The organism is Flavobacterium sp., assembly GCF_027483985.1.
Lineage (GTDB): Bacteria > Bacteroidota > Bacteroidia > Flavobacteriales > Flavobacteriaceae > Flavobacterium.
Genome location: NZ_JAIXTJ010000048.1, coordinates 1 through 55153, shown reverse-complemented (window position 1 = coordinate 55153; position 55153 = coordinate 1). Strand labels below are relative to the sequence as shown.

Below are 55153 nucleotides of genomic sequence, written 5' to 3'. Positions count from 1 at the left end.
TCCGAAGTTTGTATTCAAGTTCTGATCCTAAGTTTGTTTTAAAATTTAGCTTCAAAGTTTTACTTCCAAGTTCTGATTCCAAGTTCTGATTCTAAGTTACGTTTCAAAGTTCTGATTCCAAGTTTTACTTCCAAGTTTTACTTCCAAGTTCTGCTTCCAGGTTCGGATTCCAAGTTTTGTTTCAATTTCTTAGTAACAATTACGAATTTTTTTAAATCGAAGAGCTTTAACCAATAATAATATCAAACGTCTTGCGGAAGATAAATGTGAAGAGATGATATGACCTGCGTAATTTCCGCTGCTGACCACTAACGTTTCGCGGCTTCAAGAAGTGGCGATGAACCAAGACCAAGCCTTCACAAATATAAACAAAACTTTTAATTAAAAACCTTTCCAATTTCTGATAAATCCCAAGCCTCGCCATTTCTTGAAACCGCTGTTGGCAGTAGTATTTTTAATCATTTTTATATTTTATTCCATAAAGTCCATTTTTGAATTTTATATGTATAGTATCACTTTTGATAATACTTTTTAGTTTTTTCTTTATCCTTAAATTTTCCAATCTATTGAGGAATTCTTCTTCCAAAACATTATTAATCGTATCGCTTTTCTTTTCGTTGATAATTTTTAAATAGTTATTTGCTTTATAATATTCAACTTTGTAGATCATTTGAGTTTGGCTTCTATCTATAAATCTGTTCGTAAATAAAACAATAGAAATAATAATATTTTGAAGTATAAACGCAATGAATAATGAATAAAATGTTACGTTCAGTAAAGGAAATAATAGAGATTTAATTTTATTTTCTTTGACTTTTAAAATACGCCAAGATAAGAAAAGCAAAATTAGAATTATAATTACAAAAATCATTTTCCAATAATAATCACTTTCAAAATTATCAATATCATTTTTTAAATAAAATTTTTTTTGGGATGGCTCGAAGTAAAATAATAAAAAAGTCATTACAATAATATAAATTATATTGTCTTTATATTTCATAAAAAGTCTTTTCATCTTTAGTATCAACTTGTTTTTTTTTTTTGGATAATATTACTGCCAACGTTTCGCGGCTTCATGAAGTGGCGATAAACCAAGACCAAGCCTTCACAAATATAGAAAAAACTTTTAATTAAAAACCTTTCCAATTTCTGATAAATCCCGAACCTCGCCATTTCTTGAAACCGCTGTTAGAAGTAGTTTTTTATATTTCGATTTAATAATTTCCCAATATATTCAAAATCATAATTTTTTAGTTTGAAAGATGCGTATTCCTTTTCAATTTCAGTATTCGAAATATCTTTTTTTATGATATTTCCATTATAATCTAAATAGTACCAAATATCGTTCTTCTTTACAGCAAATTTATCAATATGATTTTCATTTTCCCAACCATAAAAATCAAAATCTACTATAAGTGCATCATAATCAAATGGAATGACTATTGAGTTTTTTGAATTTAGAACTCCATATTTATTATTTATTTTTCCTTTTATTATCTTGTCATTATAAAAGTGTAACGAATCATAAGAAACTGGAATCATAATTTTACCATTATGTTTTATTAATCCAATTTTATTTTCTTTAGTAACATAATGTGCTTTTGGTCCATATTCAACCCAACTTGTTATTTTGTCGTAAATTATAGGAATTAGAACATTGTTATTATATTTTAAAACTCCAACTTTATTATCTTTTCTAACTATAAAATTATCTTTTCCATTTAATTTTTCATAGCAACAAGCAGTATTAATATTTTGATAAAAATTCGGAATAATTATTTTGCCATCTTGATTTATTACGCCCCATAAATTATTTTCTTTTGTAAATAAATAATCTCCTCTTTTCGATTTACAAATTGTATCAAATTTGAAATCTCCATTAATAGTATCTTTTGAGATTGCAAATTTTTTATTGTTTTCGATTATAAATTTACCATTATCAAGCTCATCAATAACTTTGGTTTGACTAACTGCATTTAAGCAAAAAAAGAATAAAATTATTACATATTTTTTTTTCATTATATATTCTTTTTCGTCATTTTTTGGCAAAATTACTTCTAACGTCCCGCGGCTTGGCGGCAGTTGGGGATTTGGTTAGCCAATTGTATCGAATAAAAAACCAACTTCCAAACACAAAACCAACTTTAAAGTTAGCCTAAAACCCCAATTGCGCCAAACCGCTGTTAGGCGATGTTATTGATAATATTCAATTTTTCTTTCCCACACAAAATCAATTTCTCCATTCAAACTTCTTTTTTTCGTTATCCAATTATCGTAATTATCATATACATATTCAAAAGAAGTTTCGTGGTTTTGCTTTCCATTTTTATCAAACCATTTCTGAGAAATTAAATTATTTAATGAATCATATTCAGATTTGAACTTTGTAAATCTGCCATCTGTGCAATTCATATATTCTTCAATTTGATTTCCTTTTTTATCATAAGTAAAAGTTCTAGTAGTTTTTTCCTTTCTAGCTTCGTTATCGAATATTTCTTCTAATAATTGATTGTTTGAGTTGAACTTAGAATTAGTTATGGTTTTGTATTTATATTTAAAATTGTTATAAATGTATTCCGTGCAATTTCCATTCGCATCATATGAATATGATTGGGTTTCTATTAGGAAATCATTTAGATCATAAGCTTTAACATTAATTATTTTACCATTTTTGTCAATTTCGTTTAATAAATACCTTTTTATCTTTCCATTATTGTCTTTTATAATTGATTTTAATACTTTGCCATTTTCATTTAAAACTGTAGTTGTTTTTTCATATAAACTTCCATCCATTTCAAATTGTGTGCTACTTAATAATTCTCCTACATTGTTATACTCGCTAATTTTGTTTTTGTTTTTTTCTAATGCGATTGTTCGTTCAATTAATCCAGTTCTCTTTGCATAGTATGAAGCTTCAGTAATGGATTTGAATTTAGGAATTTCTTTATTATTAATGTTTTCATCATTATTAATTAAGAAAGAAAAGAAAGTAATTAAAAAGAATATTGTTCTCATTTTTTTTGTGTTAATATCGCCTAACGTGTCGCGGCTTCGAGAAGTGGCGATGAACCAAGACCAAGCCTTCACAAATATAACCAAAATTTTTAATTAAATACCTTTCCGATTTCAAATAAATCCCGTGCCTCGCCATTTCTTGAAACCGCTGTTGGTGGCAGTTTTTTTTATTCTGTTGGCGTATTCTTGTAATTATTTCTTTTTTTCTTACTGTTTTTTAAGTCTTTTATCGGGTTTTGGCTTTCAATATTTACGTTAGAAAATGCAGATGCAACATTTCTATTCCAATGGTCAAATGAATTCATTATTTGGTCTAAATTGACTTCTTTAAGAAGTTGGTCTTTATGTTGTTTGTATAAAAAATGTAAAAAATATGTAGCCATTTTTCTTTTGGTAAACCTCATAGCTTGGTCAAAACTTGAAATTGTTATCTTTGATCCTAATATTAATATGGTTGTTGCAATAGCCCCCAATGCTGTACTTCTGAAAATTAAATATGTTACAGTTTGTGTTGGGTTTGAAGATGCTTTTATCTCTAAAAGTTGTGATTTTAGAGATAAAACAATGTGAATATATATTCCCAATGCGATTAAAATTGTTACTATAAGTATAATTATTCCATTCCGTTTTAGTTCACTAATATTATCATCTATATAAATTTTAAGTTCTTCAATAATACAATTAGTCTCTTCGTTGTCAGTAATATGATGTTGTTCTTTAATTGCTCTTGTCTTTTTTGGCTTATCATCTTCGCCACCAATAATTGATTCTATTTTGCTCATTTTTTGTTTTGATTTAAAATTGCTTTAGATTCTTGAGTCTGTGCCAAAATTGCCACCAACGTTTCGCAGCTACAAGAAGTTGCGGACTTCATTCACTGACAATTACAAATATAGGCAAAACTTTGATTCAACAATTACCATTTCTGATAAATCCCAAGCTTAGCAATTTATTGTAACTGCTGTTATAAGCCGTTTTAATTTGTTGAATCCTCTATCAACTTTTTAAATTCTCTATCAATTTCGAAATATTTGTTTCCTTTTTTTAATTTGAACATTACTCCTTGATTAAGAAAAAGAATAAAATCTGTTCGAGATTTTGCAAAGTAAACTCTTAACGCATAAAATTTATTTTCAATCATAACATCATTTTTGAACATTTTTAACTCCTTGAGATATTGGATTATCTTTTTAGTATCACATTTTACAAGGCTTTTTTCGTTTAAATCTTTTGAAGTATATTCCTCAATTTTTTTACTTTTTTCAAACGCGTATAATTCAACTTTTTGAATATTATTCCAATCATAGTTTTCTTGGGAAAAACAATGGGATAAAACAACTAAAAAAATGAATATGCTTAATTTATATTTCATATTTTATTTTTAACGAGGTTTCCAAAAATGGCTTATAACGTTCCGGCGCTTTGCGCAGTTGCGAACTTCGGAACTAATTATTTTCTGTTAAAGATAAAATTTCTTGCGAAATGTAAACGTGAATTTACCACAAAACTCGCAATTGCGCGAAACGCCTGTTACAAGCAGGTTTTATTTGTAAATCATTTTTCGGATTAAGCTATCTTCGTTTTTTAAATATTCAAAACTATATTCCATTTCGGCTGTCTGATATTCTTCGCTTGTTGTTCTTGTTTGCCATTGTAATCTTCCTTCTGGAAAGTGAAATTGTCTTTTGTATGGAGTTTTATTTTTCATTTTTCGAGAAGTTAGTGTTACTGTCAAATCTGCAAAAACTAACTTTTCATTTTTGTAATATAAATTCAGATTTATGTTTCTGTCAAATTCTGTTTTTCCATAACGAATTCTCAACGGTAAACCTTTTGAATCATTTATGAAGTATGCTTCCCAGCCTCCATTTTTTCTTTTCGGTTTAGTATATTCAATTGGACCTTCTGCAATTCCTTCTTTTGAGTTTTCGTAAATACTGTCAATCTGCTTTACATATTTATTAACTTCATCATAAGCTTTCTTCGATTCACCATTATCCTGTCCAAACAATATTATTGGAAAGAGCAGAAGAAGTATTGTTTTACGTATTTTTCTCATAAACTTGCTTGTAACTAGTATATAGTCGCTACGTTATAACGCCTATGCAGCCAAATTGGGTAGGATAGGCGCTACTGATTAGCGTTTTTTTATCAAATATATAAAAAAAATTATAAGTCATCAAACGGACTCTTAATTTGTTGAATGTTTTTGGTGCTGACGTGGGTGTAAATCTCTGTGGTCTTGCTGCTACTGTGTCCCAATAGTTCCTGAATATAGCGCAAGTCGGTACCACTTTCTAATAAATGAGTGGCAAAACTGTGACGTAACCAATGCAATGTGGCTGGTTTTGTAATCTTGGCTTTTTGCAACGACTGTTTCATTACTTGCTGCAAACTTCGGGCATCATAGGGCATTCCAATAGTCTTGCCCTCAAACAAATATTTGGTTGGTTTATAAACCATATAATAAGCCCGAAGCATCTCCAAAATCTTCATACTTAAAGGCGCAATTCGATCTTTTTTTCCTTTAGAGTTTTTTAATAATACGATGTTACGCTTTGAATCAATATGCTTCGGCTCTAATGCTAATAACTCGCCACAACGCAAACCACAACTGTAAATCAAACTCAACATCATTTTGTGTTTTAGGTTGGTTTGTGCTTCTAAAATGGCTTTAACTTCTTGCTTACTTAATACATTAGGTAGTAACTTGGCACGTTTAGGTCGATGAATTTTTTCAAAATCAATTTTGGTGTCTTTTATGGTCTTAAAATATAATTTAACAGCATTAATAATCTGATTTTGATACGATTCAGACAATTTGTTTTTTATAATATATTCATTATGATATAAAATAATATCTTCGTTTGTCAAACAATTAATGGATTTGTCACTGAAAAATAAAAGAAAAGATTTTAAAGCATCAGAATAGGTAGCTAATGTCTTTTCGCTGTAGCGTTTGGCTCGCAACCATTGTTTAAATTTGGTAAGGGCTTCAATAGTTTCTTCGTTCGGAAGTTTGATTTCTGCAACTACAATCTTAAACTTTTCACGATAATATTCGGTATCAGGAAGATGCCATACTCTCAAAGTGTTACTCCATCGAGCACCATTCAATCGTTTTATGCGAGCAATTAAATCATCGTTTTTTTCAAAATAAACCGCAATGCGCGATTCTTTATTGTGGCTTATCAAGCGGGCTTCCCAATGCATGGCGTATATAAAATTTTTGACGTAAGTAATAGATAGGCAAATATATAGAGAATATTTTTAACCTGCAAAACTATCTGATAAAAGAAATATCGCTATACATTTTTTAGTGGAAGTATATTTATCGTTAAGTAGCTGTGCTGAACATTTAAATAGCGATACAAACGAACAGAAATCTCAACGATAAAAAAGTTGCTCTAACATAAAAAATACTTCCTACGTAATTTTCACACCATCCTAAAAAGACAAACTATAAAATTCCTAGTTCGTTCATACAAGTTTTCATTGCTTTATAAGTGCGCTCGATATCATTATCTAACCCAATAGAGAAGCGAATTAATCCATCGGTTAAGCCCATTTCTTTTTGTTCCTCCAACGGAATTTCTGATGATGTTGATGTGCCAGGCGCGCTGAATAATGTTTTGTAGAATCCTAAACTTACTGCCAAATAACCCAAGTTGCGTTCTTGCATTAATTCCATTAATTCGTTGGCTTTGTCTAAACTTCCGACATCGATAGTCATCATTCCGCCAAAACCATATTCTGGATTGATCATTGCAGCATAAATTTCGTGACTCGGATGACTTTTTAAACCTGGATAAACCGTTTTGATTCCGTCATTTTCAAACTTTTCGGCTAAATACTGTGCGTTATAACTGTGTTGTTTCATTCTAATGTGAAGTGTGCGCAAATTTTTCATCACACTAGCACTTCTAAGGCTATCCATTGTTGGTCCGAGTAACATACTTGCGCCTGAATTGACATCTTTCAAACTATTAATGAAAGCCCTTGAAGCACAAGTAACGCCTCCAACCGTGTCACTACTACCGTTAATGTATTTGGTTAAACTGTGAATCACAATATCGGCACCTAATTTAATTGGTGCCACACTAAGTGGAGAAAACGTATTATCTACAACTAAAGTCAAATTATACTTTTTTGCAATTTTAGCTAGCGAAGCAATATCGGCTACTTCTAATAACGGATTGCTTACGGTTTCGCAATACAATACTTTGGTGTTTGATGTAATAGCGGCTTCTACAACATCCAATTTGGTGATGTCTACAAAGGAAGTTTTGATTCCGAATTTAGGAGTAAAGTTTTTCAGAAAGGCATACGTGCCACCATAAATGGTTCGACTAGAAACAATGTGATCTCCAGCACTGCATAATTGCAAAAGCGTTGGAGTAATCGCACCCATTCCTGAAGCAGAAACATTAGCAGCTTCAGTACCTTCCATTGCAGCCAAAGCTTGATCTAAATATAAATTACTTGGAGACGAATGTCTTGAATATAAATAACAACCTTCGGCATTTCCTTCAAAAGTATCAAACATTGTTTTAGCGGAAAGAAATGTATATGTAGAACTATCAGAAATGGAAGGGTTTACACCACCAAATTCTCCAAAATATTGTAAGTCTTGTATTTTGTCAGCAGGATTAAAGTCGTTCATAGGGTTGATTTTTAGTTTATGGTTTGTTGTTTATGGTTTGTTGTTTATTGTTTATGGTTTGTTGTTTATGGTTTGTTGTTTATGGTTTGTTGTTTATGGTTTGTTGTTTATGGTTTGTTGTTAATGGTTTGTTGTTTATGGTTTATGGTTTGTTGTTTATGGTTTGTTGTTACTAGTTTAAGGTTTATTATTTATTGTTTATGGTTTGTTGTTAAGTATTACTTTGTTTTTTACTTTTCACTTTATACTCTTTTGAAATGGTAATTAGTTTAGCATAATTATTACGTATTGACTTATCAAAATTGCTATTTATTAGATAATTAATCAATATATACTTAATAAATTAGATTTTTAATCTAAAATTTTATTAATTACTAGTAAAAAGTTCTATATTTGAAACTAAAACAACCCAACAATAGATTTTTATTCACAAAACATAACCTACAACCTAAAACCTACAACCTAAAACCAAAAACCTAAAACCAAAAATCTAAAACCTAAAACCTAAAACCTACAACCTACAACCTACAACCTAAAAACTACAACCTAAACTATGGATGCAACCGACAAAAAGCTACTACAACTTTTGCAAAACGATACTAAAAAAACCACCAAAGAACTTTCTTTGAAATTGAACTTATCGGTCACCGCTGTATATGAACGCATCAAAAAATTAGAGCGCGATGGTATTATTGATAAATATGTAGCCTTACTCGATAGGAATAAAATCAATAAAGGTTTTGTGGTTTTTTGTCATTTAAAATTGTTGCAACACACCAAAGAATTCATCAATCAATTTGAAAAAGAAGTAGTACAATTAAACGAAGTTTTAGAATGTTTTCACGTTAGTGGTGATTATGATTACATTTTAAAAATATGTGTGAAAGATATGGAAGAATACCGCGAGTTTATGGTAACAAAACTTACAACACTGCAGCATATTGGCAGTACACACAGTACCTTTATGATTGGTGAAGTAAAAAATACAACAGTTTTTAATGTATAACAAATAGCAAAAGTTTTCAGTAATTATTTCTGTTTTGCGCTTACAATAAAGAAGTTTATGAACTTGCAATCAAATTTGTACAAATCATCATATTGTCTGAAATTAATCAATTTAAAATGGATTTTACACAACCAGAAAAGCTAAGCATAAAAAGTTGATTTTTGATATTGAATCTTGATAATGATTTTTGATATAGAATTTTGATATTGAATTTTGATATTGAATTTTGATATTGAATTTTGATATTGAATTTTGATATTGAATTTTGATATTGAATTTTGATATTGAATTTTGATAATGATTTTTGATATTGATTTTGCAATTTAATTTGTAAATTTGTGCAACTTTTATATTAAACACACAAAAACATACAATATGAGTTCATTTGACGTAGTCATTATAGGTTCAGGTCCAGGCGGATATGTTTCGGCAATTCGTTGTGCGCAATTAGGTTTCAAAACTGCTATCGTAGAAAAATATAGCACTTTAGGAGGAACGTGTCTAAACGTAGGTTGTATTCCATCAAAAGCACTTTTAGCATCATCACATCATTATGAAGAATTACAACATTTTGCCGATCACGGTATTGAAGTTTCGGGCGAGGTGAAAGTAAATCTTGAAAAAATGATTGCGCGTAAACAAGCGGTTGTTGACCAAACCTCAGGTGGCGTTAAGTTTTTAATGGACAAAAATAAAATTACCGTTTTAGAAGGTTTAGGTTCGTTTGAAGATGCAACACACGTTAAAGTAACCAAAGCTGATGGTTCATCAGAAGTGGTTGAAGCTAAAAATATAATCATTGCAACAGGTTCAAAACCATCGTCTTTACCTTTTATAAAATTAGATAAAGAACGCATTATTACATCAACAGAAGCCTTAAAATTACCAGAAGTTCCTAAACATTTAGTAATCATTGGTGGTGGTGTTATCGGAATTGAATTAGGACAAGTTTACTTAAGACTTGGCGCAGAAGTATCGGTAGTAGAATTTATGGACAGAATCATTCCAGGAATGGATGCTGCTTTGTCTAAAGAATTGACCAAAGTGTTGAAAAAACAAGGAATGAAATTTTACACTTCTCACAAAGTACAATCTGTAGAACGCAATGGTGCAGCTGTAACGGTAAAAGCTGAAAATACTAAAGGTGAAATCATAACTCTTGAAGGTGATTACTCTTTGGTTTCAGTAGGTCGTCGTCCTTATACCGATGGATTAAATGCCGAAAAAGCCGGAGTGAAACTTACCGATAGAGGACAAGTGGAAGTGAACGATCATTTACAAACAAATGTTTCGAATATTTATGCTATTGGTGATGTAGTTCGTGGCGCAATGTTAGCTCATAAAGCCGAAGAAGAAGGAGTTATGGTAGCTGAAATTTTAGCAGGACAAAAACCTCATATTGATTATAATTTAATTCCAGGTGTGGTGTATACTTGGCCAGAAGTCGCTGCTGTAGGAAAAACCGAAGAGCAATTAAAAGCTGATGGAGTTGCCTATAAAGCCGGAAGTTTTCCGTTCAAAGCTTTGGGTAGAGCAAGAGCTGGTGGCGATACCGATGGTTTTGTAAAAATCTTAGCCGATGCTAAAACCGACGAAGTTTTAGGCGTGCACATGATTGGTGCAAGATGTGCTGATTTAATAGCAGAAGCTGTAACCGCAATGGAATTTAGAGCTTCAGCTGAGGATATTTCTAGAATGTCACACGCGCATCCAACGTTTGCAGAAGCCATAAAAGAAGCGGCATTGGCTGCAACTGATAATAGAGCTTTACACGTATAACTAACTTACAATAAAGTTAGTATCCATAAAAATTTAAAAAATAAATTAGTCCAATAAATTTCGTAATTTATTGGACTAATTTATTTTTAATTCCAATGAAATAAAGGCTGTGCGATGCTAGTGAAAATATTGTTTTGAGAATCGTAAGTCAAAGAAATTTTTTATGCTACTTTATTTATGAATCAAATATTGACGTTGCAAAAGACTTTTTCTACACTAATCCAAATGAGTATACCATTGTTGGAGAAACTCAAAGTGCTGATATCGATGTAAGCCTCAATAAAGGTCAAAACGATTTGTGGCTTGTTAATTTGAAATAGACTAGGAGCGTTTTTCTTTTTATTGTAGTAAAAACATTACAATACTTTATTAACAATTATTAGATTACTTTTTAGTATTCCATTCTTTTTCAAAATGCTCAATATATTTGATGTATTGCGAATCGGGTGATGCATTTTCCTTGATGATGGCTTTCCATTCTTCAAATTTGTCTTTACTTTTTTGAATGTAATAATAATTGATCATATTGATGGCCATTTCGTTTTTTAACTCTTTGTCAGTAGCTATAGTTACGCCTCTTTTATAAATAGCTTCTGCCTCAACTAGCTTGTGTAGATTTAAGTAAGCATAACCAAATTCTTTATACAATAAAGCATTTTTAGGATCAAAGGTTGTAGCAGCATTTAGTATTTCAATAGCTTTTTCATATTGACCTAAGGCATTGTAAGCATAACCTAATTCATATTCTAATCCTTTGTGATGTGGTGTTTTTTTGTAGGCTTTTAACAAAAATTCAAGTGCTTTTTTGTTACCTCCAACTTTGTTGAGTTGTTGCCCAATTTTAGTTAATGATTCGGCATCATCGATAGGTTTTTTGTAGTTTTTTAACCATAGCGGCACACCTGGAACACCTAGTTCTTTTAATTGAACTGCAGTCAATACGGCAACATTACTTGTAGTATTACTTAATCGTTTACTTATAGTATTAAAGGGTACTTTCACACTACTAACCAACTTGCCTAACTCATCGATGTGAAAGGTGCCTTCTTGGTTGAAGGTAAAGCCAGCTTGCATATCTAAATATAGAAATCCATAGACATAACTGGTGTCGGCTTGGCTTTTAGGAAAAACAACCCATTTATAAATGGCATCATAGTAAATGGTTTCAAACTTAAACGTAGTAGTTTTTGGTACAATAGTTTGCGCGCTACTATTAGATAAAATGTTAAATGTTATAAAAAGTAAAACTAGTTTTTTCATTAAGGCAATTAATTTTATCAAAAATACATAAAAAAAGCAGTTCGTAAATTGCTTTGCTCCATCTTTATTTTTAAAAATTATTATTCAAAAGGATGGTAAAAATTCAAAATACTACCTACTTTAAGCAAATAACAGTTACTTAGTTAGCAAGTTTTTCTTTCAAATTTGATTCATTTGATAAAGAATAAAAAAGGAAAGTTTATAGTATTTTCAGAAATTATTTTATCGTAATTTTGAAAAAAAATAAATTCCCATTGAGAACTATTGTTGCAAAAACTATTGAAAATCCTGTTGAATTAAAACAAAAGCTGTTGCTTTGGAGCCAACAATTTAGAGAAGTAGTTTTTTTAGATTCTAATGATTATCAACAGCGGTATTCTAGTTATGATTGCGTTGTTGCCGTTGATGCGCTAACTTCTATAAAAACCGATGTCAAAAATGCTTTTGAAGATTTGCATCAGTATCAAAGTCAAGCCAACGATTGGTTGTTTGGTTATTTGTCTTACGATTTGAAAAATGATTGCGAAGAGTTGCGTTCCAATAATTATGATGGTTTGGAGTTTCCCGATTTGTTTTTCTTTCAACCTAAAAAGCTCTTTTTATTGAAAGATAATCAATTAGAAATCCACTATTTATTGATGTGTGATGATGAAATTGAATCCGATTTGGAGGAAATTAATTCCAGTTATAGCACAGATTTTACAACAACGGTTCAAGAATTTGAGATCAAACAACGTATTTCGAAAGCAGACTACCTTTCTAAAGTTGGTAAAATGTTAGAGCACATCCAACGTGGTGATATTTATGAAGCCAATTTTTGTATGGAATTTTATGCTGAGGATGCACGGCTAAATCCATTAAAACTTTATACCGATTTGAATGCTATCTCGGAGCCACCTTTTGCAGTTTATTTTAAAAATAATACAAATTATCTGGTTTGTGCTTCACCAGAACGTTATTTGAAAAAAGAAGGCACTAAAGTACTTTCCCAACCCATAAAAGGAACCGCAAGACGAAGTTCTGACTTAGAACTCGATGAGCAACTCAAAGTAACGTTATCTCAAAACGAAAAAGAACGCTCTGAAAACATTATGATTGTTGATTTGGTTCGCAATGATTTATCACGAACAGCGACCAAAGGATCGGTTCAAGTAGATGAATTGTGCGGCGTTTATACTTTTAAACAAGTGCACCAAATGATATCTACCATAGTTTCAGAGGTTGAAAATACTACATCACCAATTGCTATTATCCAAACAACTTTTCCGATGGGCAGTATGACTGGCGCGCCAAAAATTGCGGCAATGACCATCATTGAAGCTTTAGAGGAAACCAAACGTGGCTTGTATAGTGGTGCTGTTGGTTATTTCAAACCCAATGGCGATTTTGATTTTAACGTAGTAATTCGAAGTATTTTGTATAATTCTAAAACAAATTATGTTTCGTTTTCTGTAGGAAGCGCGATTACCTCCAAAGCGGTTCCTGAAAATGAGTATGAAGAATGTTTGTTAAAAGCTAATGCAATGTTAGTTACTTTACAAAATAATTAATTTTTTATCGTTAACTTAGCCCAATATTAATATCGAAAATTTATATTATGAGATCATTTAAAAACATAGTAGCCGTTGCAATATTCCTTTTTTCTACCCAGTTTTTTGCACAAACATCACCTTCATACTATGCCGTTCTGGTAAAAGCAAAATGGTGTTCGACTTGTATAAAAAATGAAGATCGAGTAGTAAGTGAAGTGCTTTCTAGATTAGATAAAAATGTCTTTTCGGTGATAACAAATGATTTAACCAATAAGCAAACCAAAGCGGCATCGGCTGAAATTCTCAGAGCCAATAATTTAGATTACGTAAATCTAAGGTCAACCGGTATTTTGTTTTTAGTGGATGCTAGAACAAAAAAAATAGTGGAATCGGTAGTGATTTCAAAAACTTCAGAAGACATAGCCAAAACTATTGAACGCGTCGCAACACAATAAATTCGAAATAAAAGTTTGATGCTTCTCGTCAAACTTTTATTATTACTACTTTAGCGTTTTATTCAAAAAAATGCTCGACTTATTTCAAAACCATTTACAAGACGAACTTCCTTTTCTAAAAGAAAAGCGTTTGTTAGTAGCCGTTAGTGGCGGAATTGACAGTATGGTTTTGTTGCATTTATTATATCAATTAAAGTATTCCATTGAAGTTGCCCATTGTAATTTTCAACTTCGTGGCGCAGAGAGCGATGGTGATGAAGCTTTTGTTCGTAAAGTATGCAGTGAGTTAAAAGTGCCATTTCATTTGCAACAATTTGATACCAAAAAAATAGCCGAATCAAGCAAACAATCCATTCAATTGACGGCTAGAAAATTACGATACGATTGGTTTTATGAAGTGCTAGAAAAAGAACAATGCGATTATATTCTGACTGCACATCATTTAGACGACAGTCTAGAAACCTTTTTTATCAACCTTAGTCGTGGAACAGGATTAGAAGGCTTAACCGGAATTCCGATGCAAAATGACAAGATTATTCGACCCTTATTAGGTTTTGCTCGAAATGCGCTAATGGATTATGCAGAAAAGAATGCCATTCAATGGAGAGAAGATTCTAGCAATGCGTCTGATAAATATTTGCGCAATAAACTTCGTCACGATGTTATTCCGATATTAAAAGAACTGAATCCGAATTTTTTAGAGTCTTTTTTAAAAACCCAAAATTATCTAAAAGAAGCACAATCTATCGTTACTGATGGAAAAAATTTGGTTTATAAAGAGGTTGTTAGCGAACAAACTGATGGTTCGTTGTCGATTGATTGTAAACTATTGATCAAGCATTCTAATTATGCTGCTTATTTGTATCAATGGCTTAAAGAATATGGTTTTACTGCCTGGAATGACATTGCAGATTTAGTGTACGCTCAATCCGGAAAACAAGTGTTTAGTGCGACGCATATTCTGTTAAAAGATAGAGATCGTTTGATTTTATCATCAATTAAAGAAAGCTTGCACAAAGAAGTTTTTGCAATAGAAAAAAATAGTTCCCAAGTTAATATTCCCTTAAAATTTGAGTTTTGTAACCTAAGTGACATTTCTGATTCAGATTCTAATAGTATCTTTGTCGATGAAGATTTGTTACAATTTCCGTTACAATTGAGAAAATGGGAGGAAGGCGATGTTTTTCATCCGTTGGGAATGCAAGGAACGAAGAAGGTCAGCAAATATTTTAAAGACGAAAAGCTCTCTTTAATTGATAAATCAAATAAGTGGCTTTTGTGTTCTGATAATCAAATTATTTGGATTGTTGGAATGCGTCAAGACAATAGATTTAAAGTAACTACTAACACTACTAGAATAGTAAAAATAACGGTTCAATAATGAAGAAATTCTTTTATACATTGCTAGCATTTTTGGTTTTAACCCAAGTAAATGCACAAGTTAAAAATCCGGTAAAATTTTCGACCAAAACCGAGAAAGTTTCGGATAATGAATTCAATTTAATTGTGACAGGAGTCATTGAAGAAGGATGGCACGTGTATTCGCAATTCACGCCAAACGATGGTCCGCTACCCATTGTTTTGAATTTTAAAGATCAAAAAGGAAATTATGAATTGGTAGGAAAGGCAAAAGAAAGTCCTTATAAAAAAGCTTTTAATGAAGTTTTTGAAGTAGATGAGTACTATTTTGAAAACAAATTAACGGTTACCCAAAAAGTAAAAGTTACCAATCCGAAAGTTAAAAAGATTAAATTAAACTTTGATTATCAAGTTTGTAAAGAAGCTTGTATAAATGATTCAAAAGATTTTACTTTTGAAATTCCTGAAATCAAAATTCCAGAAACTAGTACAGAAACTGTTGTAATCCAAGACTCAACTAAGGTTGACAGCACTCAAATCGCAGCACCTACTGAAACACCGAAAGCCGCGCAAGCAACAACAGAGGCCGCACCGCAAGATAAAAAAGAAGATAAAAGTTTATGGACGATTTTCTTGTTGTCCTTTTTAGGAGGATTTGCTGCCTTATTGATGCCTTGTATCTTTCCTATGATTCCGATGACGGTAAGTTTTTTTACTAAGCAAAGTAAATCTAAAGCCGAAGGAATAAGAAATGCAGTTATCTACGGAATTTCAATTATTGCTATTTATGTGTTATTAGGTTCGATTATCACCACAATCTTTGGTGCAGAAGCTTTGAATGAATTATCTACTAGTGTGTGGTTTAATTTGATTTTCTTTGCCATGCTAGTGTTTTTTGCCTTGTCTTTCTTAGGTGCATTCGAAATTATGTTACCAAGTTCGTGGGCGACAAAATTAGATTCTCAAGCCGACAAAGGCGGTGTTATCGGAATTATTTTTATGGCCTTAGCCTTAGCTGTAGTTTCTTTTTCTTGCACAGGACCAATTGTTGGAACCTTATTAGTAGAATCAGCTTCAAAAGGCGGAATTGCGCCAGTTGTCGGAATGTTTGGTTTTTCGCTTGCCATTGCATTGCCTTTTATGTTGTTCGCAATGTTTCCGGGTTGGTTAAATTCTTTGCCTAAATCTGGTGGCTGGTTGAATACCGTTAAAGTTTCACTTGGATTTTTAGAATTGGCTTTTGCGTTTAAATTTTTATCAAATGCTGATTTAGTATTGCAAAAACATTTGTTAGAACGTGAATTATTTATAGCTATTTGGATTGCAATTTTTGGAGCTTGGGCATTATATTTATTCGGAAGATATATGTTGCCGCACGATTATGAAAAAGCTGATAAAATTGGAGTAGGAAGGTTAGTGATGGCAATTTTAGTGACCAGTTTTACTTTTTATATGATACCAGGATTATGGGGTGCGCCTTTGAAAATTTTAAGTGGTTTAACACCGCCAAGCACTTACTCTGAGAGTCCAAGTGGATTTGGAAATACTGTTGCGAGCGCAGAAGCTTTGCCCGAACACGCTCATTCTGGTCCAAACGGCATAATTGCTTTTGACGACTACAAATATGGTTTGGAGTATGCCAAGAAAGTTAATAAACCTGTTTTATTAGATTTTACAGGCGATGCTTGTGCGAATTGCAGAAAAATGGAAGACAACGTATGGTCTAAACCTGAGGTTTTATCAATATTAAAAAATGATGTGGTTTTAATTTCACTTTATTGTGATAGAAAGATAGAACTTCCAAAGGCAGAACAATATGTATCAAAAACCACAGGAAAAGAAGTGGTAACCATTGGTAATAAATGGACGGATTTTCAAATAACTAGATATAAAAGTAATTCACAGCCTTTGTACATTATTTTAGATACAGATGGTAAGGATTTGAACAAACCTATTGCTTTTACCTTTGATGCTAATGATTATAAAAAGTGGCTAGAAGACGGAATATCCAAATTTAAAAAGTAAAAAAAAAATCCCATCAAACGATGGGATTTTTTTAATCAGTAGTTTCAAGTGTAAATATTTCTTCTACAGGTTTATCAAAATAACGTGCTAGTTTTAAAGCCAAAACTGTTGAAGGTACATATTTTCCTTTTTCCATTGCGTTAATCGTTTGACGACTTACCTCAATTTGCTTAGCTAAATCTTCTTGCGAAATATTCTTAATAGCTCGCAGCACTTTTAAATTATTCGTCATTTGCTGCAGCTTTATTTAATTGATATAGCTTAAAATGAAATCTTATAATAAAGAATAGTAGCAAAGTAAACATATTATAAAACAATACATTCAAATAGGGCATTCCAAAAATAAAAACCGTGAAAAATAAGATCAATCCATAATTTAAATAGGTTGCCCAAACCAGACTTTCATATCTTATTTTAGCAATGTACTCATCCTCGTTTTTCAATTTTGAAAACCCAATAAACAACCCACCAACAATCATCGCAATAGTTAGGAGTTCATCTGTTATGCTATTTTCTATTAGACTAAAGAAACCAGATTTTTGACCAATTGTTTCCTGATAAATGGCAAATGTTGTAACGTTTAAATACGAATCTGCATCGCCGTTAATAATCGAAAATACCACCGTTAGAATTAGGGCAGGAATAAACAACAACCATCCAATTTTTTTAAAGGAATTGGGTAATAAAAAATGTGTTTTCATACTTTTTGATTTAAAGTTGAAACAAATGTAAAGTATATTTTACATTTAGACAAATTTATTTTACAAAAAGTATGAAATATTTTACTTTTTAATTTTGATTGTATTTCGCTTTATAGATTTTATTAAGGTTACTTTGATGATTTTCTAAATCAATTAATCTTCCTTGGATGAATGTTTCTTTAATTTTATTGGTGCGCATATCTAAAGCATCACCTTGTGAGATGAATAAAGTAGCATCCTTTCCTTCTTCTAGTGTACCACAGAAAGTATCAATTCCTAGTATTTTAGCCGTATTCGAAGTAATTAGTTGTAATGCAATTTCTTTATCAAGTCCGTAGGCAGCACAAGTTCCAGCTAAGAATGGTAGGTTTCTTATATTCATACGTTCCATTTCACCACTATTTTCTAAACCCACTAGAATTCCTTTATCGGTTAGGATTTTAGCCATTTTGAACGGTAAATCATAGTCTTGATCATCATTCAACGGCATATCGTGCACACGTCGTAACAAAACTGGAATGGCATTTTTTTGTAAAAGAGACGCAACTTTATAAGCTTCAAATCCACCAACGATTACGATTTTTGCGATGCCGTTTTCCTTGAATACAGTAATGGCATCAATAATTTGTTTTTCATTATTAGCGTGCACATAAAGTGTTTGTTGGCCTTCAAGCAATCCTTTCATAGCTTCAAGCACTAGATTTCGTTCTTTTGGAGTAGTGCTGTTATACGATTTCGCTGCGTTGATAAAAGAGGTTATTTCTTCAATTTGTTTTACATAGTCTTTATTTACCTCAATTACTCCATTTTCAGCGCCACGTCCGGTTCTAAATGTATTTGGAAAATTCAAATGAATACCATCATTTTCTTTTATAACTGCATCTTTCCAAGTCCAAGCATCTAATTGAACAATAGATGAAGTTCCAGAAATTCTGCCGCCACGTGGAGTAATTTGTGCTGTTAGAATACCATTACTCACTACGGTTTCTGTAACTCTAGATTCCGAATTATAAGCCATCAAACTTTTCACATTCGGATTAAAATTTCCAATTTCATCTTCATCATCTGAAGCTTTTACAGCATCAATTTCAACCAAACCTAGTGTAGAATTAGGAGCAATAAATCCAGGATAAATGTGTTTTCCAGAAGCATCAATTTTTAGGTCATACGCGCTCATATCTATTCGGACCAATGTAGCATCGGCAACCAATTGTATTTTACCATCTTTAAAGCCGATTACGCTATTTTCAATAATTTTTCCGTTGCCTAAATGTGCCGTTCCGTTCATAATTAAAACGGATTTGGATTGTTTACCGGCTGCTTTTTTTTGTGCAAATGCGTTTGTTGTTAAACTTAAAACTAGCGCAATTATATATAAATTTTTCATTTTAGTTTTCTTCTAAAGTGTCACAGTGATATTCTTTCTTTTCTTTCTTTTTTGGTTCTTGAGTAATCATTCCCTTGTTTTTTTCTTCAAGTAATTGATTAATCAATTCGTTCTTCTCTTTCGAAACAGCGCTTCGTAGTAATGCATCTTTTTCGATATCAAAATAAACCACACCTTCAATAATTGTCTTTTCTGCTTTTGCATAAATTGATAAAGGATTAGCATTCCAAACCACCAAATCAGCATCTTTTCCTACTTTAATACTTCCAACTTTATCATCAATGTGAAGTAGTTTTGCAGGATTTAGTGTGACAAATTTCCAAGCTTCTTCTTCGGGAACATTCCCATATTTCACAGCTTTGGCTGCTTCTTGATTTAGCCTTCTTGACATCTCAGCATCATCTGAATTGTATGCTACTAAAACGCCAGCCTTGTGCATAATTGGTCCGTTATAAGGTATTGCATCGTTTACTTCAAACTTATAAGCCCACCAATCAGAGAAGGTTGACGCACCAACACCGTGTTCTTTCATTTTATCAGCAACTTTATAACCTTCTAAAATGTGAGTGAACGTATTCATTTTGAAATTGTATTTTTCAGCCACATTCATCATCATTAATATTTCAGATTGAACATAGGAATGACAAGTGATAAAACGTTCTTTATTAATGATTTCTGCTAAGGTTTGAAGTTCTAAATCTTTGCGTGGCGCTTTGGCATTTCTAGGGTTGGCTGTATATTTTTTCCAGGCATCGTCGTATTCTTTGGCGCGTTGAAAATAATCTGTAAAGACTTGTTCAACACCCATTCTAGTTTGCGGATAACGTGTTGCATTTTCGTTAGACCAATTAGATTGTTTTACGTTTTCGCCTAAAGCAAATTTGATAAACTTAGGTTGATTTTTGTATAACATTTCTTCTGGTGCGGAACCCCATTTCCATTTGACAATTGCTGATCTTCCACCAATTGGATTGGCCGAGCCGTGAAGCAATTGTGATGTTGTAACACCTCCAGCGATTTCTCTATAAATATTTACATCTTCCGAATTTACAACATCTTCAATTGTTACTTCAGCAGTTGAATTGTGTCCTGATTCATTCACACCTCTTGAAATGGCAATGTGAGAATGTTCGTCAATGATTCCTGCCGTAAGGTGTTTTCCTTTTGCATCAATAACTGTAGCGCTTGCATCAGACAAATTTTTTCCGATAGAAACAATCTTTCCGTTTTTAACTAAGACATCGGTTTCATTTAAAATACCCTCTTTTTCATTGGTCCAAACGGTCGCATTTTTAAATAAAAGGTTTTGTGATGTTAATTTTTGATTGTTACCAAAAGGAAGGTTAGGGTAGGTGACTGGCTGAATTTTAAATTGTTTTTCAGCTTCTTTTGGTTCCACTTTATTTACAAATGGAGCTGTTTTAACGGCATTCCATTCAACTTCAGAACCATCAAACAATACAGCTTTACCCGAAAGTTTTGAATTATTTTCTGCATATCCGGTAAGGCGATTAATTGAAGGGTTTAAAGTATCTTTAGATTTTAAGATCAGTGTAATCCAATTGTTAGTGTATGTAAACTTAGAACTTACTTTTTTATCGTCAGTGGTTTTGATATCTACTTTTGGGCTTGCCACTTTGCCTTCGATTTTCATTTTGTAATTTTCGTTGGCAATTGTCAAATCATAATCGCCGCGAATATCTTTGATGTTGGCATCATTAACAACATACTTTGCTCCTTGTACCCAATTTTCATAAAGGATGGTTTCTTCTTCAAAGACTTCACCCGAAGTAATGATAAAATTGGCATAGCTTCCTACATTCAAACTACCAATTTCATTGCTTTTACCTAGTAAAGCCGCTGGAATGGTAGTTAATGACTCTAATGCTTTGGTTTTATTAAAACCTAATTTGATGGCTCTTAAAAGATTGGTTTTAAAATCTTCAATTTTCTTTAATTTATCGGTTGTTAAAGCAAAAGTTATTCCGTTATCAGCTAAAACTTTAAGATTGGTTGGTGCTTGATTCCAGTAACGTAAATCATAAAGTTCCATTTGATTGGCTTGGTACGTATTAGATACATCATAAGCTTCTGGAAAATTTATTGGAATGATAAATTTGGCATTAGTTTTTTTGATTTCGTCGATGCGTTCAAATTCGTTTCCAAAACCTTTTAAGATGTAATTGATATTAAATTCAGCTCCAATTTTGGCAGCGCGTAAACTGTTTAATTTATCATCAGCGGCAAAAATTTGTACGAGCTTTTCATTTTTTGCTAAAGCTTCTAATGACAAATCAATAGTTTCTGAATTTCCTTTTTTGTACCAATCTAAATCATAATACATTTGACGTAACAACGCCATCATTCCCATTAACGAATTAGGATAAGCTTGTGCCGAACCCGAACTTCTTGTAAATCCAAAATGATTTGAAATGGTATTACTGATAATTTTAGCAGTATTTGGAGTGTTGTTAAGCGCTACTAAACTTCCTGTTCCACGAGCAATACCATCTTGATTGTGTGTTCCAAGAACGCCAAATCCAGATTTTAAAAATTCTTCGGCTTTCTTTTCATCATATTTAAATAATTCGTAGGCATTGATTTCTGGTCGAATGTGTTCGTTCCAATAATAACCTTTTCGTTTAGAATCATAAAGTTGACCACCTTCAAAACTACTAATTGCTTTTGGTTTTTCTACACCAAAGTTGGTGTACATATCAATAAACGAAGGATAGATGGATTTACCATCAAGGTTTATTGTCAAACAATTTTTAGGAATTGAAACGGAGTTTCCAACAGCAACAATTTTTCGATCTAAAATAAGGAGTGTTCCTTTTTCAATCACTTGGGTAGGTGTAATGTAAATTTTGGCATTGGTAAAAGCAGTATAGTTCGTGCTTTTGTTTTTTACATTTTCATTGATAGGAAAATAATCTTGTGCTGAGATTGTGGTAGTTATAAAACTAACTAAGAATAGAAATAGTATTTTCTTCATATTTGGTAAAGTATATTTGATAAAAGTAAAAAAACGTTTTAGTAATAAAAAACTTTTTTACGAAGTTTTTAAAGATTTAACAATAAGTATGATTGTTGGCTTTATGTTAAATTCTATTTATAATATACTCTAGAATGAAGTTTGGATTTGTCTACATTACATAGTTTTTGGAAAGATTTTTAGTGTTCCAAATAAAAAAACCATCATCTAAATTAATAGATGATGGTTTTTACTAGTAGTAAATACTATTTATTTTTTCAATAGAATTTTAAATTCTGTACCTATTTTTAATTCTGATACGACTTCAATTTTACCGCGCATTCTGTTGACTATTTTTTTTACGGTAGACAAACCTAGTCCTGTGCCATAATTTCCATAGCGATCTTTTACGTTCAAATTTTTAAATGATTCGTACATGTTATTGAAATTTTCAGGATTGATTCCGATGCCATTGTCAGATACCTTTATGATATAATGGTCTTGATCGGTACTAAAATCAATTTTTACAATGATATCCTCTTTATCGTTGTATTTTATTCCATTAGACACCAAGTTGATTAGTAGTTGCATCAATGCATATTTGCTAATCTTAATACTTTTAAACTCACTTGAAAAGTAAATGGCAACTTTTGGATCAACAGAAAGCATTGTTTTTAGTTCTTCTATCAATTCATAGATTACGATTTCTTCTTTTGATGAAAAATCTAAAGCGTCTATTTTATAAAAGTCAAGTATTCCATCAATATAAACTTTCAGTTGCAAAGAACATTCTTCAATTAGATTTAAATAGTCGATATCTTTATCTTTAAAAGCAATTTCTGAATTTTCTTTCATTAACCCGATTAATGAAATAATATTATTTAAAGGCGATTTTATATCGTGTGAAACAACACTAGCAAAATTTTCTAGCTCCGAGTATTTAAAAAATAAATGTTCATTATTGTCGGATAATGATTTGAATTTTTTTCGTAATTCAAATAATTTTGTAGTTTGTTCTGCTAAAATTTCTAATGACTTAATTTGTTTGTCCGATAGTGTTTTGTTAACATAATCAATCACACAAAGTGTACCTAGAATTGCACCTGATTCTTTATCTTTTAGCGGAACACCTGCATAGAAACCTTCCTCTTTTAATCCGTTTAACAATCCAACTTTTCTAAAATCTTCATTTTCCATTAACTTTTCTATAATGGTAGTTTCAGAAGATTTACCTATCGCTACTGAGCAAAAGGAAGATTCTCTCGAACTTTCGTTACTTTTTAGACCAATTTTAGATTTAAACCACTGACGGTAATTATCAACTATTGTAATTGTTGAAATTGGAGTATCACATAAGGTGGATGCTAAGAAAGTGATGTTATCAAATTCTTCCTCAGGATCGGTATCAAGAATATTGTATTGATTAAGAATTTCAATTCTTTTAGATTCATCAAGCATTGTAGTTTTTGTTTTAGAGTTGTTCGCTCATATACGAAAATACTTCATTTTTAGTTTTTATTTGAAAAAAAATCTCACATTTTATATTTTTTTTTATATTTGCATCAGTATAAGCCATTTAATAAAATTATAAGCCATGTTAGTAAAAGTCTTCGGGAGCGCCGTTTTTGGCGTTCAAGCTACAACAATAACTGTTGAAGTAAATATTGATAAAGGAGTTGGATATCATTTAGTCGGTTTGCCCGACAATGCCATTAAAGAAAGCAGTTATAGAATTGCTGCTGCACTCAAAAACAACGGTTATCAATTACCAGTAAAAAAAATCACTATTAATTTAGCGCCAGCCGATTTACGTAAGGAAGGTTCTGCTTATGATTTGACATTAGCGGTTGGAATTCTTGTAGCTTCTGGTCAGATAAAAGCTGATGATGTAGATAAATATGTCATTATGGGCGAATTGTCGCTCGATGGAGGTTTGCAGCCAATAAAAGGTGCATTATCTATTGCAATTCAAGCGCGAGAAGAAGGATTTAAAGGTTTTTTCCTCCCAAAACAAAATGCTAAAGAGGCGGCTGTAGTCGATGGATTAGATGTTTACGGAATAGAAAATGTAACAGAAATCATTAATTTTTTTGAAGGGAAAGGCACTTTAGAACCAACAATAATCAATACTAGAGAAGAATTTTATAAAGAATTGGATTTCCCCGAATTTGATTTTTCAGATGTAAAAGGACAAGAATCTATAAAACGCTGTATGGAAATTGCTGCAGCTGGAGGTCATAATATCATTTTAATTGGTCCACCAGGTTCAGGAAAAACAATGCTTGCCAAAAGATTACCAAGTATTTTACCACCAATGACTTTGAAAGAAGCTTTGGAAACAACCAAAATACATTCAGTTGCTGGAAAAATTAAAGATGCCGGTTTAATGAGTCAACGACCTTTTCGAGCGCCGCATCATACTGCTAGTTCAGTCTCTTTAGTTGGAGGCGGAAGTTATCCACAACCTGGTGAAATATCATTATCTCACAATGGTGTTTTGTTTTTGGATGAATTACCAGAGTTTAAAAGAGAAGTTTTAGAAGTAATGCGTCAACCGCTTGAAGATAGAGAAGTAACTATTTCTAGAGCAAAATTTACCATTACTTATCCTTCATCTTTTATGTTGGTGGCAAGTATGAATCCGAGTCCGAGTGGCTATTTTAATGATCCTGATTCACCTCAAACGTCTTCACCACACGAAATGCAACGCTATATGAGTAAAATCTCTGGACCACTTTTGGATAGAATTGATATTCATATAGAAGTAACGCCGGTGCCTTTTGATAAATTGACAGAAACCCGCAAAGCAGAAAGTAGTATTGAGATAAGAAAAAGAGTTACTGCTGCAAGAGAACTTCAAAGCAAACGATTTGAGGCATTTGATACTATTCATTATAATGCACAAATGAATTCAAAGCAAATTAGAGAATACTGTGCTTTAGATGAAGCGTCTTTGCAACTACTTAAAACGGCAATGGAGCGATTAAATCTTTCAGCAAGAGCCTTCGATAGAATCTTAAAAGTTGCCCGAACGATAGCCGATTTAGAACAATCAGAAAGTGTGGTTTCCAACCATATTGCAGAAGCTATTCAGTACAGAAGTTTGGATAGAGATGGTTGGTTGGGATGATTTTGAAAAAATCATCCTGAATTCCCTTTAGCTTCAGCTAGAAAATTAACATTTCAGTCTGTTTCAACACTAGAGTTTTATAATCAAATAAAAGAATTAATTAACCTATGATATAAAGAAAAAAAAATCATAAAAATAATATGTTAAGGTTCTAAATGACACATTTAATTGAATGCAACTGCATTAAAACCTCAACATATTTAAAATAATTTATACTTTATTATCAATGTTATTAGCTGAGTCGTTTATGCCATCAAGGAAATCAACGCAATCAACTAATTTATCTTTTACCTTATCAACTTTATTCACAACATTATCTATGCCTTCATCAATGTTTAGTAATTTATTGAACGAATCTTTTAATGTATCATCAATACTTATTAGTTTTTTATTTATTGAATTTAATAAACTAATCATTTTCTCAGCTTGATCTTCATTCATTGGATTTTATTTTTATAGTTAATTTTTTTTTGTAAGATTTTTTTAATAATAGCAATAAAAGATATTCAATCATCAAAATTAGAAATACTTTAATATCAATCTAAATGCTTGATATTTATTATGGTTATTTTTAAAAATAAATTTAATTATTATTTAAAATCATTCTAAATTATGTTTATTGTATATTATTACAACAAATAATTTTATTTTTGATAAAATATTTAAAAATAAAAAATGCTTTATACCGATTTATAAAGCATTTAGGATAAGTATCAATCAGCAATATTAAAGTATTCTGACAAACAAATTAATTAAGTTTATGTTTTTACTTAATTCTTACAAGAAGTTTATAACATCCTTGTGATTTGCAATGTCTTTTGCCCCTTATTGTAATACATTTTCTGTAAATGTATTCAAATCCGTCAGGTGCTTCATTGTGAATCATAATTTATTATTTTTAAGTTTAATAACAGTATTGTAACCTTTGCCGAGCTTACAATATTCAAAAAGTCAATGACCAAACAACATTCAATATCTAATCGGAGATACTGATAACAATCACCAAAATGAATCAACTAGCGTTGGTTCATTTTTTTATTTTACAAAGATTGTTAAATATAACTAAAAATGAAAGTCAAACTTATTCACAATCGGCGTTAGTTTTTAACAATCAGTAAGAAATTTAACACACATTTTTTTTGCTAAAATCCCTTTAAAATCAATACTTTGTATTTTTTAGATGTTTTTTTATTCACAATAAAAAGATCTAGAAAACCTCTATTTTATTAGATAATTTGACAAAATAATAAATCCATTTTACGAAACTTTTTCGTTGTGATTTTGAATTGTTTCGTTGTATAAAAAAACTATCCAAAACGCACCTAAAAAATGAATTTATTAATTCACCCATTTATCTCAATTCATTGCATTACAAAGGTAAAGAAACAATTACTTCACATACAAGTACAATTATACTTGAATTTGAAAAATAATTATTGTAAACAAAAAATCTAATTTCGATTAAAAGCAAAAATAATCGACAAATCAATAAATATTTGCATCATTTGGAAATGTACCACAACTACAAATGAAATCAAAGAAATTTAATAATGGTGTTTTAATTTAATACAAAGATAATTTTAAGGTTTCAATTATCGAAATTGATTAATTAATAGTTAATTATAGAAGTGTAACTATTGAGTATAGTTGTTTCCAACCATATTGCAGAAGCTATTCAGTACAGAAGTTTGGATAGAGATGGTTGGTTGGGATGATTTTTCGTTGTCTGTTGTCTGTTATCGGTTGTCGGTTGTCAGTTGTCGGTTGTCAGCTTTCAGTTAATAGGTGTTGGGTTTTTGATAGTGCGCTTTTTTTAATTAATAAATTTATAGTATCTCGCACCAAGTAGCAAAGGGTTTTCTTTTTCTATATAATCTAAAACATATTCGTTAGTAGGTTTTAAAACTGCTTCTTTGCGTTCTTTTTTGTGAAGTGCTATATACGTTCCGAAGTCGATTTCAGTGGAATTGTCTAAAGTTTCGAATAAGTTAGTTTTTTCGATAACCGATTTCCAAGCTTCTTGCACTTCGGCTTCAAATACTTTAGATTTAGAGCCACTTCCGTAGGCAATGAAACCAAATTTTTTGTTTGAAAGATTGGTGTTTTCTTGCAAATGGTAGCAAAGCGTAGATAGCATTCCTAAGAAAATAGAGCCAGTGTACATATTTCCAACTTGTCCTGATGCAATTTCTGAAGGGAAAATACTTTGGTTTACAAAATTTAGATAGTCTTCAGATTTTGCAATGGATTTAATATCATCGGTCAACTGATTTTCTTGCGCAAATATTTCAACAAATGTTCTTCTGGCTTGGAAGCAATAGGGTAAATGCATCAAAACATTCTCCCAATTTTGGTAAAGTTTCCCATTTTGATTGGAGACTTCTTTGTAATGATTATAGGCTTCAACTGTTCTATTTATGTAGCATTGGTTAGAATATTGTCCGTCGAAAACTGGTTGTTCTTTATAAAATGCGATTTCGTTCTCTAAAATACCAAACCATTCAGGGTTTTCGGTAGTGCTTAGAATTTCGTTTTTGGAGATATAACGTCTTGGTTTAAAGAAGTCAAAAACACCTTGAGCGGAAACACCAACTTCATTTGAAAAGGCTAAAACTCGTGGGTTTGCGGTGATAAGCATTGCAATGGCTCCAGCACCTTGAGTGTATTCACCAGTTGAATTTAAATCATATTTTGCATTGTCAGTTGCAACAACAATAGCTTTTTTGGTTGGATTTAATCTTATAAAATCGAGCGTAGTTTGTAAGGCATCAACAGCACCAATGCATGCAAAAGTCATATCTAAAGTATCGCAATAATTGAAAGAACCTTTACCAAGTTTTTGCTCTAAAAGCGCGGTAATGTAGGTTGCAATTGGCTTAGAAGAATCAACAGCACTCTCGGTACCAACATAGATTCTAGCAATATCTTTGGGATTGAGTTGTTCTTGTTGAATAAGTTTGTAGACTGAATTAGCAGCAAAAGTAACTACATCTTGATTGGTATCCGGAAAACTCATTTTGTTAAGTCCTAATCCTTTGATTAGTTTTTCAGGTTCAATATTTCTGTTTTCTGCAAGAACTTTTATGGGTAAATGTAATTTTGGTAAATCAAATGATATGCTGTCAATTCCTACTTTCATCGTGTCTATTTTTGAACAAATTTAGTATTTGAAAGCAAATTATTTCTTGAACAATCTTTAAATTTTAACAAATTTGTGCCGAATTATGAATGTGATAATTTTTAGTAGTGTTTATTTTATTTTTAACATTTTTACATCGGATACACGGGTTTTATTATGAAATTATATTTTTAAATTTTGTACAAAAAAAGAGCGATAGGATTATCGCTCTCTTATTTATTATTTAGTATAAAGTTATTTCAAACTGTAACCATATTTTGCAAATGTATCACCTTGTCCAACATCGCCAGTTTCAAAACCAAGTTTGAACCAATATTTTCTTTGTTCTGAAGTTCCGTGCGTGAAAGTATCCGGTTGCACTTGTCCTTGCATTTTACTTTGAATGGCGTCGTCACCAACAGCGTGGGCAGCGCTTAAAGCTTCATCAATATCGCCAGCTTCGAGATATTGTTTGTTGTAATGCGCCCAAACACCGGCATAAAAGTCGGCTTGTAATTCTAAACAAACTGATAATTTATTGGCTTCCGTTTGACTCATTCCTTGTTGCATTTGTCGCATTTTGGTTGAAGTTCCTGTGATGGTTTGAATGTGATGACCTACTTCGTGAGCTATTACATAAGCAATGGCAAAATCTCCGCCTTTTGCACCAAATCGTGTTTTTAATTCTTCAAAAAAACGCAAATCCATATATACTTTTTTATCTCCAGGACAATAAAATGGTCCAGAAGCAGCAGTAGCACCACCACAAGCCGTTTCAACAGCATCAGAAAAAAGAACCATTTTTGGTTGCTCGTATTGAAGGTTGTTTTCTTGGAAAATTTGTCCGAAAGTATCTTCTGTATAAGCAAAAACCGTTTTAGCAAAGTCACCAATTTCAACTTCTTCTGGAGTTAAAGCAACTTGTTTGCCTGTTTGTTGAGTTGTTTGCTGTGATTGATTTTGTTGAATTGTATCTAATAATGGAGCCGCTTCTGGAAAAAACATTTTCACAAGAAAAAACACAATTACTAATCCACCACCACCAGCTATTGCTTTTCCGCCACCTGACATTCCTCTTCTGTCTTCAACGTTATCACTTTGACGATTACCTCTCCATTTCATAATTTAAAAATTTTTAATAAGAACAAATATAGTTTTTTTGGTTAATTTTTTATCCATTTAGCAATAATGGATTTGAGATTTTCTTTAATTATGGGTTTTGATGCATAATCATCCATACCAGCATCTAAACATTTTTCTCGTTCTCCCATAACCGTGCCAGCCGTTAGTGCAATGATCGGAATATGTTTTCCCACTTTTGTTTTCCTAATTTCTTTAGTTGCTTCATAGCCATTTTTTATTGGCATTTGAACATCCATCAAAATCAAATCGGGTTTCAAAATAGCAAATTTATCTACAGCTTCTTGACCATTTTCTGCTTCATAAATAGTGCCATAAGGAATAATTTGTCTTATTAATGTTTTGGCCAAAAGCATATTTATTTTATTGTCTTCAACCAGCAAAATTTTGAAATTTTCGTGACCATAATCTACAGTTACCTTTTCTGCGGTAGGATTGATTCGATCTTCAGGGACAATTTCCTCTGATTCATTTGAGGTTTCAAGTGTTAAATCAAAATAGAATTCACTTCCTTTTCCGTAATCACTTTTGAGTTGCAATTTGCTGCCCATTAGCGATAGTAATTGATTGGATATTGTTAATCCTAAGCCAGTTCCTCCAAATTTTCTGGTTGTTGATGTATCACCTTGAGAAAACGAATCAAATATCTTTTGTTGGTAATCTTTTTTGATTCCGAGTCCGGTATCTTTTACTGAAAATCTTAAATTGGAACTTTTGTCGTTATTAGTATTTATCAAATTTATTGAAAGTGAAATGGTTCCTTTTTCAGTAAATTTTACGGCGTTACTTAATAAATTTATTAAAATTTGTTTTAGTCTAATACTATCAATCCAAATGTATTTCGGAATTTCATTTTGAATGATTAAACTCAAATCTAATTTTTTTAAATTAGAATCATATTTAATCAATTCTATTACTTGATTAAGAATTTCAGACAAGTCGTATTGTTTGATTTCTAATTCTAATTTACCTGATTCGATTTTGGAGAAGTCTAGAATATCATTAATAATTTCCATCAATGAATTTGCCGATTGATTGATGGTGTTCATATACTTTTGCTGGATAGTTTCTAATTTAGTATTCTTAAGTAAATCAGTAAATCCAATGATTCCATTTAAAGGTGTTCTAATTTCGTGACTCATATTGGCTAAAAATTCCGATTTAGCTTTGTTGGCTGCTTCGGCAAGTTCTTTAGCTTTTATAGCATTTTCGTTTTCTTTTTGCTTAGTAATATCAATTAAAATTCCTTCAATATAATTGATTTTATCGTCTTTGTAGATAGCATCACCAAACTCTTCAACCCATTTAATAGTGCCATCTTTAGTAAAAATTCTAAAGATATTATGGATTTTTTTCTTTTCTGAAATGGCAAGTTCTACGTCTCGCTCTACTTTAAGTTTATCTTCTGGATGGATTAAATCGATGAAGTAAACTTTATTTTCAAGAAATTCTAATTTAGAATAGCCTGTTAGATTTTCAATTTCATCGTTTAAATAAATATCCGACCATTTCTCATCATAATTTGACAGAAAAACAGTACCCGGAATATTATCGGTTAATAATCTAAATCGTTCTTCGTTTTCTAAAATGATGGTTTCATTTATAGAACGTTCAATTGCTGAGGAAATGTTATTAGCTAAAGTTCTTAAAATATTTATCTCATCTTCATTCCAAACACGTTCTTTATGGCAATCATCAAACCCAATAAAACCATAAAACTCATCTTTAACAAAAACGGGTAGTCGTAGAAGTGAAATAATTTTCCTTCTTTCAAGACTTTGTTTGGCTGGAGAGTTTTCTAAATCTTTTACTAAAAAGTTATACTCTTTGTTAGTAATTAATATACCAAGTAAATCTTTAAAATTTTCATAAGAGAAGTTTTGTAGTTCTGAATTATTAATTTGATTTTCAACAGCATCTTCCGCCCATTCGTGCACAAGTCTAATGCAATTAGCTTTTGGATCACTTACAAAAAAATGAACTCTGTCAACTTTAGCAGCTTTACCGATATGGAAAAGAATTTCATCAAATATGTTTTCAAGATTCTTTTCACTTAAAAGTTTGTTAGTGATTTTGGTTATTGCAGTTAGCAATTCACTTTTATATTCTAATTTTCTCTCTGCTTCAATTCGCGAGTTGGTTTCCATTGCAATGGAAATAAAATCGCAAATGCTTCTTGAAAAATTGATGTCTTCAATATCCCAATTCTTAACTTTAGTAGTTGATTCGAAGCATAAAATTCCAATAAGTTTTCCGTTAGAATAAACTGGTGAATCTAACATTGAAAAAATATTATTTTGAGGAAAATAATCTGACCAAAATTCTTTTAAGTCTTCATTTTCAAATACGTTAGATGCGATTATTTGATTCTCTTTCTCAATAGCATCAAAATAAATAGGGTGTCCTTTTTTGTATAATACAACACCATTGGCATAAGTGTCTTTGTTATATAAATATTGTTTAGTACAAACAATATGGTCTTGATGATAATTCCAAAAACTTACCCTGCTAATATCTACCTTCTGGGCTACAATTTTTAATAAATAATTTAAAAAATCATCAAAATTGTCTTGACCAGAAAAACTTTTTATGGTTAGTTGTTTGATTACATCATTGTATCTTCTAATTTTATTTTCTCTTCTAGTAGATTCTATTTCAATGTTTTTGATGAGTGTTATGTCTCTTGCGATAACCGTAAATCCGGTAACCATACCTAAGTCATTTCTTTTAACAGACACATTTTGTGACAACCAAATGGTCTTATTTTCTTTAGTGATAATTGGAAAAATTAGCGTTGGAAAGCTATTGGATTTTTTTAATGGTCGGTTATAGAACTCTACTACTTTTTCCTTATAATCTTTTCGAATAAAATCAGTATAGTAGTGATTGTACATCTCTTTAAGAGTATAACCTAGTATTATTTCTGAATGTTTGTTTATAAAAGTATAGTTGCCATTAATATCGGTTTCATAAATGATATCGTTGGCACTTTCAATTAAATTTCGGTGTTGATTTTGAATGTTTACTTGCTCTGTGACATCTTGTCCGATTCCAATAATCAAGTTATCATTGAATTTTTTGTCCTTCCACTGAATGTATTTGTATTCTCCATTTTTTGACTTTAATCTCCTAACATAAAGTCGGTTATCAATGTAATTATCGTGATAGGTTTCACCAATAAAATCGTTGTCTTCGGTCAATTCCCAAAACTTCATTCCTAAAACCTCTTCGGGTGTATATCCTAAAAAATCTTTTATTTGATCACTACAATAAGAAAGTTCCCCTTTTTTATTGGTTGCTATTGTAAGTGAATTTCCTTTATTGACAATTTCGTTTGTAAATAGAAATTTATTTTTGGTATTAACCAAAGCAATATGTCTAGCTAGGTGAATTCCAGTTGTAGAAAAAAAGGAACAAAATAGAATAAGTATTAAATCATTTGACAAATAATTTTGATTGTATAGGCTTATAGTAAAAAGAAGGACAATAATCGAAAAAATTAAATATTGAACTAGAGTTTTAAAAGCATTATAAGATAGAAAATAACATATCAATAACTCAACATAAGATATGAATTCAAAGGGTTTAAAAAGTAGATTATAAAAGGTGTAGCAAAAATAAGTTAGATAAAGCGTTATGCATATATAAATAATGTAATGGTAATTTATTTTGGATTTTATACTAAGGAAATAAATGAAAATTAGTACTATACCAAAGAGCAAATTAGGAACAAACAACGAAGTAATTCTCACGTTATAAATTTCATATAAAAATTCAACCAAAGGGAGAATTATTCCTAAAAATAATAAGTTGTTTTGATATTGCTCTAACTTAGGTTCAAATTCAGAAAAATCGTTATCAAAATTAATTTGAACTTTTGATGTTATTTTTAAATAATGGTAACTAAAATACAATAACAAAAAAGTGATTGTTGCAATTAACCAAAGATTAGTATTAAACAAAGTGTTGATTAATAAAAAATCAACTTCTAGCTTGTTTACTAACATTAGAGCATAATTTAATTTTAAGTTCGAGATGAAAAAAAATAAATCTTTTGGAACAAACATCTAAGTATTAATTATTTTGCAAAGCAATATACAAATTAAATGCAGTGATTTAACAAAAAATCACATCCAGTTTAATAATTTTTTAAGAAATGTAAGTTTTGTACCATAAGGTGCGTACCTCAAAGGGATGTCAAGCCACAACGACTTGTTTACGATAGCTTTTTTGTGAGAAAAGGAATCAAAACTTAGTTTTCCGTGATAAGCGCCGATACCACTAGAACCAACACCTCCAAATGGCATTCGATTGTTAGAAAAATGCACTATAGTATCATTTATACAGCCACCACCGAAAGAGTATTTTTTAACAATAGCTTTTGCCCATTGTTTTCTCGTTGAAAAAACATAAAGTGATAACGGTTTTTCATAGTTAGAAATAATAGTTTCAATCTGATTTTCAGTTTGATAACTAATTATCGGTAAAATAGGTCCGAAGATTTCATCTTTCATTACCAAACTCTCTAGTTTAGACTCATCAAGAAGTGTAGGAGCAATGTAAGTATCCTTTTTATTGGTAATTCCACCACAAAGAATGGTTTCATTTTCGAGAAATTTTGATAAACGATCGAAATTCTTTTCATTAACAATTCGCGGAAAATCAGGAGAAAGTTCAGGATTTTCGCCGAACGCTGCGGTTATTTCTAGTTTTAATGCTTCAACAATTTTCGCTTTAACATTAGTATGGACTAATAAATAATCAGGTGCAATGCAAGTTTGACCAGCGTTCAGAAATTTACCCCAAACGATTCGTTTTGCAGTGATTTTAACATCACAATGTTCATCAATAATACACGGATTTTTTCCGCCAAGTTCTAATGTGACAGGTGTCATAAATGCTGCTGCAGCTTTGGCAACAATTTTTCCAACAGGTACGCTTCCGGTAAAGAAAATATAATCCCAACGTTGTGCTAATAATTGTTCTGAAACTTCAACGCCGCCTTCAATGACTTCAACATGATTAGTGTCAAATACTTCAGCAACGATTTTACTAATTATCGTTGAAGTATTTGTAGTTAATTCCGATGGTTTTAAAACGACTTGATTACCGGCAGCAACCGCTGCAATCAACGGACAAAGTGCCAATTGATAAGGATAATTCCAAGGCGAAATAATTAAAACTTTGCCATAAGGTTCGCTCAAAATATAATCTGAAGAAGGAAAATTAACTATCGATGGAAGTACCGATTTAGGTTTTGCCCACTTATAAATATTTTTTATAGTATTTTTTAAATCTGATCGAACGTAGCTAGTTTCGGTGATTACAGCTTCAAATTCTGATTTTTTAAAATCATTATATAACGCATCAACAATGTCTTTTTCGTATTTTACTAAAACACTTAAAAGCGTCGTTAGCTTCTTTTTTCTATAACTTATATCGGTTTTGTATTGCATAATTTATAAGAATGACCATCTAAAACCAACATAAGCATCGGCTTGTTTGCTATCATTTATTGCTGCCGTGATGATTGAACCTGAACCAAGGTAGAAGCCACCAACTCTAAAACCGATTCCACCATTAAAGCCTGAAACTTCGTTGCTTGACCAAGGTGAATAAACTTCGAAAAATCCTAAATTTAATCTTGGTGTGATAGTAAAACTATTTTGTGCTGTAATCTGGTCGTTATTATTATCTTCATTAACTTTTTGTTGGATGTATCCTGAAACAAATAATTTTGAAACTATTTTTAAGTCTACATAAGCGGTAAATAAGGTTGGTAATTTTACTTTAAAATCTTTTCGTTCAGGTTGTTTAGTCAAATAACCTTGATTGATTAGGATGTTTTCAATTTGTTGAAGACTGTCAACGTTTTCAAACTGATTTAAATTCAAACCTTGCGGATTTGCAGTAGTTGGCTGAATGTTTAAAGTGTAATTAGTATTGTAATTGTTATCATCACTAAACGTCATTGAACCAATATTTCTCAATGCTAAACCTGCATTTAACTTATATTTATTCTGATTTCTTTTCGGATTAGTTTCTGCAATATCTTTCCATTGAAAGTTTACGCCAATATCACCAGAAAAACCATTCAATCCACCAAATACCGATTGGGAATAATCCTCAAAATTCGAAAAACTGTTAGCCAAACTTCCTGAATAAGCAATATTTAAATTGGCGGTTGTATTGTTTAAATATACTTGAGTACCGAGATTGTTAATTGTTCCTGAAAACTTGTCTAAACCAAGATTAGAATACGAACCTGGAAACAATAATTTGAATGTTGCACCAGCATTAAATTTGTATTTTTCAGTATCTACTAAATTTTTAGCAAGTGTAAATCCAACTTCACCCCAAGTGGTTCCTGTAAGTCTTTGATTATAATTATTGTTTATCGTTGAAGAACCTAGCAAACTATTTAATCCTGAGTTAACAAGTGCATCTCCTAATTTAGTATCAATATCAACAGCATCTAGTTTGCCATTAACTTTTGAAGTTATTGCTAAAGCCCAACTTTTATATTTAATGGCTAAACCTGGTCCATATACTTCGGCATCAATTCTTAAATTCACTGGTTCGTTACCGTTGAACAATAAGGTCTCGATGTCTTTATCAGAAGTTAAATCGCTGAATCCAATTTTGTTGTTGGAAGCGTTGATACTAAATCCAACACCATTAATTTCAAATTTGTTAGACATATTTACCAATTCAGCAGGATTGATTGCTGTGCTTAATATTCCAACTCTGCTAGAATTTGTTAAACCAGCAAAATGATCTTGCGCATAAGAAGCGCTTGCGACTAAGGTAAGTGTGAATAAAATTAATTTTTTCATAGAAATAGGATTGTAAATTTGGGTTTTACTATTATAAACGTTTAAATAGGATTTGAATTGTGAAGTAAAGTTACATTATTTAAATGGAATTCCAAATCACATCCGATGGAGTTGGTGCAATAATTGTAATTTCTTCTTTTGAAACTGGATGAATAAAAGCTAATTTTCGAGCATGTAAATGAATGCCTCCATCAGGATTACTGCGATCAAAACCATATTTCAAATCGCCTTTTATCGGACAACCAATGGCTTGTAATTGCGCACGAATTTGATGATGTCTTCCAGTATGAAGGTTGATTTCTAAAGCAAAATAGTTATTTAATGTTTTAATGATTTTATAATCTAAAGAGGCTTTTTTGCTTTCAGGAACTTCTTTTAAATGTGCTTTAGAAGTATTGTTTTTTTCGTTTCTTTTCAGAAAATGAATCAGATTATCCTCGCTTTTTGCAGGTTTATTTTTAACTACTGCCCAATAGGTTTTGTTAGTTTCACGTTCGCTAAACATTTTATTCAAACGTTCTAACGCTTTACTTGTTTTGGCAAACACCACAATTCCAGTTGTAGGTCTGTCCAATCGATGTACAACACCAAGAAAAACTTCACCAGGTTTGTTGTATTTTTCTTTAATATATTCTTTAACTATTTCAGAAAGCGGTTTGTCACCAGTTTTATCACCTTGCACAATATCGCCAACACGTTTGTTAACCACAATAATATGATTGTCTTCGTGAAGAACTTGAAGGTTATTTTTTGTAGATACTATTTTTTCTGCCAAAATGAATATTTACTATTTACTGATTACTATTTACTAATCACTATTTACTAATCACTAATTACTAATCACTAATCACTATTTACTAATCACTAATCACTAATCACTAATCACTAATCACTAATTACTAATCACTAATTACTAGTATTGTTCATTAGCATTTGGAAAATCTTGACTTTTTACATCAGCAACATAATTCCCGATTGCTTTGGTCATTTGATCGTATAAATCTAAATAACGACGCAAGAATCTCGGACTGAATTCATTGTTCATTCCTAACATATCGTGAATTACTAAAACTTGACCGTCAACGCCGCCACCAGCGCCAATTCCGATTACGGGAATCGATATACTTTTGGCTACTTTTTCAGCTAAATGTGCAGGAATTTTTTCTAGAACTAGAGCAAAGCATCCTAATTTTTCTAGTAATTTGGCATCTTCCATTAATTTTTCGGCTTCAGCATCTTCTTTTGCACGAACGGTGTACGTTCCAAATTTATAGATGGATTGTGGTGTCAAACCTAAATGTCCCATAACAGGAATTCCGGCGTTTAAAATTTTCTTGATAGAATCTTTAATTTCACTTCCACCTTCCAATTTAACTGCGTGTCCACCAGATTCTTTCATTATTCTAATTGACGAACGCAAGGCTTCTTTAGGATCAGATTGGTAACTTCCAAAGGGCAAATCGACCACAACTAAGGCTCGGTCAATTGCTCTAACTACACCTGATGCGTGATAAATCATTTGATCTAAAGTAATTGGCAAAGTCGTTTCGTGTCCAGCCATAACATTACTTGCTGAATCTCCAACCAAAATTACGTCAACACCAGCAGTATCAACAATTTTTGCCATGGTAAAATCATAAGCAGTTAACATTGAAATTTTTTCGCCATTGGCTTTCATTTCAATTAATGATTTGGTTGTAATTCGTTTGTAATCTTTTTTAGCTACTGACATTAATTTTAGATTTTAAATTTCAAATATTAGATTTAAAGCTGTAAAAGTAATAAAATCGATTAGTTTTGTAATAAATACAACCAAAAATATACTAATATTGATGTAATTATAAATTTGTTCTAAAATGAAAAAAACAATATTTCTCTTAATAATGATTTTTGCTAGTTCTATTCAAGCACAAAATCAAGAAATTCAGAAGGTTATTGAAACTTTTTTTGAAGGTTTTCACGCTAAAGATACCATTAAAATGAAGTCAGTTTGCTCTGATAAAATAATTTTACAATCCATAATGGAAAATGCTAATAGTGCTAAATTATTAGATGAATCGGCTAAAGAGTTCTATAAATCGATAGCTTCTATTCCGGCTACTATTAAAATTAAAGAAAAGATATTGGGTTATTCCATTCAAGTTGACGGAACGATGGCGCACGCTTGGACACCTTATGAATTTTACTTAAACGATAAATTTAGTCACTCAGGTGTCAATGCTTTTACTCTTTTTAAAGAAAATGGTACTTGGAAAATTATTTATGTAATTGACACTAGACGAAAGTAAATAATGTAATTTTGCGCAAATAAATCGTTATCTTTTGAAAAATATCCTAATCATAGATGATGAAGAAAAACTTCGCGGACTTCTTGCCAGAATTATAAAATCAGAAGGTTTTGACGTTATTGAAGCATCCGATTTAAAATCAGGTTTCAAAAAAATGGAACAGAATGATGTTGATGTGGTGCTTTGTGATGTTAAACTTCCTGATGGCAACGGTGTAGATTTTCTTCAAAAAATAAAAGCTAGTTTTCCTCTTACAGAAGTAGTTTTACTAACCGCTTATGGCACTATTTCTGATGGTGTACAAGCTATGAAAAATGGTGCTTTTGATTACATTGTGAAAGGCGATGATAACGATAAAATCATTCCGTTACTCTATAAAGCTTTTGAAAAAGTTCAATTGCAAAAGAAAGTCAAACAGCTCGAAAAAAGAATTTCAGAAAAATATTCATTTGATACCATCATAGGAAAATCAAAAGCAATTGAGCAAGTAATTGATTTGGCTAAAAAAGTAGCTAAAACTAATTCAACGGTTTTGTTATCAGGTGAAACAGGAACAGGAAAAGAAGTTTTTGCGCAAGCCATTCACGAAAACAGTTCCAATGCAAGTAGATCTTTTGTAGCTTTAAATTGTAGTACCTTTAGCAAAGAAATATTAGAAAGCGAGCTATTCGGGCACAAACAAGGTGCTTTTACCGGAGCTGTAAAAGACAAAAAAGGATTTATTGAGGAAGCCAATGGCGGAACGTTATTTTTAGATGAAATTGGAGAAATGCCTATAGAATTACAGGCAAAACTGCTTCGTGTTTTAGAGACTAATGAGTTTATTCCAGTAGGTGATACCACTCCAAGAAAATCAAATTTCAGATTGATAGCAGCAACAAATAGAGATTTGAAAGTTGAGAGCGATCAACATCGATTTCGTTCTGATTTGTATTTTCGACTAAATATTTTTGAAATCAATATTCCGCCTTTAAGGGCACGAGTAAAAGATATTTCACCTTTGGTACATTTTTTTGTTGAGCAATTTTCTACTTCGATTAATAAAAAAACATTGCAAATTGAAGATAATTTCCTTCATAAATTAGAAAGCTATCACTATCCCGGAAATATAAGAGAACTTAAAAATATTATTGAAAGAGCTGTTATTTTAGCTACCAATGATGTGTTAACTCTTGATGTGTTGCCTTATGAAATACTACATCAAAGCGATAATCATAACAAATCAATGTCAGCATTTTCAATGAATAGTGTTGAAAAACTGCACATTCAAAAGGTATTAAATTATTCAAAAGGAAATAAGGCAGAAACGGCCAGACTTCTACAAATTGGAATTGCTACTTTATATAGGAAATTAGACGAATATAACATTCAATAAGCAATCCTATCATTTTAATAAAAGCCTATCATTTTGATAGGTTTTTTTATGATTTTGTTTTTCATAAAAATATTTAACTAATTGTTTTGCAGACACTTATTTATTTTGTTTTATTAATGGAACACATTTTGGCATAGGCGATGAAGAATTAAAATATTCATCATTATGAAAAATAAAACAAAAACGATTTACCAGCAAGCAGAACGCTTTTCAGAAATCACAAAAAAAACCATCATTTCAGGAAACATTTCTAGAGCAAAGAAACTTTTAACCATTGCCGAAAATCTTTTAATTAACGGAAGCAAGGATACAAAAGAAGTGATTTCGACAGTGTACCTATATTCGGTTTCTTCTTTTATGGAATTTAGAAATTGCAGTATTGCCAATCTTTTTCCAGCTACTTTAAGAGCAGAATACATCAAACAAATTAATGCAACTTCAGTATAATTTGAAACTAATAAATTAACTCTATGACAAGCACTATTCTTTTACTCGCATTAGGAATTTCCCTTTTTGCTATTTGTTTTAAATCGGTCGAATTTTTTGAAAAAATCTAAATTATGATAGCACTTTTTACCGTCGCTTTGGCCGTATTTGGTTATCTGGTTTATGTATTAATTAAACCAGAAAAATTTTAAATTTTTAATACCAATTTAATTATGAACACAGAAATTCTTGGAGTCGTAACTGTTTTTCTTCTTACTATTGTTTTAGCTATTCCATTCGGAAAGTATATAGCGAAAGTTTATAGAGGAGACAAAACCATATTAGATTCCATTTTTAATCCCATTGAACGCTTTATTTTTAAAATAAGTGGTATAAATGACAAAAAAGAAATGAATTGGAAACAACACCTAAAAGCACTCTTGAGTGTCAATATGGTTTGGTTTATCCTTTGCTTTTTTATACTAATCTTTCAAGGAAATTTACCATTAAATCCTGATGGAAATCCATCAATGAGTCCTGATTTAGCTTTTAATACAGCCATTTCATTTGTAGTCAACTGCAATTTACAACATTATTCAGGTGAATCCGGATTATCTTATTTAGGACAGATGTTTTTAATGTTTTTACAGTTCGTTTCTGCAGGTGTCGGAATGGCAGCAGCAGCAATGGTTTTCAATGCTATGAAAGAAAGAACAACAGAGCATTTAGGCAACTTCTATAATTATTTTATTAAAAGTTGTACTCGTATTTTATTGCCATTATCAGCATTTGTTGCTGTACTATTAATTTTCAATGGTACACCAATGACTTTTGAAGGTAAAGATCATATCACAACGTTACAAGGCGATACTGTTGAAGTTTCTCGCGGTCCAGCAGCTGCATTTATCGGAATCAAACATATTGGTACTAACGGTGGTGGTTTCTTCGGAGCTAATTCAGCACATCCATTAGAAAACCCAACTTATTTTACTAATGCTATCGAACTTTGGGCACAATTAATTATTCCTTTTGCAATGATTTTTGCCTTGGGATTTTATCTTAAAAAACGTAAATTTTCTTATGTAGTTTTTGGTGTGATGACGATCGGATTTTTACTCTTGGTTATTCCAACAATTGGCTCTGAATTAAATGGAAATCCTGCTATTGCAAAAATGGGAATTATGCAAACGACAGGTGCAATGGAAGGTAAAGAAGTTCGATTTGGTCCAGTTATTTCAGGATTTTGGAGTATTGCAACAACGGTAATATCAACAGGTTCTGTTAATAGTATGCACGACAGTTCGATGCCAATGTCAGGAGCAATGCAATTATTGTCGATGATGATAAATGCTTTTTATGGTGGTTGCGGTGTTGGATGGTTAAATTTCTACATCTTCATCATTCTTGCAGTTTTCATATCGGGATTAATGGTAGGCAGAACGCCAGAATTTTTAGGCAAGAAAATCGAAGCACGTGAAGTAAAAATCGCGGCCTTCATTGCCATTTTGCATCCTTTATTAATTTTAGCGGGAACAGCTTTAGCTTCTTATTGTGCGGCCAATGATACAGCAATGGGATATTGGTTCAACGGCAATGCAACAGGATGGTTGAACAATCCAGCTAATCACGGTTTTTCTGAAATGTTATATGAATTTACCTCAAGTGCTGCTAATAATGGTTCAGGATTTGAAGGTTTGGGAGATAACAATCCGTTTTGGAATATTACTACGGGAATTGTATTGCTATTGGGTAGATTTCTCCCAATTATTGGGCCACTTGCCATTGCAGGATTATTAGCTAATAAAAAATACATTCCAGAAAGTGCTGGAACATTAAAAACGGATACGACTATTTTCGGAATTATGGTTTTCGCTGTGATTGCAATCATTGCGGCACTATCTTTCTTTCCAGCATTAGCTTTAGGTCCATTAGCAGAATATTTTACATTGAAATAAATAATGCTTGTATAATGTATTGCCGCATGTAATAAAATGATTACCCAAATCACAATTTACATTTTACAATATACAATTTACAAAAAAATAAAAAAATGACTAAAAATAAATCCAATTCATTATTTGAAAGTAAGCAAGTAAAAGAAGCTTTAGTGCAATCTTTTGTAAAGCTTAACCCTAAAGTAATGTTCAAAAACCCAGTAATGTTTACTGTAGAAATTGGAACTGCCATTATGTTTATTGTGTGTATTGCCATCTTAATGGGAGCACAAAACCAAGGTAGTTTCGTTTATAATTTCATTGTGTTTTTAATATTATTCTTTACACTTTTATTTGCCAATTTTGCAGAAGCAATAGCAGAAGCACGTGGAAAAGCACAAGCCGATAGCTTGAGAAAAACAAGAGAAGAAACACCTGCTAAAAAAGTTATAGTACTTGGAAAAGTTAATCCAAGTGAAATTGAATTGATCTCTTCTTCACAACTAAAAAAAGGTGATTTGTTCTTTTGTGAAGCAGGCGACGTTATTCCAACCGATGGTGAAATTATTGAAGGTTTAGCAACTATCGATGAAAGTGCAATTACAGGAGAAAGTGCTCCAGTAATTCGTGAAGCAGGTGGCGATAAAAGTTCGGTAACAGGTGGAACAAAAGTATTAAGCGATAGAATTACTGTAAAAGTAACCACCGAACCAGGAGAAAGTTTTCTAGATAAAATGATTGCTTTAGTAGAAGGTGCAAGTCGTCAAAAAACACCAAATGAAATTGCATTAACTATTTTGTTAGCGGCTTTTACTCTGATATTTGTAATCGTATGTGTTACTTTAAAACCCTTTGCAGATTATGCTAATGCACCAATCACGATTGCAGCTTTTATTTCTCTTTTTGTGTGCTTAATCCCAACAACTATTGGTGGTTTATTGTCAGCTATTGGTATTGCTGGAATGGATAGAGCATTACGTGCCAACGTAATCACTAAATCAGGTAAAGCGGTTGAAACAGCAGGCGATATTGATGTTTTGCTATTAGATAAAACAGGTACAATCACTATCGGAAATAGAAAAGCCACAAGTTTTTATCCTACCAATGGTGTTTCTCAGGAAGAATTTATTCAGTCGGCAGTATTGAGTTCTCTGGCAGATGATACTCCAGAAGGAAAAAGTATTGTGGAATTAGCAGGTAATGAAGAAGCTCAAAAACTTTCTATTGAAGGAGCAACTTTAATAAAATTCACTGCAGAAACGAGAACTTCAGGTGTAGTTTTAAAAGATGGAACCAATATTAGAAAAGGTGCTCAAGATGCTGCCAAAAACATTTCAGAACAAGCAGGATATAAATTTCCAGAAGATACAGCTAAACAAGTTATTGAAATTTCTTCTAATGGAGGAACACCTTTAGTAGTAATGAAAAACAGTCAAGTACAAGGTGTTATTGAATTACAAGACATCATCAAAACCGGAATGAAAGAACGTTTTGATCGTTTACGGAAAATGGGAGTTAAAACCGTGATGGTTACAGGTGATAATCCGTTAACAGCCAAATTCATTGCCGAAAAAGCAGGTGTAGATGATTTTATTGCAGAAGCAAAACCTGAAGATAAAATGAACTACATCAAAAACGAACAGCAGTTAGGCAAACTAGTTGCTATGATGGGTGACGGAACCAATGATGCTCCTGCACTTGCTCAAGCCGACGTTGGTGTAGCGATGAATAGTGGAACTCAAGCGGCAAAAGAAGCTGGAAATATGGTAGATTTAGATAATGATCCAACCAAATTAATTGAAATTGTAGAAATTGGAAAACAACTATTAATGACCAGAGGTACGTTAACAACTTTCTCAATTGCTAATGATGTAGCCAAATATTTTGCTATCGTACCAGCTCTATTTATTGCTTCAATTCCTGCATTGCAAGGATTAAACATTATGCAATTGCACAGTCCAGAAAGCGCCATTTTATCGGCTGTTATTTTCAATGCAATCATTATTCCAATATTAATTCCGTTAGCTTTACGTGGTGTGGATTATAAACCAATTGGTGCAAGCGCGATTCTAAAAAGGAATCTTTTAATTTATGGTTTAGGAGGATTAATTGTACCATTTATAGGAATAAAATTAATTGATTTAGTAATAGCAATGTTCTTTTAAAAGTATATAAAAATGAAAAATATAACATCAATAATAAAGTTTACTGTATTAATAGTAATTTTGTTTGCAGTAATTTATCCTTTGGCTATGTTAGGAATTGCTCAATTCGCACCAAATAAGGGAAAAGGTGAAACTGTTATGGTAAATGGAAAGGTAATTGGTTATCAAAAAATAGGTCAAAAATTTGATAAAGCCATTTATTTTTGGGGAAGACCATCTGCGGTCGATTATAATGCAGCCGGAAGTGCAGGAAGCAACAAAGGAGCAAGTAATGCAGATTATTTAGCTCTAGTTCAAAAAAGAATAGATACTTTTTTAATTGTTCATCCGTACCTAAATAAATCTGATATACCTTCTGATATGGTTACAGCATCAGGAAGCGGATTGGATCCAAATATTTCGCCGCAAGCTGCTTTAATTCAAGTCAAAAGAGTAGCTGATGCAAGAAAATTACCAGAGCAAAAAGTTAAAGCTTTAGCAGAAAAAATGATTAAAAAACCAACAGTTATGGGAACCGAAACAGTTAATGTTTTAGAATTAAACATAGCTTTAGATAAATTGAAAATAAATAATTAAATGAAAAAAATAATAGTAATTGCTTTAGTAGCTTTCGGATTCACCGTAACTAACGCACAAGAAAAAGAAAAAAGTCCGTTTACCTTTTCAGGATATATTGATACCTATTTTAGTTATGATTTTGGAAATCCAGATGATCATACCAGACCAGGTTTTATCTATAGTTATAATAGACATAATGAAGCAACTTTAAATTTAGGATTGATAAAAGCCAATTATGCCAAAGACAACATTAGAGGAAATTTTGCAATAATGGCCGGAACTTATGCACAATATAACTTAGCAGCCGAACAAGATTTAATGAAAAATATTTATGAAGCTAATGTTGGTGTAAAAGTTTCTAAAACCGCTAATCTTTGGGTTGATTTAGGAATTATGCCTTCACATATTGGTTTTGAAAGTGCCATTGGAAAAGATTGTATAAACTTGACCAGAAGTATTTTAGCAGATAATTCACCCTATTATGAAGCTGGTGTAAAATTGGGATATACTTCTAAATCTGAAAAGTGGTATTTAGCGGCAATGTACTTAAATGGTTGGCAACGAATCCAAAAAATGGATGGAAATCAAACACCAGCTTTTGGAACTCAAGTCACATATAAACCTTCCGGGAATGTTACTTTAAATTGGAGTACTTATGTAGGAAATGAGCAACCGGATAATGATCGAAAATGGCGCTATTTTAATAATTTTTATGGACAATTTAAAGTTTCTGACAAAACCAATTTAGTAGCAGGTTTTGATATTGGTTCACAAGAAATTGGTGGTGATGAAAGTGGTTCTGATACTTGGTTTTCTCCTGTAATTATTGCACAATACAAACCAACTGCTAAAATACAATTGGCTGCTAGAGGTGAATTTTATCAAGATGAAAATGGAGTAATTATTGCAACAGGAACACCAAACGGTTTTAAAACATTCGGATATTCTGCCAATTTCGATTATTTGGTTTCAGATAATGTTATGTTTAGAATAGAAGCGCGTTCATTGAATAGTAAAGATCAAATCTTTTTGAAAAATGGAAATCCCACTGATAACAATACTTTTTTAACTACATCCTTAGCTATATCGTTTTAAAACTATTTTAATCGTTGTAATGAACTATTGTATATTGATTTTCAGATCAGTATACAATAGTTCCTTATAGAATACAAATCCGCAAATTATGGATGCTGAAAAAGAAAAAAACGTGAAGCATTTTCTAGATTTAATTCAAAAATCAAGAAAGGGAAAATTCAAAGTTTATATCGGAATGAGCGCCGGCGTTGGTAAAACGTATCGAATGCTTCAAGAAGCACATACACTTTTAAAAAAGGGTATTGATGTTAAAATTGGATATATAGAAACACACAATCGAAAAGAAACCCAAGAATTATTGGCTGGACTTCCTGTTGTTCCGCGTAGAACCATTTTCTATAAAGGAAAAGAATTAGAAGAAATGGACGTTCAAGCCATTATCAATCTTCGTCCTGAAATTGTGATTGTTGATGAATTGGCGCATACTAATATCGAGGGAAGCAAAAACGAAAAACGTTGGCAAGATGTAGTAGAAATTTTAGATGCAGGAATAAATGTAATTTCTGCAGTAAATATTCAACATATTGAAAGTTTGAACCAAAATGTAAAAGAAATTACCAAGGTTGATGTTCAAGAACGAGTTCCTGATAATATGCTGCGTTTAGCTGATGAGGTAGTTAACATTGACCTTACATCAGATGAATTAATTACTCGATTGAAAGAAGGAAAAATTTATACAGAAGATAAAATCCAATCAGCACTAAATAATTTTTTTAAATCGGAACAAATTCTGCAATTGCGTGAACTTGCATTAAAAGAAGTGGCAAGTCAAGTAGTTCGGAAAGTAGAAAATGAAATCCCTAAAAATACTGCTTTAAGGCATGAAAAGCTTTTAGCCTGCATAAGTAGTAACGATAAAACAGCAAAAATTGTGATTAGAAAGACGGCGCGTTTGGCAAGTTACTATAATAGCCAATGGTTTTTACTTTATGTAGAAACTCCAAAAGAAAGCAGTGATAAAATTGCATTAGACAAACAGCGACATTTGATAAATAATTTTAAATTAGCCACACAGTTAGGAGCAGAGGTAATCAAAGTTGAAAATCCAAAAATAACTGATGCCATTCTGGAAATCGTGGAGAAAAAAAATATTACAACGGTTTGCATCGGAAAACCACATTTTAACTTATTTAAAGTAATTCTGTCAACAACGATCTTTAATAAACTTCTAAATAACCTATCTTCATCTAATATTGACCTTGTAATTCTTTCCTAATGAAAATAAAAACCAAATTAAACCTAGGCGTTGGATTGTTATTTATTTTAATAATTGTACTTTCATTAGTAAGCGCTTTTTATATTTATTCGATTAAAAAAGATACTCAAAATATTCTAAAAGCCAATTACGAAACATTAGAATATTCCAGAAATATGCTTTCTTCATTAGATGAAATTTCAGTTGATGAATCCAAAGCCGTTTTATTATTTGAAACCAACCTGAAAAAGCAATTAGCAAACATAACAGAAGTTGGAGAAGATATTGCAACATTAAAACTTCAAAAGAAATTCGAAATTTTAGAGAGAAACCGAAATGATTTTAGTTTAAAAGCTCAAATTAGACACGACATCTTTGAGATTATGAAACTCAATATGAATGCCATTAAAATTAAAAGTGACATTGCCAAGAAAACAGCAGAAACCGCCAATCTATGGATTGGTATTGTTGGCGCTTTGTGCTTTTTAATTGCCTTCAATTTATTGGTAAATCTACCCAACAATATTGCCAATCCAATCAAAGAATTAACTGCTAGTATCAAAGAAATTGCCAATAGAAATTACTCAGAGCGCGTTCATTTTTACAATCATAATGAATATGGAGATTTAGCAAAATCATTTAATAGTATGGCAGAAAAATTGGAAGAGTATTCTAATAGCAATTTACACAAGTTGACTTTCGAAAAAAAGCGTTTAGAAACATTAATCAACAACATGCACGATCCAATTATTGGATTAGACAGTGAAGGAATACTACTTTTTGTAAATAATGAGGCATTAAAAATTATTGGTTTAAAACACGAAGAGGTGATTGGTCAATCCGTGACAACATTAGCATTGAAAAATGATTTATTAAAGTCATTGGTAATTAATGAATTAGAAAGTCCGAAATCAGATGCTATGAAGATTTTTGCCGATGGTAAAGAAAGTTATTTTGAAAAAGAAATTGTCAATATTACTATTACGCCAACAGGTGAAGACAAATCAATTGACATTGGTAATGTGATTATTTTGAGAAATATTACCATTTTCAAAGAATTAGATTTTGCAAAAACAAACTTTATTGCAACTGTTTCACACGAATTAAAGACGCCTATATCGTCAATAAAACTAAGTTTGCATTTGTTAGAAAAAGCGGAAACAGGAACGATAAATGAAGATCAAAAACAATTGATTGAAAGCATAAAAGAAGATAGTCAAAGATTACTAAAAATCACTGGCGAACTTCTTGATATTTCTCAATTAGAAACAGGAAACATTCATTTAAATATTGAAAAAAGTAATCCTTATCAAATAATTAATTACGCAACTAATGCCGTAAAAATTCAAGCAGAACAAAAACAAATAGAAGTAATAATTGAGGCAGAAAATGATTTGCCAGAAGTAAAAGCTGATAGCGAAAAAACAGGTTGGGTTTTAATTAATTTCCTTACTAATGCCATAAATTATTCGTCAAATAATAGTCAAATAATAGTAAAACTGAAACAAGAAAAAAATTTAGTACTTTTTCAAGTTATCGATAAAGGCAAAGGAATTGACAAACGATACCAATCTAAAGTTTTTGATAAATATTTTCAAATTCCAGGAAGTAATAAATCAGGCACAGGATTAGGTTTAGCAATTAGCAAAGAATTTATCGAAGCTCAAAACGGCACAATTTCTGTTTCAAGTGAGCTAGGTTTGGGAAGCACTTTTAGCATCGGATTGAATTGTGTTTAGTTAAATAATTTATTAACGGTATTTGTTTAAGTTTTGAGTTTTAATTCTAAATTAGCGACTAAATTCACATTTGTAAATGAGTACCAAAATTCAAATCATCAAACGTTATTTTCGGTCTCTTTTTGATTTAAAAGGAACCCAAGAAGAAGAACTTGAAACCGACAGAGAAGTACGAGAAGGAGTTGTCTTTAAAGGAAAAAATCTGTGGCTTCTAGCTTTTGCTATCTTTATTTCGTGCATCGGATTAAACATAAATTCAAAAGCGGCTGTTATTGGTGCAATGATTATTTCACCTCTAATGGGACCAATTTTCGGAATTGGATTTTCTTTAGGTGTTTCGGATATTAAATTGTTGAAAGTTAGTATTCATAATGCTTTCAGAATTGTCTTCATAAGTTTAATCGTTGCCACGATTTACTATTTAATTACGCCATACGCAATTGCAACCGATGAATTATTGTCGTTCTCTAATCCCACAATATTTGATGTTTTACTAGCTTTTATAGGTGGAATGGCCGGATTTATAGCTATTTCTCGTCATAATGGTACGCAAGTATTAATTGGCGTTGCCGTCGCTACATCGTGCATTCCGCCATTGTGCACAGCCAGTTTTGGTTTGGCAACGTTACAATGGCAGTACTTTGTGGGCGGACTTTATACTTACTTTATCAATGCACTTTTTATCTGCGTGGGTTGTTATATTATGGTCAAGTATTTGAAGTTTAATCCACATTCTACTGAAAACGTAAAAAATGTAACTAGTTGGTTTGGGATTTTGATAGTGCTGGCAATAATTCCGGCGGTTTACCTTGCTTATAATTTTGCTATAACTAATTTATTTATATCCAAAGCTAACCAATTGGTAACAAATGAAATTGATTCTAAATACCACGTAGTTCAAACTAAAATTGATGATAAAACTAAATTGATTGAAGTCGATGTTATGGTTGAAAAATATGATAAAGCACTTCAAAAATCAATACAAAATCAACTTCCAAAATATGATTTGATTGGTGCAAAATTAAGAATATATCAAACCATTGAAGCAGGAACAAACAATGCTAAAGAATTCGATAAATTAACCTCAGAAATCGAGTTGTTGAAAGCTGAAATTAATGAAATAAAAAACAAATAAGTTTTTGTTTTCATTTGATTCATATTGCCTTTTTTAGAGTTTTATTACTAATCATATATATGTAACTATCAAAGGTTACGATGTAAAAGAGATGGAGTAAGTTCTACCTAAATTTGTCTTTAACAAATAGTTTATTAGGTTATGAGAAATTTAAAAAGTAGAAGTTTGGCAATGCTAACGTTGGTTGCATTCTTTGGTTTTTTCACTACTGCATGTAGTGACGATGACAACGAAGGTGAAACATTAGCTCCTTTAACAGGAAAGTGGAAGATTAATCAAGTAGGAACAATTGTGGCTGGAGTAGAAACTTTGACTGCTGCACCTCAAAATCAAGCGGGTTGCGAAAAAGATTTTATGCAGTTAAAATCAGACAATACTGTTGAAGAAGGTGATTATGATTCCACAATTGATCCTTGTGCTTTATTCACCGATTTAGGCATTTATTCAAGATCGAATAACAATTTGACTAAAGTGATTGATGGCGTAACAACTACTCAAGACATTGTAAATCTTACGTTAAGTGAGCTCAAGTTAAAAAATGCTAATGGTGATGTTGAAGTTTATATCAGATAGTTTTTTAACAAATTAAAATAGAATAGGAGTTGGTTTATCTTAAATCAGCTCCTTTTTTTTGCTCAATATGAAGCCAAAGTCACTAACAAGCCAAAGTCATAACAGTCTTTGAATGATGCAAAAACTAGAATACATTAAATTCAAGTTGCAGAAAAAACAACCTTAAAGAATTTGATAAAATAAATCCTAGAAGTAATTAATTATTTTTTATCAATTCCTCAATAGCCATCGGATTAAATGATTTCAACAAAACCGTTCCTTTTTTATCTAGGAAGAAAAAGTTTGGATTGGAGTAGGCATTAAAATCATTTTGATAAGCACGCGTAGAATCATTAGATTTCAAATTAAGCCAGTTTGAAATTTTTCTTTCCGCAATAAAGGTTTGCCATTTTGATTCATCAGGATCATTTAAAACAGCAATCAATTGCATTTTTTTAGTAGGGTATTTACTTTTCAAAGTTTCAAAAGTGCTATTTGCAAAAGGCATTGTTTGCTGGCAATGATGACAAGTTGGACTATAAAAAGCAACAAAAGTATAATCATAATTTGGGTAAATAGTTGATAAACTATATTCTTTAGCATCTTTATCAGCCAGTATAATTTCGGGTACTTTTTTAGTGTATGGAAACAATTTGTTGGTTTGATATTTGTTTCTGAACGTGGCAAGTTCGCCAGCACTAAATGATTTACATCGATTACTTTCGATATAATTTTTAAATAGATGATTGAAAGCCAAATCCAAATTTTTTGATTCAAAATAACTCAAATTGGCTAAAAACCATCTGGTGTAAACAGCATAATTTTTTGAATTACAATCCAGTTTTTTCAAGACTAAATCAATGTTTTTAATATAATTTTCATCGTTGATAACAGTCTGAATTGTGAAAACATACAGCAATTGATTGATATTTGGAAGTAAGTAAATTCGTTGATCATTTTTATCCATAAAGTTGAAGAACGTACTTTGCGATTTTATTCGTTCTTCAGCGATTTCTGGAATTTTTGCAACTAATTTATTTTCAATTTTAAAATATAAATTTAAAATCGAAGTTGGATACTTGGATAGTAACCTTTCACGAGCCAAAACTTTTTGAGTATTATCCAATGCTTTTGATGCTATTTGAAAGGCAATAAAATCTTTATTTAGAGCATTTTGATTACAAAGTATGGTTTCAATATTATTATTATCTATCGCTAAGGAAAGGGTGGAATTATTATCAATAGCCAACAACAGTTCATTTTTTTGAGAAGCAAATTTTAAAAAATAAATGGCATCAATAAGTCTTGATTTCTTTTTGAAAATTACTTTCTGTTCATTTGAAGTAATAGTTAAACTATCACTCACAACCATCTGATTAGTAGTTCCGTATTTTAAAAATAAAATTAATTTTTCTTTTTTTAGGTTCTTAGTAGTAATGGTTATAGTGTATCCATTAGCTTCTAATTTTGGTTTTTGTGAAAAACTATTTGTCGAAAATAGTAAAGCAAATAGTACTAAGATTTTTGTTATTTTCATATTATTTTACATTAACAATCAGCTACATTTACTGCTACAGCCAAACCACCTTCTGAGGTTTCTTTGTATTTTGAGTTCATATCTTGTGCTGTTTTCCACATTGTATTGACTACTTTATCTAACGGAACTTTGGCGTTTTTGGCATCGGTTTCCATAGCTAATTCAGCTGCATTGATGGCTTTAATGGCACCCATCGTATTTCTTTCTATACACGGAATTTGAACCAAACCACCAATTGGATCACACGTTAAACCAAGGTGATGTTCCATTGCAATTTCGGCCGCCATTTGTACTTGCTCCGGAGTTCCGCCCATAACTTCACATAAAGCTGCTGCTGCCATTGCACTTGAAACTCCTATTTCTGCCTGACAACCGCCCATTGCCGCTGAAATGGTAGAACCTTTTTTGAAAATACTTCCAATTTCTCCGGCAACCATCAAAAATTGCTTGATTTCTTTTTCGCCAGCATTGTGGTTTTCGATGACCAAATAATACATTAAAACTGCTGGAATTACACCAGCACTACCATTGGTTGGCGCGGTTACAACTCTTCCTAAAGCCGCATTTACTTCGTTTACAGATAGTGCAAAACACGAAACCCATTTCAAAATTTGACGGAATTTAACTTCGGTTTTTCGAATACATTCCAACCATTCTTGCGGATTATTGTAGTTGGACAAACCAATCAAACCTTGGTGCATATCAAAAGCTCTTCTGCGAACATTCAATCCGCCAGGAAGTATACCTTCGCTGTGGCAACCAATATACATACATTCTAACATCGTATTCCAAATGCGCATCAATTCGTTGTGAATAGTTTCTTCTGAACGCATTGACTTTTCGTTTTCATAAACTACTTCCGAAATAGATTTATTTAAGGAGTTGCAATAGTCCAGTAATTCTTGAGCATTTTGAACTGGATAAGGAAACGCACATTTTATTTCCTGTTTCTTTTTGGCATTAATTCGTTCTTCTTTTACAACAAATCCTCCACCAATAGAGTAGAAGGTAGTTTGATATTCTTTCTGATCTGATAAAAATGCGGTAAATGTCAATCCATTTGCGTGAAACGGAAGGAAATTTTTATTAAAAACAATGTCTTTTTCAGCATCAAAATCAATTAAAAGTTGATTTCCGAAATGGAGTTGATGTGTGGATTTAATCGATTTTATAATTTTGTCAATATTCTCAACCGGAATATATTCTGGATCTTGTCCGCTTAATCCTAGCATAACTGCCAAGTCGGTTGCGTGGCCAATTCCGGTTAATGATAGTGAACCATATAAATCTACTTTAACGCGAAGCACTTGTTCAAGCAATAGTTCTTGAGTAAGCTCTGCTAAAAAACGTTCGGCTGCGCGCCAAGGTCCAAGTGTGTGCGAACTTGATGGTCCAACACCAATTTTTAACATATCAAAAACCGAGATGCATTCTTCCATAAACTGTAATAATTAGTAAAGCAAATATAAGGTATAAAATGATAATTTGACAAAAATCGTAGAATTTGAACAGTAGTTTTTGATGGTTTGGTACTCAAACGTATTTTGAATTGAAGAAATCTAATTTAATAACATATCATTAGGAATTTCGTATGCACATTTTTAGTTCTTTTGCAAAAAAAAATCACGATGCCTTTCAACAAGTACTTCCTTTCTGCCTTATCTGCTTTTATTATTTGGGGATTTTTTAGTTTGGCTTTAAAACCATTACATAATTATGCATCGCTAGATATTTTGTTTTTCCGTGTTTTTATTGCAACTGCTTGTTTATTAGGACTTAATTTTATTTTCAGAAAATCGGTTGTAATTACTTCAATAGAAACGTTTAAAAATTTTTCAAACAAAAAGCGAAGAACTACTGTTATAATGACACTTTTAGGAGGATTTTTGTTAGTGTTTAATTGGTTTTTGTTTATCTACGCAGTTAATCATGTTAGTTTGCAATCAGCGTCATTTGCCTATATTATTTGTCCGATTGTAACCACGGTTTTGGCTTATTTTATTTTGAAAGAAAAGCTTAATTATTGGCAGTGGTTTGCTGTTTTATTATGCATAATCAGTTGCATTATATTATCTTATGGTAATTTAAAAGATTTAATTTATAGTGTAGTGATTGCCTTTTCTTTTGGTTTATATCTTATTTCCCAAAGAAGAAATAATGACTTTGATAAATTTTTAATCTTGACGATTCAAATGGTATTTGCATCCATTATCTTATTACCATTTTATCCTAGTTATGGTGGAGCGATTCCAACCGAACCTTTGTTTTATTCCTTGCTTTTGGTGATAGTAGTTTTATTTACAATTATTCCATTGTTTTTGAATTTATATGCATTAAAAGGATTGAATTCCTCAACTGTTGGGATATTGATGTACACCAATCCGTTGATTCATTTTTTTCTTGCAATTTATTACTTCAAAGAAACCGTTTCTGTTGCTCAGATTGTTTCTTACTCCTTGATTGCGTTGTCAATAGTGGTTTTTAATGTTAAACAAATTACGACTTTACGACAAAAAGTGTCGGTTTAATTCAATCTATAAATGTCAACTTGTCATAGATAATACTAGAAAACTGACAATTTTAATTCAATTCTTGGTTGGCACAATCCTTGTCATATAGCAATCAAGTTGAAAAACTAAATAAAAACATTAAATAAGAAAATTAAGAAAATGGGAAAAATTATTGGTATCGATTTAGGTACAACCAATTCTTGCGTGTCAGTTATGGAAGGTGGAGAACCAGTTGTAATTGCTAATGCAGAAGGAAAGAGAACT

At 31.5% G+C, this 55153-nt stretch carries 46 protein-coding genes; 22 read left to right on the top strand and 24 right to left on the bottom strand.

From position 1 onward, the window contains the following. Window positions 1–454 precede the first annotated feature (454 nt). From Q0050_RS12285 to Q0050_RS12250, 8 genes are all read right to left on the bottom strand, one after another. The gene (locus Q0050_RS12285) at window positions 455–1000 is read right to left on the bottom strand and encodes a hypothetical protein (RefSeq protein WP_298396197.1); all 546 of its coding nucleotides are present in this window, start codon (window positions 998–1000) and stop codon (window positions 455–457) included. A 188-nt stretch (window positions 1001–1188) separates the two neighbouring features. Continuing rightward, entirely contained in the window at window positions 1189–2019 is an 831-nt protein-coding gene (locus Q0050_RS12280; RefSeq protein ID WP_298396193.1) for a WG repeat-containing protein, read from the bottom strand. A gap of 174 nt (window positions 2020–2193) precedes the next feature. Further along, window positions 2194–3015 (bottom strand): hypothetical protein, encoded by an 822-nt coding sequence (locus tag Q0050_RS12275; protein WP_298396190.1) that lies wholly within the window; start codon window positions 3013–3015, stop codon window positions 2194–2196. A 167-nt stretch (window positions 3016–3182) separates the two neighbouring features. Next, complete coding sequence (locus tag Q0050_RS12270) at window positions 3183–3797, bottom strand: hypothetical protein (RefSeq protein ID WP_298396186.1); 615 nt, start codon at window positions 3795–3797, stop codon at window positions 3183–3185. 194 nt (window positions 3798–3991) lie between these two features. After that, window positions 3992–4387 (bottom strand): hypothetical protein, encoded by a 396-nt coding sequence (locus tag Q0050_RS12265; RefSeq protein WP_298396183.1) that lies wholly within the window; start codon window positions 4385–4387, stop codon window positions 3992–3994. A gap of 171 nt (window positions 4388–4558) precedes the next feature. After that, window positions 4559–5074: a hypothetical protein gene (locus tag Q0050_RS12260; protein ID WP_298396180.1), complete on the bottom strand. Its 516-nt coding sequence runs from the start codon at window positions 5072–5074 to the stop codon at window positions 4559–4561. Between the two features lie 110 nt (window positions 5075–5184). Further along, window positions 5185–6228 (bottom strand): site-specific integrase, encoded by a 1044-nt coding sequence (locus Q0050_RS12255; protein ID WP_298396177.1) that lies wholly within the window; start codon window positions 6226–6228, stop codon window positions 5185–5187. A 247-nt stretch (window positions 6229–6475) separates the two neighbouring features. Then, a complete protein-coding gene (locus Q0050_RS12250) occupies window positions 6476–7678 on the bottom strand; it encodes an aminotransferase class I/II-fold pyridoxal phosphate-dependent enzyme (RefSeq protein ID WP_298396174.1) in 1203 nt (400 codons plus the stop codon). Window positions 7679–8231: 553 nt separating this feature from the next. Between Q0050_RS12250 and Q0050_RS12245 the strand changes: the two genes are divergently transcribed. From Q0050_RS12245 to Q0050_RS12235, 3 genes are all read left to right on the top strand, one after another. After that, complete coding sequence (locus Q0050_RS12245) at window positions 8232–8684, top strand: Lrp/AsnC family transcriptional regulator (protein WP_298396171.1); 453 nt, start codon at window positions 8232–8234, stop codon at window positions 8682–8684. 375 nt (window positions 8685–9059) lie between these two features. Then, window positions 9060–10463 (top strand): dihydrolipoyl dehydrogenase, encoded by a 1404-nt coding sequence (gene lpdA / locus Q0050_RS12240; protein WP_298396168.1) that lies wholly within the window; start codon window positions 9060–9062, stop codon window positions 10461–10463. Between the two features lie 134 nt (window positions 10464–10597). Next, the gene (locus Q0050_RS12235; protein ID WP_298396166.1) at window positions 10598–10783 is read left to right on the top strand and encodes a hypothetical protein; all 186 of its coding nucleotides are present in this window, start codon (window positions 10598–10600) and stop codon (window positions 10781–10783) included. Window positions 10784–10847: 64 nt separating this feature from the next. On the opposite strand, the gene Q0050_RS12230 is transcribed toward Q0050_RS12235, so the two are convergent. Beyond that, complete coding sequence (locus Q0050_RS12230) at window positions 10848–11723, bottom strand: tetratricopeptide repeat protein (protein WP_298396164.1); 876 nt, start codon at window positions 11721–11723, stop codon at window positions 10848–10850. Between the two features lie 254 nt (window positions 11724–11977). On the opposite strand from Q0050_RS12230, the gene Q0050_RS12225 reads away from it, so the two are divergent. The 4 genes from Q0050_RS12225 (at window position 11978) to Q0050_RS12210 (ending at window position 17094) form a co-directional block, all read left to right on the top strand. Then, window positions 11978–13273: an anthranilate synthase component I family protein gene (locus Q0050_RS12225; RefSeq protein ID WP_298396161.1), complete on the top strand. Its 1296-nt coding sequence runs from the start codon at window positions 11978–11980 to the stop codon at window positions 13271–13273. Between the two features lie 47 nt (window positions 13274–13320). After that, a complete protein-coding gene (locus Q0050_RS12220) occupies window positions 13321–13710 on the top strand; it encodes a hypothetical protein (protein WP_298396159.1) in 390 nt (129 codons plus the stop codon). 70 nt (window positions 13711–13780) lie between these two features. After that, window positions 13781–15091 (top strand): tRNA lysidine(34) synthetase TilS, encoded by a 1311-nt coding sequence (gene tilS, locus Q0050_RS12215; RefSeq protein WP_298396156.1) that lies wholly within the window; start codon window positions 13781–13783, stop codon window positions 15089–15091. Next, the gene (locus Q0050_RS12210) at window positions 15091–17094 is read left to right on the top strand and encodes a cytochrome c biogenesis protein CcdA (RefSeq protein WP_298396153.1); all 2004 of its coding nucleotides are present in this window, start codon (window positions 15091–15093) and stop codon (window positions 17092–17094) included. The genes tilS and Q0050_RS12210 overlap by 1 nt, the downstream gene beginning before the upstream one ends. A gap of 31 nt (window positions 17095–17125) precedes the next feature. On the opposite strand, the gene Q0050_RS12205 is transcribed toward Q0050_RS12210, so the two are convergent. The 5 genes from Q0050_RS12205 to Q0050_RS12185 form a co-directional block, all read right to left on the bottom strand. Continuing rightward, a complete protein-coding gene (locus Q0050_RS12205; RefSeq protein ID WP_298396150.1) occupies window positions 17126–17326 on the bottom strand; it encodes a helix-turn-helix transcriptional regulator in 201 nt (66 codons plus the stop codon). Further along, window positions 17316–17795 (bottom strand): hypothetical protein, encoded by a 480-nt coding sequence (locus Q0050_RS12200; protein ID WP_298396147.1) that lies wholly within the window; start codon window positions 17793–17795, stop codon window positions 17316–17318. Before Q0050_RS12200 ends, Q0050_RS12205 begins: the two co-directional genes overlap by 11 nt. A gap of 88 nt (window positions 17796–17883) precedes the next feature. After that, window positions 17884–19182 carry an amidohydrolase family protein gene (locus Q0050_RS12195; protein WP_298396145.1) on the bottom strand — a complete coding sequence of 433 codons (1299 nt, stop codon included), beginning with the start codon at window positions 19180–19182 and terminating at the stop codon, window positions 17884–17886. Between the two features lies 1 nt (window position 19183). Further along, window positions 19184–22177, bottom strand: coding sequence for an amidohydrolase family protein (locus Q0050_RS12190; protein WP_298396142.1), 2994 nt, complete (start codon window positions 22175–22177; stop codon window positions 19184–19186). A gap of 249 nt (window positions 22178–22426) precedes the next feature. Then, entirely contained in the window at window positions 22427–23614 is a 1188-nt protein-coding gene (locus Q0050_RS12185) for an ATP-binding protein (RefSeq protein ID WP_298396139.1), read from the bottom strand. A gap of 136 nt (window positions 23615–23750) precedes the next feature. Between Q0050_RS12185 and Q0050_RS12180 the strand changes: the two genes are divergently transcribed. Continuing rightward, the gene (locus Q0050_RS12180; RefSeq protein ID WP_298396137.1) at window positions 23751–25286 is read left to right on the top strand and encodes a YifB family Mg chelatase-like AAA ATPase; all 1536 of its coding nucleotides are present in this window, start codon (window positions 23751–23753) and stop codon (window positions 25284–25286) included. A 210-nt stretch (window positions 25287–25496) separates the two neighbouring features. Here Q0050_RS12180 and Q0050_RS12175 read toward each other — a convergent pair whose 3' ends face one another. From Q0050_RS12175 to panB, 8 genes are all read right to left on the bottom strand, one after another. Beyond that, the gene (locus Q0050_RS12175; RefSeq protein WP_298396134.1) at window positions 25497–25727 is read right to left on the bottom strand and encodes a hypothetical protein; all 231 of its coding nucleotides are present in this window, start codon (window positions 25725–25727) and stop codon (window positions 25497–25499) included. Window positions 25728–27099: 1372 nt separating this feature from the next. Beyond that, window positions 27100–28425 (bottom strand): hydroxymethylglutaryl-CoA synthase, encoded by a 1326-nt coding sequence (locus Q0050_RS12170; RefSeq protein WP_298396130.1) that lies wholly within the window; start codon window positions 28423–28425, stop codon window positions 27100–27102. 234 nt (window positions 28426–28659) lie between these two features. After that, window positions 28660–29526 carry a neutral zinc metallopeptidase gene (locus Q0050_RS12165; protein ID WP_298396127.1) on the bottom strand — a complete coding sequence of 289 codons (867 nt, stop codon included), beginning with the start codon at window positions 29524–29526 and terminating at the stop codon, window positions 28660–28662. Between the two features lie 41 nt (window positions 29527–29567). Then, window positions 29568–32990 (bottom strand): PAS domain S-box protein, encoded by a 3423-nt coding sequence (locus Q0050_RS12160; protein WP_298396124.1) that lies wholly within the window; start codon window positions 32988–32990, stop codon window positions 29568–29570. A 681-nt stretch (window positions 32991–33671) separates the two neighbouring features. Further along, complete coding sequence (locus Q0050_RS12155; RefSeq protein WP_298396121.1) at window positions 33672–35000, bottom strand: aldehyde dehydrogenase; 1329 nt, start codon at window positions 34998–35000, stop codon at window positions 33672–33674. A 3-nt stretch (window positions 35001–35003) separates the two neighbouring features. Further along, window positions 35004–36380: a hypothetical protein gene (locus tag Q0050_RS12150; RefSeq protein WP_298396118.1), complete on the bottom strand. Its 1377-nt coding sequence runs from the start codon at window positions 36378–36380 to the stop codon at window positions 35004–35006. Window positions 36381–36459: 79 nt separating this feature from the next. After that, window positions 36460–37155: an RluA family pseudouridine synthase gene (locus Q0050_RS12145; RefSeq protein ID WP_298396115.1), complete on the bottom strand. Its 696-nt coding sequence runs from the start codon at window positions 37153–37155 to the stop codon at window positions 36460–36462. Window positions 37156–37293: 138 nt separating this feature from the next. Next, entirely contained in the window at window positions 37294–38112 is an 819-nt protein-coding gene (gene panB / locus Q0050_RS12140; RefSeq protein ID WP_298396112.1) for a 3-methyl-2-oxobutanoate hydroxymethyltransferase, read from the bottom strand. Window positions 38113–38236: 124 nt separating this feature from the next. On the opposite strand from panB, the gene Q0050_RS12135 reads away from it, so the two are divergent. From Q0050_RS12135 to Q0050_RS12080, 12 genes are all read left to right on the top strand, one after another. After that, window positions 38237–38668 (top strand): nuclear transport factor 2 family protein, encoded by a 432-nt coding sequence (locus tag Q0050_RS12135; RefSeq protein ID WP_298396110.1) that lies wholly within the window; start codon window positions 38237–38239, stop codon window positions 38666–38668. A 34-nt stretch (window positions 38669–38702) separates the two neighbouring features. Continuing rightward, window positions 38703–40043 (top strand): sigma-54 dependent transcriptional regulator, encoded by a 1341-nt coding sequence (locus Q0050_RS12130; RefSeq protein ID WP_298396108.1) that lies wholly within the window; start codon window positions 38703–38705, stop codon window positions 40041–40043. Between the two features lie 165 nt (window positions 40044–40208). Next, a complete protein-coding gene (locus Q0050_RS12125) occupies window positions 40209–40490 on the top strand; it encodes a hypothetical protein (protein WP_298396106.1) in 282 nt (93 codons plus the stop codon). Between the two features lie 113 nt (window positions 40491–40603). After that, window positions 40604–40681 carry a K(+)-transporting ATPase subunit F gene (gene kdpF / locus Q0050_RS12120; protein ID WP_298396204.1) on the top strand — a complete coding sequence of 26 codons (78 nt, stop codon included), beginning with the start codon at window positions 40604–40606 and terminating at the stop codon, window positions 40679–40681. A 21-nt stretch (window positions 40682–40702) separates the two neighbouring features. Beyond that, on the top strand, window positions 40703–42424 hold the full coding sequence (gene kdpA / locus Q0050_RS12115) for a potassium-transporting ATPase subunit KdpA (protein ID WP_298396103.1): 1722 nt from the start codon (window positions 40703–40705) through the stop codon (window positions 42422–42424). A gap of 95 nt (window positions 42425–42519) precedes the next feature. Beyond that, complete coding sequence (gene kdpB / locus Q0050_RS12110) at window positions 42520–44568, top strand: potassium-transporting ATPase subunit KdpB (protein WP_298396100.1); 2049 nt, start codon at window positions 42520–42522, stop codon at window positions 44566–44568. A gap of 12 nt (window positions 44569–44580) precedes the next feature. Continuing rightward, a complete protein-coding gene (locus Q0050_RS12105) occupies window positions 44581–45144 on the top strand; it encodes a K(+)-transporting ATPase subunit C (RefSeq protein ID WP_298396098.1) in 564 nt (187 codons plus the stop codon). Then, window positions 45145–46221, top strand: a complete 1077-nt coding sequence (locus Q0050_RS12100) for a porin (protein ID WP_298396095.1) — start codon at window positions 45145–45147, stop codon at window positions 46219–46221. Window positions 46222–46309: 88 nt separating this feature from the next. Continuing rightward, window positions 46310–47437, top strand: a complete 1128-nt coding sequence (locus tag Q0050_RS12095; protein WP_298396092.1) for a sensor protein KdpD — start codon at window positions 46310–46312, stop codon at window positions 47435–47437. Next, window positions 47437–49155 (top strand): ATP-binding protein, encoded by a 1719-nt coding sequence (locus Q0050_RS12090; RefSeq protein ID WP_298396089.1) that lies wholly within the window; start codon window positions 47437–47439, stop codon window positions 49153–49155. Before Q0050_RS12095 ends, Q0050_RS12090 begins: the two co-directional genes overlap by 1 nt. A 76-nt stretch (window positions 49156–49231) precedes the next feature. Then, on the top strand, window positions 49232–50290 hold the full coding sequence (locus tag Q0050_RS12085; RefSeq protein WP_298396086.1) for a DUF389 domain-containing protein: 1059 nt from the start codon (window positions 49232–49234) through the stop codon (window positions 50288–50290). Between the two features lie 141 nt (window positions 50291–50431). Continuing rightward, window positions 50432–50863, top strand: a complete 432-nt coding sequence (locus Q0050_RS12080) for a lipocalin family protein (protein ID WP_298396083.1) — start codon at window positions 50432–50434, stop codon at window positions 50861–50863. Between the two features lie 196 nt (window positions 50864–51059). Here the strand turns inward: Q0050_RS12080 and Q0050_RS12075 are convergent, their stop codons facing one another. Continuing rightward, window positions 51060–52379 carry a thioredoxin-like domain-containing protein gene (locus tag Q0050_RS12075; RefSeq protein WP_298396081.1) on the bottom strand — a complete coding sequence of 440 codons (1320 nt, stop codon included), beginning with the start codon at window positions 52377–52379 and terminating at the stop codon, window positions 51060–51062. 11 nt (window positions 52380–52390) lie between these two features. Next, entirely contained in the window at window positions 52391–53818 is a 1428-nt protein-coding gene (locus Q0050_RS12070; RefSeq protein ID WP_298396078.1) for an L-serine ammonia-lyase, read from the bottom strand. Between the two features lie 189 nt (window positions 53819–54007). On the opposite strand from Q0050_RS12070, the gene Q0050_RS12065 reads away from it, so the two are divergent. Continuing rightward, window positions 54008–54907: an EamA family transporter gene (locus tag Q0050_RS12065; RefSeq protein ID WP_298396075.1), complete on the top strand. Its 900-nt coding sequence runs from the start codon at window positions 54008–54010 to the stop codon at window positions 54905–54907. A 141-nt stretch (window positions 54908–55048) separates the two neighbouring features. Next, the coding region (locus Q0050_RS12060; RefSeq protein ID WP_298396200.1) for an Hsp70 family protein at window positions 55049–55153 on the top strand (105 nt) is incomplete at its 3' end.

Excerpts from the sequence above, each read along its gene's own strand:
- Q0050_RS12285 (WP_298396197.1), bottom strand. The coding sequence starts at position 1,000 with ATGAAATATAAAGACAATATAATTTATATTATTGTAATGACTTTTTTA.
- Q0050_RS12280 (WP_298396193.1), bottom strand. The coding sequence starts at position 2,019 with ATGAAAAAAAAATATGTAATAATTTTATTCTTTTTTTGCTTAAATGCA.
- Q0050_RS12275 (WP_298396190.1), bottom strand. The coding sequence starts at position 3,015 with ATGAGAACAATATTCTTTTTAATTACTTTCTTTTCTTTCTTAATTAAT.
- Q0050_RS12270 (WP_298396186.1), bottom strand. The coding sequence starts at position 3,797 with ATGAGCAAAATAGAATCAATTATTGGTGGCGAAGATGATAAGCCAAAA.
- Q0050_RS12265 (WP_298396183.1), bottom strand. The coding sequence starts at position 4,387 with ATGAAATATAAATTAAGCATATTCATTTTTTTAGTTGTTTTATCCCAT.
- Q0050_RS12260 (WP_298396180.1), bottom strand. The coding sequence starts at position 5,074 with ATGAGAAAAATACGTAAAACAATACTTCTTCTGCTCTTTCCAATAATA.
- Q0050_RS12255 (WP_298396177.1), bottom strand. The coding sequence starts at position 6,228 with ATGCATTGGGAAGCCCGCTTGATAAGCCACAATAAAGAATCGCGCATT.
- Q0050_RS12250 (WP_298396174.1), bottom strand. The coding sequence starts at position 7,678 with ATGAACGACTTTAATCCTGCTGACAAAATACAAGACTTACAATATTTT.
- Q0050_RS12245 (WP_298396171.1), top strand. The coding sequence starts at position 8,232 with ATGGATGCAACCGACAAAAAGCTACTACAACTTTTGCAAAACGATACT.
- lpdA (WP_298396168.1), top strand. The coding sequence starts at position 9,060 with ATGAGTTCATTTGACGTAGTCATTATAGGTTCAGGTCCAGGCGGATAT.
- Q0050_RS12230 (WP_298396164.1), bottom strand. The coding sequence starts at position 11,723 with ATGAAAAAACTAGTTTTACTTTTTATAACATTTAACATTTTATCTAAT.
- Q0050_RS12220 (WP_298396159.1), top strand. The coding sequence starts at position 13,321 with ATGAGATCATTTAAAAACATAGTAGCCGTTGCAATATTCCTTTTTTCT.
- tilS (WP_298396156.1), top strand. The coding sequence starts at position 13,781 with ATGCTCGACTTATTTCAAAACCATTTACAAGACGAACTTCCTTTTCTA.
- Q0050_RS12210 (WP_298396153.1), top strand. The coding sequence starts at position 15,091 with ATGAAGAAATTCTTTTATACATTGCTAGCATTTTTGGTTTTAACCCAA.
- Q0050_RS12205 (WP_298396150.1), bottom strand. The coding sequence starts at position 17,326 with ATGACGAATAATTTAAAAGTGCTGCGAGCTATTAAGAATATTTCGCAA.
- Q0050_RS12200 (WP_298396147.1), bottom strand. The coding sequence starts at position 17,795 with ATGAAAACACATTTTTTATTACCCAATTCCTTTAAAAAAATTGGATGG.
- Q0050_RS12195 (WP_298396145.1), bottom strand. The coding sequence starts at position 19,182 with ATGAAAAATTTATATATAATTGCGCTAGTTTTAAGTTTAACAACAAAC.
- Q0050_RS12190 (WP_298396142.1), bottom strand. The coding sequence starts at position 22,177 with ATGAAGAAAATACTATTTCTATTCTTAGTTAGTTTTATAACTACCACA.
- Q0050_RS12185 (WP_298396139.1), bottom strand. The coding sequence starts at position 23,614 with ATGCTTGATGAATCTAAAAGAATTGAAATTCTTAATCAATACAATATT.
- Q0050_RS12180 (WP_298396137.1), top strand. The coding sequence starts at position 23,751 with ATGTTAGTAAAAGTCTTCGGGAGCGCCGTTTTTGGCGTTCAAGCTACA.
- Q0050_RS12175 (WP_298396134.1), bottom strand. The coding sequence starts at position 25,727 with ATGAATGAAGATCAAGCTGAGAAAATGATTAGTTTATTAAATTCAATA.
- Q0050_RS12170 (WP_298396130.1), bottom strand. The coding sequence starts at position 28,425 with ATGAAAGTAGGAATTGACAGCATATCATTTGATTTACCAAAATTACAT.
- Q0050_RS12165 (WP_298396127.1), bottom strand. The coding sequence starts at position 29,526 with ATGAAATGGAGAGGTAATCGTCAAAGTGATAACGTTGAAGACAGAAGA.
- Q0050_RS12155 (WP_298396121.1), bottom strand. The coding sequence starts at position 35,000 with ATGCAATACAAAACCGATATAAGTTATAGAAAAAAGAAGCTAACGACG.
- Q0050_RS12150 (WP_298396118.1), bottom strand. The coding sequence starts at position 36,380 with ATGAAAAAATTAATTTTATTCACACTTACCTTAGTCGCAAGCGCTTCT.
- panB (WP_298396112.1), bottom strand. The coding sequence starts at position 38,112 with ATGTCAGTAGCTAAAAAAGATTACAAACGAATTACAACCAAATCATTA.
- Q0050_RS12135 (WP_298396110.1), top strand. The coding sequence starts at position 38,237 with ATGAAAAAAACAATATTTCTCTTAATAATGATTTTTGCTAGTTCTATT.
- Q0050_RS12125 (WP_298396106.1), top strand. The coding sequence starts at position 40,209 with ATGAAAAATAAAACAAAAACGATTTACCAGCAAGCAGAACGCTTTTCA.
- kdpF (WP_298396204.1), top strand. The coding sequence starts at position 40,604 with ATGATAGCACTTTTTACCGTCGCTTTGGCCGTATTTGGTTATCTGGTT.
- kdpA (WP_298396103.1), top strand. The coding sequence starts at position 40,703 with ATGAACACAGAAATTCTTGGAGTCGTAACTGTTTTTCTTCTTACTATT.
- kdpB (WP_298396100.1), top strand. The coding sequence starts at position 42,520 with ATGACTAAAAATAAATCCAATTCATTATTTGAAAGTAAGCAAGTAAAA.
- Q0050_RS12105 (WP_298396098.1), top strand. The coding sequence starts at position 44,581 with ATGAAAAATATAACATCAATAATAAAGTTTACTGTATTAATAGTAATT.
- Q0050_RS12100 (WP_298396095.1), top strand. The coding sequence starts at position 45,145 with ATGAAAAAAATAATAGTAATTGCTTTAGTAGCTTTCGGATTCACCGTA.
- Q0050_RS12095 (WP_298396092.1), top strand. The coding sequence starts at position 46,310 with ATGGATGCTGAAAAAGAAAAAAACGTGAAGCATTTTCTAGATTTAATT.
- Q0050_RS12090 (WP_298396089.1), top strand. The coding sequence starts at position 47,437 with ATGAAAATAAAAACCAAATTAAACCTAGGCGTTGGATTGTTATTTATT.
- Q0050_RS12085 (WP_298396086.1), top strand. The coding sequence starts at position 49,232 with ATGAGTACCAAAATTCAAATCATCAAACGTTATTTTCGGTCTCTTTTT.
- Q0050_RS12080 (WP_298396083.1), top strand. The coding sequence starts at position 50,432 with ATGAGAAATTTAAAAAGTAGAAGTTTGGCAATGCTAACGTTGGTTGCA.
- Q0050_RS12075 (WP_298396081.1), bottom strand. The coding sequence starts at position 52,379 with ATGAAAATAACAAAAATCTTAGTACTATTTGCTTTACTATTTTCGACA.
- Q0050_RS12070 (WP_298396078.1), bottom strand. The coding sequence starts at position 53,818 with ATGGAAGAATGCATCTCGGTTTTTGATATGTTAAAAATTGGTGTTGGA.
- Q0050_RS12065 (WP_298396075.1), top strand. The coding sequence starts at position 54,008 with ATGCCTTTCAACAAGTACTTCCTTTCTGCCTTATCTGCTTTTATTATT.